Raw genomic sequence first — 57,671 nt, forward strand, 5'->3', positions numbered from 1 at the left:
AATCAACCTCCATTTCATTATATTTATACCCTAAATATCGTGAGTATAAATCTTAATATCAAATTATTTAATGTGTTATACTATATCTCAAATGATGTCTATTATTTAAAGTTTTAACTCATCAATTATACGAACGGAGTGACTAGAATGACAGAGAACATCAATCAACATGTAAAAGAAAAATATTTAGACTTATTAGCAGAAAAATTTGATGCTGAAGAGAAAGTAGCTACTGAAATCATAAATTTAGAATCTATAATGGAATTACCAAAAGGTACAGAACACTTTGTTAGTGATTTACATGGTGAATACCACGCTTTCCAACATGTGCTCCGAAATGGATCTGGTAACGTAAGAGCTAAAATTAATGATATTTTTAAAGACAGACTTTCTGAAGATGAAATCAGCAGTCTGGCTGCCTTAGTTTATTATCCTGAAGAAAAACTTAAATTAATTAAAAATCAATTTTCATCTAAAGAAGCATTAAACGAATGGTACATTGAAACAATCCAACAAATGATTGAATTGATTTCTTACGCTTCAAGTAAGTATACACGTTCAAAAGTTCGTAAAGCTTTACCGAAACAGTTTGTATACATAATTGAAGAACTACTGTATAAAAGTAACGTTTATAATAATAAAACTACTTACTATGAAACAATTATTCAAAAAATCATCTCACTTGGACAATCAGATAAATTAATTATCGGTCTAGCATATACCACACAACGTTTAGTCGTGGATCACTTACATGTGGTCGGTGACATTTACGACCGTGGTCCAGACCCAGATAAAATTATGGAAACATTAATTAATTATCATTCAGTTGATATTCAATGGGGTAACCATGATGTACTTTGGATAGGCGCTTATGCAGGTTCAAAAGTATGTTTAGCAAATATTTTAAGAATTTGTGCGCGTTACGATAACTTGGACATTATAGAAGACGCATACGGTATTAATTTACGTCCATTAGTCAATTTAGCTGAAAAATATTATAAAGATAATTCTGCCTTTCATCCAAAAGAACATGCAGACAAAGCAATATCCGCAGAAGAAAAATTACAAATAACGAAGATACATCAAGCTATCGCAATTATACAATTCAAATTAGAAAGCCCTATTATTAAACGTAGACCTTCATTCGATATGGAAGAACGCCTTATATTAGAAAAAGTAGATTACGATAACAATGAAGTTACGATTTACGGCAAAACTTATTCACTTGAAAATACATGCTTTGAAACTGTAGATCGTAATAATCCTGCACAATTAAACAGAGAAGAAGAAGAAGTGATTAATAAACTTCTATTATCAGTGCAAGAGTCTGAAAAATTAAAACGTCATATGAACTTCTTAATGAAAAAAGGAAACTTATACTTAAGATATAATGGTAATTTATTAATACATGGCTGCATACCAGTAGATGAAAATGGAAAAATGGAAGAAATGGAAATCGACGGTGAAATGTATAACGGTCGCGAATTACTCGATCAATTCGAACAACACATTAGAGTTTCATTCGCAAATAAAGAACAAACAGATGATTTATCAACAGACTTGATTTGGTACTTATGGACAGGTAAATATTCTTCATTATTTGGAAAGCGTGCCATGACTACTTTTGAAAGATATTTCATTAAAGATAAAGCTTCGCACAAGGAAGAAAAAAATCCTTACTATTACTTAAGAGAAGACAGTCAAATGTGTCGTAACATGTTGCAAGACTTTGGTTTAGACCCAGAACAAGGACGCATCATAAATGGTCATACACCAGTTAAAGAAATAGACGGTGAAAACCCAATCAAAGCAGATGGTAAGATGATTGTTATCGATGGTGGCTTTTCAAAAGCGTACCAATCAACGACAGGTATCGCTGGCTATACATTACTTTATAACTCATTCGGCATGCAACTAGTGGCGCATAAACACTTTGGCACAAAAGAAAACGTACTTCTGAACGGCGCAGATGAATTGTCTGTCAGACGTGTTGTAGACGAAGAACTCGAACGTAAAAAAGTACGCGACACTAACATCGGTGCCAAACTACAAGAAGAAATAAGAATGTTACAAGAACTTATGGCTTACCGATATATTAATTAATGGTTAGCTGTACTCGTACAAACTCTCACTTTCGAAACCACTTATGAAAAAATTCTCCTAATCCGTTAATTAAAAATCCAACGGGTTAGGAGAATTATTTTGTGTTTGTTTAAGTATAATTTCGTTTAATTTTATTTTCCCATGTCTTCGTAAAGCATTGTTCACCATCGTTATATGCAATTACTTCATTTCTCAAGTAATAGTATTCGGCGTCACATGACATGGTGCTGTATGTTTCAACTTCTGTATCTATGTCATCATCTTTCAATATTACTTTCCAGTCGCATTGTACTTTTGCTGAAAGTGGATCATCTTCTTTTATTGTATACACGTTCATATTTTCTGTACCGTAAGTGATATTACTATCTTTCAGTGTTCTCAAGCCTTCATCTGAGTAGTCTGATAGTATCCATTCATTCGTTGTTAACCTTTTCGTTATATCTCTAGTTCTTGAACCATCTCTATGAATAATCTTTTCTAATGGTTTGGCTGTTTCTGAAAATTCATGTTCTAGTTTAACTTCTGTGAACTCACGTACTAATGGTATATCTAGTTTAGAATGTTCTAAATCAACATCTAATTTAACAATTTCTTTGCTCGGCCAAATTTGTGGCCAATATGTTGGTGCGATAGAAACTTCAATCATGTGACCTTCTGGTATTTGATAACCAATAACATCTAAAGGTACTTCTACATCTATATACTCGTCTACTGGTAAATCTTCAGGGAATTCATTACTCTTATAATGGTTTAAATTGAATTGTCCCATAGTAACAAGTGTTTTTGATCCATCTGGATGCACATCTGTTAAGCGAATATGTATATTGGCTTCTTTACAATCTGATTTAACGCGTAATTTTGCTACTGGTTGACCCATAATATTTAGGGTGTCGCCATACATGTCCAACATTAATGAATTAGCTAAAGCATTATCAATTGTTTGGTCGTCTGGTAAGTCACCGTCTTGACCGAATGGGCAAAATACTCCTGAATATAATCCATGTTGTTGTTTATTCTTTAATTGAATTTCTCTCGTCGTACCAGCGAATAAATTTTTCGTTGTAATTTCTTCATTTAGTAAATTTAACCACTTACCTTCTCGATAATCATAAGTTGTTTTAGGTTCAACACTATCTTGTAAATATACTAAAAATTCATCACGATGATTTTCAGTTTGTTTATCACCCATCCACTTATCTAACCAAGAAACGACTTCTTGTAAATAGCCAAATTGAGGTCCTGGAATGGCTACGTCTGGGAACTCATGTGCCCAAGGTCCGATAACCGCCTTTTTAGGAACATCTAAATGTTTCATCAAACGGAATACAGCATTCGTATAACCATCAGCCCAACCACTCATTGTTAAGACTGGAATTTGAATTTGTGTATAATCTTCATTAATAGAACCATGTTTCCAATATTCATCTCTTGTTTGATGTTTGACCCACTCATCTACAAAAGGTGGTGTTTGTTCTAATCTTTCTATCCAATTGTCATACCAGTCCTCTCCAAAATATTTAGGGAAAGCTGGTCTTGCATTGTAAGCAAACATAGTTGATGCCCACCAAAGCATATCTGATGCCATCATTGTACCGCCTTTATAATGAACATCATCAGCATATCGGTCATCTGTTGAACATAAAGATATGATTGTCTTTAAAGCTTCCGGTTGTCTAGCGGCTACTTGTAAACCATTGAAGCCACCCCAAGACTTACCGATCATTGCGACTGAACCGTTAGACCAGTCTTGAGATTCAATCCATTTAATAATATCAATTGCATCATCTTGTTCTTGTTTAGGATATTCATCTTCAATAATACCTTCAGAGTCACCTGTTCCTCTTATATCCACTCTGATTGCCGTATATCCGAATCCAGCAAAATATTTATGTCTTATTTCATCTCGTAAAGCAGTGAACTCATCTTTTCTATAAGGTAAGTACTCTAGCACAGCACCTTTAGTTGTTCCTGACTTTTTTGGTTGCCATATTTTGGCTGACAATCGAACACCATCAGTCATTTCAATCCATGTATGATGTGTAACCTCTATTTCATAAGGAAACTCTGTTCGCTCAGTTATTTTATTATAGTCTACATCAAAAGCTCCCATGTTAAATCCTCCTTAAAAATATCTAATAGTTCTTATTATACATAAATTTATAAGAAAAGGTTGTCAGAGAGAAATATCATCTTCAAAACAACACCCCCAATCCGTTTAATTTTAAATTGCCGGGTTGGGGGTATGTTTTACTTTCAACCATTTTGAAGTAAATACATTTTATGATAAATACCGTCTTGTTTAATCAGTTCATCATGTGTGCCTCGTTCTACAATTTCACCTTTATTTAACACAAGAATTTGATCTGCGTCTTGAATTGTTGATAGCCTATGCGCGATTGCTAAAGTTGTTCTGCCTTTACGCATTTTTGCTAGTGATTTTTGAATTTGTGCTTCTGTTTCAGAATCAATATTAGCCGTTGCTTCGTCTAATATTAATATTTTAGGCTCACTCGCCATCGTTCTCGCAAATGCTAGTAGTTGTCTTTCACCACTTGAAAAGGCACTTCCTTTTTCAATCACTTCATGCTCATAATTATCAGGTAATAAATTAATAAATTGGTCTGCGTGTACAAAGTCTGCCGCTTCTTGTACTTTTTCAAAAGTCATTGTAGGATGATAAAGTTTAATATTTGATGCGACCGTTCCAAAGAATATAAATGCATCTTGTAACACAAGACCGATATTACCTTTCAATTCAGATTTCGGCATTTCTTTTATAGATTGGTTGTCGATTAAAATTTCACCTTGATTGAATTCATAAAATCTCATAAACAAGTTTATAATCGAACTTTTACCAGATCCAGTATGACCGACTAACGCGACTGTTTCTCCTGGATTAGCTGTAAATGTAATGTCTTTTAGAACATCTGTCTTACCATCATAACTAAAAGTAACATGCTTAAATTCAACTTTACCATCCGTTATATGATAATTAGGATTTTCATGTTGCTCTGGTTCCAACATATCGTTATCAATAAGCTTAAATACACGACTTGCTGACACTAACGCTTGCTGTAATACGTTTAAGTTTTGGCTGACTTGGTTAATAGGTTCAAAGAAGCGTTCCATATATTGTACAAAAGCAAATACAACACCAGCTGTAACACCTCCAGAGAAACTTAATACTCCGAAATATCCAAGTATCATTACAACGGCAAATATTGAAATCATGCTTATAGCTGGTCTCAATAATAAACCGTCAATTTTAACTGTTCGCATATTAAAATCATAATGCTTATCGTTAATCTCATTAAATTCATTTTGTAATCTTTTCTCTTGGTTAAATACTTGTATAATGCGCATACCTTCTATAGATTCTGCTAATTTAGCATTCAAATCTGACAAGAGCTGTCGTGCCTGTGAAAAATAAATAGCTGAATATTTTCTATATAATGCTAATACAAGTATGATGACTGGCAAGAATATTAAAGCCATTAACGCAAGTTTAAAATCAAGTATAAACATCATGACATAACTAGAAATGACCATAAATATTGCCATTAAGAATGATGAGAATACACCAATAAACATTTCTACTATAGCTTCAGTATCATTAGTAAGTCTTGATACAATACTTCCGCCTGGTTCCTTATCAAAGTAACGCATCCCTAATTTCCCAATTTTATTAAATGCGTCTATTCTTAATTGTTGTATTACTTTAAATGCAAGATATTGAAATAAATATACGTTCCAATAAGTTGTTATAGCGCCAACAATTTGAATGACGAAAAATATAACAATCAGTAATGTAATATCACTTTCGGGGAACACTTGTGGTGTTAAGTAATCATCAATAAATACTTTAACCATATACGGTGTTGCAATGCTCGCTATTGTTGAAATCGTCAACATGATAAATGCTAATAAAATAATACCTTTGAAAGGGAATGTATATTTGATCAAACGTTTTAAAACTTGAAATTGATCTTTAGCTGTCAAATTATGATTTTGAGCCATCTTCTTCATCCCCTTTCGCTATTTCATCTAAGCTACTCGCAAGCTCTTCATGTAATGCTTGTGCTTGATATGTTTCGTAATACCATCCTTTGTTTGCCATCAATTCTGAATGCTTACCTCTTTCGATAATCGTACCTTTATCCATAACGATAATCATGTCAGCATGGCTCACCGCACTCATTCTGTGTGCAGTAATAATATTCGTTTTACCTTGACGGACATTTTGCATATTTTCTAAAATATGTTCTTCCGTTTCAGCATCAACTGCCGACAATGAATCATCTAAAATAAGCACAGGTGGATTCATGATTAAAGCACGTGCTATCGAAATTCTTTGTTTCTGTCCTCCTGATAAAGAAACACCACGTTCTCCAACTACTGTGTCATACCCTTCCGGAAACGCTAAAATATCATTATGAATATAACTCAATCGACTCGCTTCATAGATGTATTTATTATCAATTTCAGGGTTACTGAAAGCAATATTGTTTCTAATTGAAGTAGAGAATAAGAAATGATCTTGAGGTACATATCCAAATTGAGCTCTTAAATGACTAATGTCATAATAACGAATTGGTTTACTACCGTATTTAATTTCGCTAGATTGTGCAGTATCAAACTCTCTTAATAACAAACGGATGATAGCACTTTTTCCTGAGCCAGTACGACCTACAATACCGATAGTAGAACCTTTTGAAATTGTGAATTTTATATCGCGTAGTGCTAAACTATCATCATCCGGAAAGTGAAATGTATCAATATCAAATTGAATATCCCCTTCAGGAATTGTTTCTGTTTCTACATTTGTATCAACATCATTTTTCACATTTGTTATTTCATTAATACGTTCATATGATGCGTGTCCTCTTTGTACAATATTAAAGAACAGGCCAAGAGCTAATAATGGCCATACCATCATGCCTAAGTAAGTTGTGAATGTAACAAGTTGTCCAATTGTAATATCTTCTTGAGTCACCATTCTAGCTCCGATGAAAATCGCTAAAAAGTAACTCACACCTATTACTGACATTATTGTCGGATCAAATAACGCATCAATTTTAGAAACTTTTAAGTTTTTATAAACAACATCGTCACTTAATTTTTTAAAATCTTCTTGGTCATCTTTTTCATAACCGAAAGTTTTTGTTACTTTAATCCCGGCTATACTTTCTTGTGTCTTATCATTCAGCTGACTGAAGGCTGCTTGGGCCTTCTTAAAACCTCTGTTCAGCAATTTACCATAATAACTAGTTAATACAATCATAATTGGCAAAGGTATCATAACGATAAGTGTTAATCGCCAATCAACTGTAATTGCCATTGTTATGAGCACAGACCCACCTGTTATAAGAGAATCAGCTATTGTCAACACACCAGAACCAGCTGTGTTTTGTACTGCTCTAATGTCATTTGTTGCATGCGCCATTAAATCCCCTGTACGTCTCTTTTGGAAAAATGACGGGCTCATCGAAGTATATTTATGATAAAGATTAGATCTTAATATTTTCCCCAACCTCATACTCGCCCCAAATATCATAATTCTCCAATAGTACCGGAAAATATATGTAAGGATCGCCGCAACTACTAATATGACGAGGTAAATTATAAGCGTTTTTCCCGTTAATGTTTGAAGTGTAATCCCATCAATTACTCGTCCAATTATTTGTGGTGGTAATAAATCAATTAAAGCAACTAATAAAAGAATAAATATACCTAAAATATAATTTTTTAGTTCAGCTTTAATAAACCAACCTAATTTAATAAATACTTTCAAAACTACCACCCTCCCCTTTTATATACACCTTAAAATTTTATCACAAAAAATTAATTTAAAAATAAAAATGTCTGAATTTTGTCACTTTTCCATTAAATTCATACTATCGGAGTATATATGCCTTCCGGTTAGCTACTGCCAATATAATAAAAAACAGACTAGGAAGTTATTTTTCCCAGCCTGTTATATTTCAATTTCTTCTAAATTTAATTGTACATTGAAGTTTTGTAGCATCTTTTTAAACTTTTGTAGTGTGTATTTTTCGTTTGTTGTGACAAGTGCTTTAATCGTTCCTGTACCTTTAGATGTATATATATTAGCTTTATTTATAATTTCATTTGCTGAATCAATAAATTGAATATGTGGATACAGTTCTTTTAAATAACTATATAACCATGACAGATGTGTTGACGACAACGTGAATACATCTATTGTTTCATCTTGTTCAATTATATTATCCATAAAGCGTTTAACTGTAATTAATGTTCGATATTTATCTGATAAAAATGCACCCGATTCTACAAGTTCAACTAGAGTTGATGCATTATATGTTTGAACTGTCGCATCGCTTGTCGCTTCTTGTTCAATATAATGAAGCATTTCATCACTTTCTAGTAGTGATTGAACACCTAAAACACCAATATTCTTTGATGCTGATTTTTTTATCGCTTCTTTTATAGGTGGATAAACACCTAAAATTTCAGTTTCGTATTCATCTTTAACATCATCTAGAACTGTAATAGAAGGTGCATTAGAAGCAACAACGATTAAACTGGGACTCCAATTTTCTAAGTACGTCACTGTACTTCTTATTGCCTTTTTTAAATCATCTTTTGATTTATATCCGTATGGAAATTGATTACGGTCTGCTAAATATATAATATCTTGTTCAGGAAATTCTTTTTTTAGTAATGTTACTATTGAGTAACTTCCAATACCAGCATCAAAAACAGCAATCGGTTTGTTTAAATCATTTATACTCGATTTCATCATTTAGACCTCACTTAGATATTTAAAAAGATTTCTGGCGATTTCACAACTTTCTCGGTAACAACATTATAGAAACCACCTTTTTGATAACCAGTACAATGCACTTGTTCAGAAGTAGCAATTTCAAATTCTAATTCCCATTTCATTTTGCTAACTTTTACTAACCAACAACGACCTACTGGTTTATCATGAATCGTTAACGGCGCTTTGTAATCCGCTTCTGTATGCATAAGTATAGGCGAGATATCAGATTTCATCATCTCTGAAATCGTCATATATTGATCAATAAATGCATTACGTAAATCTTCAAACCATTTTATATATACTATATTGCTCACAATACCCATAGCGTCGATATCATAGACGTTTACATCGATTGATTTTTCAGCGACTAATTTTCTTTCTGTCATATTAAGTACTCCTTTATTTAAAACATTATTCTAAAATAACATTTAACTTCTATAGCTTAATTATGAATTAATACTGTTTAATAATTCAACCTTTTGAGCATATTAAAATGAATGTCGTTTTGAAATTAACAAGAGTCCATCTATAATGAAATAAAATATCGATTTATAAAGAGGCGAATAATCATGAAAATTTTAATCACAGCATTTGATCCATTTGGTGGCGAAAATATTAATCCAGCATTAGAAGCCGTCAATTTATTACCTACAAAAATTAATGGCAATGAAATTATAAAACTAGAAATACCAACAGTATTCCATAAATCAAAATCAATAATATTAGAGCAATTAAAACAAGATCATTTTGATGCTGTATTAGCAGTTGGACAAGCAGGCGGAAGATTTGAATTAACACCAGAACGAGTTGGTATCAATTTAGACGATGCTAGAATTCCAGATAACGAAGGCAATCAACCTATCGATGAACCTATACAAACAGACGGACAAACTGCTTACTTTTCAACACTACCCGTAAAACGAATGACCATCGCTATTAGAAATAGTGGTATCCCTTCAAGGTTGTCTAATACAGCAGGTACATTTGTATGTAACCATATTTTGTACCAATTAGGCTATATAGCAGATAAATACTACAAAGATTTAAAATTCGGATTTATCCATGTACCATACACACCAGAGCAAGTCGTCAACAAACCAGAACAACTATCAATGTCCATCGAAAATATTGCGAAAGGGTTAGAAGCCGCTATCAGTGCTATTAATGAAAATGACGAAGATATCAAAATAGCATTAGGTGAAACACATTAATTGGATTTATGCCCTGCTTAATCCAACAAAAGGGACCTTATTGGATTTTCGTCCTAATTAATCCAACAAAACGGATTTTATTGGATTTCCGTCCTAATTAATCCAACAAAATGGACTCTATTTGGATTTTCGGATTAATTAATCCAACAAAACGAGGTCTACTTGGATTTTCGCCTTAATTAATCCAACAAAAGGGACTCTTACTGGATTTTCGACTTAATTAATCCAACAAAAGGGACTCTTATTGGATTTTTGGCTTAATTAATCCAACAAAATGAGGTCTATTTGGATTTTCGACTTAATTAATCCAATAACAGAATTAACACTTGCTTTTTAATGTTCCATACCAAAGAAGAGCTAGGAGATACCCCTAGCTCTTCTTTAACTTCATATTTAATTTACACGTTTTAATTATAGTTCTTCACCGTTTGTCTTAATCACATTGTTAAACCAGTAGAATGAATTTTTCTTAGTACGTTTTAATGTACCGTTACCTTCGTTATCACGATCAACATGAATTAGACCGTAACGTTTTTTCATTTCTCCAGTTGTGAATGATACGATATCGATAATACCCCAAGGTGTATAACCCATTAAGTCTACGCCATCTTCATCTACTGCTTGTATAGAAGCTTTGATATGCTCTCTTAAGTAGTCGATACGTTCTTGATCATCAATCGTTCCATCTTCTTTAAATTCATCAGTTGTTCCAAAGCCATTTTCAACAATAAATAATGGTAATTGATAGCGGTTATATAACACGTTTAATGTGTATCTTAAACCAACTGGGTCGATAGCCCAACCCCATTGACTTTCTTTAATATATGGGTTTTTCACTGAATTTGGTAGTCCGCCATTAACCACATTATCTTCAACACTTGTTACTTCATCGTGTTTTACAACTGTAGACATATAGTAACTAAATGCGATGTATTCTACAGTACCATTTTTCAAGATTTCGTCGTCGCCTTCTTGCCACTTAATGTCGTAACCATTTTTCTCGAACATTTTCAAAGCATAACCTGGGTAATAACCTCTTACTTGCACATCTGGGAAGAAGAATCTTAATCGATTTGCGATTTCAGCTTCCATAATATCGTTCGGGTTACATGAATATGGGTAAATTGGAACGTGTGAAATCATGTTACCAATTATAAAGTCTGGGTTGATTTCTTTACCTTTTGATACTGCTAAAGCACTTGCTATTAATTCATTATGTGCAACTTGGTATAATACTTCTTCTGGATCTTCATCTTCTGCTAATGTTACACCAGAGTTCGTCCATAAGAATATTGGATTACTAGTATCCATTTGGTTATTAATCTCGTTGAATGTCATCCAATATTTCACTTTATCTTTGTAACGGTTAAACACTGTTTCAGCAAAACGGACAAAGTAATCTACAACTTTACGGTTTCTGAAACCTCCGTATTCGCGCGCTAAATGTAAAGGCATTTCAAAGTGTGACAATGTTAATACTGGTTCAATATTGTATTTTAACAATTCATCGATGATATTATCATAGAACTGTAAGCCTTCTTCATTTGGTTCTGCTTCATCACCATTTGGAAAAATTCTCGTCCATGCTATTGATGTACGTAAACATTTTAATCCCATTTCACCGAATAAAGCGATATCTTCTTTATATCTATTGTAAAAATCTATACCATCATGGTTTGGATAAAATTTATCATCTTCAATTATTTCAGTAATTTCTCTTGCTTTACCGTGTTCACCCGCTGTCATGACATCATGTACACTCAAACCTTTACCGCCTTGATCATACCCACCTTCAAATTGGTTTGCAGCTAACGCGCCGCCCCATAAAAAGTTTTTATCTAATTTAGCCATAATGAATTTCTCCTTTATTTTTTAATAATATTTAAAATTGTTTGCCCTTCTTCTACATCTGTAGCATCGACAGGCATAATTTCACTAAATTCTGCACTATTCGTTACAATCACAGGTGTAATTGTGTTATAGCCTTTCTCTACTATTGCTTCTTTATCAAATTTTACTAGTGGTGTTCCTATTTTTATTGAATCTCCTTCTGAGACTTGTACTTCAAAGCCTTCACCTTTCAATTCAACTGTTTCTAAACCGATATGAATTAATATCTCTGCACCGTCTAAAGTATCAATACCAATCGCATGTTTTGTAGGTGCAATCATAGTGACTTTACCTTCTACAGGACTATTAATTGTAGAATGTGATGGTTCTATTGCGACACCATATCCCATCATACCACCTGAAAATACTGGATCTGGCACATCTACTAATTTAACAAGCTTTCCTGAAACTGGCGCAGACAGTGAAACCTCTAACTGTTCATTATTAGCTACTTTATTTGAATTATTAACATCAGCATCTTCAACTTGCTCAGTTGTATCTTCTCCATATCCAAATACTTGTATCAAGATAATTGGTAATATAACTGCTATAGCTGAACCAATTAAGATACCCCAAATGGAACCAGCATTATCCGCGTTGTAACCATTCACAATAGTTATCGGTCCTGGTAACCCTGCATAAGCATAATATTTAGGATTAAAGAAACTAGCTACAAATGCACCTACTGCACCACTAATACAAGCGATAATAAATGGTTTCTTAAATCTTAAGTTCACACCGTAAATAGATGGTTCTGTAATACCGAATATACCTGTAATACCAGCCGAAGAGGATATTCGTTTAATTTCTTGGCTCTTCGCTTTAATAAGGACGCCAACTACAGCACCTACTTGAGCAATTACAGCTATAGTTTGATACGCTTGGAATGAATCACTACCGTATTGTTCAAAGTTAGCAAGAACAACCGGTGTAATACCCCAATGCACACCGAAAATTACAAAGACTTGCCATACACCACCGATAATAGCTCCAGCTAACCAAGGAGCCACTTCAACAAGTGAGTTATAACCGTTTGCGATTCCATGTGCGACAACTGTTGAAATCGGTCCAATTACTAATAATGTTAAAGGTACCATGATGATAATAGCTAAAAATGGTACAAATAATGGTTTTATAACATCATTTATCACTTTATTTAAGTATTTTTCTAAATAAGATAAAATCCATACTAATAGTAACGGTGGTAATACTGATGACGTATATGATGTTTCAGTCAAAGGCATTCCGAAAAATCTAACTGTTTCTCCGTCACCAATTCTATCAATAATATCTGTTAATTCTGGTGTAACTAATGCTGCTGAACAAGCAACAGCAATATATGTATTTACGTTAAAATGTTTAGACGCCGTAATGGCAATAAATATAGGCAAGAACGTAAATGGTGCCCATGAGATAAAGTTAAATACTTCGTACGTTCCAGTCTTTTCAAATGCTGGAATAATTAAATTAATTAAAATAAGTAAACCTTGAAGAATACCTGCTGCTGCGAGTATATAAATAAACGGTGCAAACACGGCAGACATCGTTGCAATAACTCTGTTTAAAACACTACCCTTATTTTCTGTTTCTTTTTCTTCGTTACTTGATTTCCCTGTTAAAGCTTCAAAATATTTATAAACTTCTCCAACGTTATTCCCGATTACGATTTGAAACTGTCCATTATTTTCAACAACAGTAACAACACCGTCTATTTTTTTAACTTTTTCTTTAGCCGATGGATCAGAACGTTGCAATACTACTCTTAAGCGTGTGGCACAGTGCGTGCTCTTTACAATATTACCTTCGCCACCTATAGCATCTAAGATTTCTTGAGCGATTTTTTCATTTTTATTAGCCATGATTGACACCTCGATTATTTTTTAATCAACTCTGTATACACTTACATTATAATTATACCGGTACAATTTGTAAAGTACCATACAAATTTAGTTGGTGTATTTACTTATACAAATGCTATAATTATAGGTAATATAATAAAAGTGGGGATTAATATGCTTAAATACGAACAGATTGCTTCTCGCATCTCATCGCTTATTGAAGATGGACATTACGAAGCTGGGGATAAATTACCGAGCGTCGAAATATTAAAAACAGAATATGATGTAAGTAAAAGTACAATCATTAATGCACTGAAAAATCTAGAAAAAGAAGGCATGATTTATCAAGCTAGAGGAAGCGGCATTTATGTAAGAAATCCAAAGAGAGACGGGTATTTAAACCTGTTTACAGCTGACGGCTTTTCTGATGATTTAAAAGAACATGATGTTACAAGTAAAATCTTAAAAGTCACTGAAGTAAAGCCAGAATCTTATATACAAAATCAGCTAAAAATACCCGAAAATGAAACGGTATATTACGTAGAACGTATAAGATACGTGGATGGAAAAGTATTCTGTATAGAAACTTCATATTTCAATAAAAATGTAGTGCTATATATGAATGAGGAAATTGCAACTGGGTCTATTTTTCATTACATCGAAAATAATCTTAAAGTAAAAGTAGGATTTACAGATATTTATTTTAAAGTAGACAAACTCTCTAAAGACCAAGCAGAAAAATTAGAATTAAGCGAAGGAGAACCATCATTAGAATACACTCAAATATTCTACACAAGCACAGGTGTACCATTCGACTATTCTGACATCACATTCCACTACGAAAACTCAAGATTCTATATACCATCAATAAAATAAAAGTATATTTGCATGAAAAAAGGCTGGGACATAAATAAATGTCTCAGCCTTTTCTCTGATCTTGAATTATTTTTCTGTTGGATTAATGACATCTAGAAATTTGAATTGTCCGTCTTCATATTCAAACTCTAATATGCAACAATTACTAAATTTTATTCTTTGTACTGATTTTATTGGCAACCAGTCTTGTATGAACATAAACATCGCACCACCGTGACTTACTGCTAGGATTGTTTCTGCGTCATCAGTGTTCATAACGTTTAATAATGTTTTGCTCATTCTTTTTTGTACATCTACACTTGATTCTCCACCGTATGCTACGAAAAAGTCTCCATATGATGTTTCTCCTTCTTTATGTGGTGGGTTTAACATTTCATTTTCCGCTTCGAATAAGCCGAAGTTCCATTCTTTAAGACCTTTCAATCTCGTGTATGGTCTATTTGGACAAATAATTTCTAGTGTATCTGAAGCTCTTTCTTGAGTAGATGAATATAACGATTGAAATTGAATGTTCTCTTTATCAAAATACTCTTTCGCCATCGTTGCTTGTTCTATTCCTAATTCAGTTAATGGCGAATCACTAGCACCTTGAATTTTATGTTTTTCGTTAAAAAGCGTTTGTCCATGTCGCATTATGTATAATTTTTTTCTCATTTACTACCATCCCTTTGTTTTGTGTTATTTATACCATATGTTAATTAAATTATAACTAAAGTCAAAAGTTTTACATAATTTTATTAATATAATATCGGACGAATCATATTAACCTCCTATAAATAAGTAATTAAAATCAACTTTCATGAAATAATATTTAAATAAGTGTAATATCACTGTTTTTCATAAATTAATTCTATTGCTAAAAAAATCTTTTCGAGTATACTATTTATAGTTAGTTTAATTTTTATTACGGGAAGGAAAGATTTTATATGTCACAAGTATTATTTATAACAGCTCATCCACACGATGACACAGTGTCATTCTCAATGGCTACAGCTAAAGCTTTTATTGAAAGTTACAAAGTATCAAATCCAAATGATGAAGTTGCTCACATTGATTTATATAATGAATATATTCCTCAAATTGATGCGGATGTATTTGCTGGTTGGGGGAAACTACAATCGGGTCAAGAATTTGAAGCTTTATCAGAAGGCGAACAAGGGAAAGTTAAACGTCTAGAAGAATTAAGTAACCAGTTCGTAAATGCAGATAAATATGTATTCGTAACACCATTCTGGAACTTCTCATTCCCTCCAGTAATGAAAGCATATTTAGATTCTGTTTCAGTAGCAGGTAAAACATTTAAATATACTGCTGAAGGGCCAGTTGGTTTATTACCAGATAAAAAAGCATTACATATCCAAGCACGTGGAGGATATTATTCAGAAGGTCCTGCAGCAGAGTTAGAAATGGGTGATCGTTATATCAAACAAATGATGGGCTTCTATGGTATTACTGACGTTGATAGCCTAATCGTTGAAGGACATAATGCTGAACCTAACAAAGCTGAAGAAATTAAAGCTGATGGTATCAAACGTGCTAAAGCTTTAGGTGAAACATTCTAATATAAATAAAATCTCTCTATCCGTCAGTCTTCTAACTTTCAGATTGGGAGATTTTATTTATATTGTCATTATCTTTGTACGTTTTATAATGAAAGTATACAATTGATGTAAAGTATCATGAATCATATATAAGGGGATGAATGAAATGGATACATCATTTAATACAACTAAGGAATTTGCTAAAGCATTAGACACTGCAGATGTGTTGCATTACTTACGCGATCGTTTTTACATACAACCTAACGAAATTTATATGGATGGAAACTCATTAGGTTTAGCTTCTAAAGATGCGGAAGAAGCCTTGCTCAATGTTCTAGAAGTATGGAAAAAGGAAGGTATCAAAATTTGGAATACAGATGATAGCAAATACTATCATTATTCTAAACATATCGCTTCTTATATGGCACCTTTAATCGGTGTCGACGCTAATGAAGTTGTTATTGTTGGTAGTACAACTTCTAATATTCACCAAGCGATTAGCACTTTTTATAAACCAACTAAAGATAAATATAAAATATTAGTAGATGACTTAAATTTCCCTACTGACCGTTATGCAGTTGATAGCCAAGTGAAGTTAAAAGGACTTAATCCTGAAGACGCAGTTAAAGTTGTGGAAAGCAGTGATGGTTCTTATATCGACGAAAATGCTTTAATCGACGCTATGACTGACGATGTTGCTCTCATTTTATTACCTACTGTACTTTATCGTAGTGCTCAAGTTTTAGACATGGAAAAAATCACGATGGCAGCAAAAGAACGTAATATTATTATCGGATGGGATTTATGTCATGCAATTGGTGCACTTGATATGGATTTAACACGAGTAGATGCCGACTTTGCTGTTTGGTGTACATACAAATACTTATCAGCTGGTCCAGGCTCAACAGCAGCTTTATATATTAATAAAAAGCATTTCTCAAAAATACCTGGTCTTGCAGGTTGGTTTGGAAATAAAGATGAAACTCAATTCCAGCTTAAACATGAATTTGAACATCAACAAGATGCTTCAGGTTGGCAAATAGGTACACCAAACTTATTCTCCATGTCACCTATTGAGGGTGTTTTGAAAATATTCAATGAAGTTGGCATGCATGCTATTCGAACTAAATCGCTACATATCACTTCATATCTTATGTATTTAATAGATGAGAAGTTAACTAAATATGGATATGCAGTTGGAAATTTAAGAGAAGATTATTTACGTGGCGGTCATGTATGCCTTGTACATGATGAAGCTTATCGTATTAGTTTAGCTTTAAAAGACAAAGGCGTGATTCCTGATTTTAGAGAACCTAACGTCATTCGCCTAGCGCCTATTGCACTATATACAAGTTACGAAGAAGTATTAACAGTCGTTGATATTCTAGAAGAAATAGCACAGAAGCAATTATATGAACAATATAGTAATAAGCGCGGGTTAGTCGTATAACAATTTCTGTTAATATAAGGAGCAACTGTTTATGTACAAAAAATACGGCGAGATCGTCCGATTTATCATAGTTGGCGGCATTAATACAGTTAACTATTATTGGATTTATTTATTGTTATTAAAAATACTACAATTCAATTATTTATTGAGTCATATTACAGCATTTATATTAAGCTTTATAATTTCATTTTATTTAAATTGTTATTTCGTATATCATGTTGAGCCAACAGTTAAGAAATTTTTACAATTCCCTTTAACTCAAATAGTAAATATGGGATTACAAACTTTATTGTTATACATTTTTGTACAATGGCTACATGTAAGTGAAATATTCGCACCATTCATAGGTCTCGTCATAACTGTTCCTGTAACTTTTATCATTTCAAAATGGATACTAGTAGAAAGAACATAAAATAATTCTTGTATGAGCAAATAAACTAAGAATCGTACTACTTATTGGATTCACTAACAATTTTGTGAAGTGCTGACGCCCAAGGAAATAGTATGCGCGAGAGACTACAGGCTCGAGCCATACCCCAGGCAAGCATGCACGGATAAAATCTTTAACTTTCATAAAAAATAAGGCTGGGACATAAATACATGTCTCAGCCTCTTTTATTATAATGGCATTAGCTGACTGGATTGAAAATGCGCTTATATCAAGCTTTTCCCAACCCTAGTCATCCTTGCCGGGGTGGGACTACGAAATCTATTTATTAAAATGAGATTTCTGTCCCTCTCCCATTTATTTTGAGTTAGGATTTATAATCCAAACTTGTTAACTTATAGCAACAGCAGTACAAATATTGGTACAACTGCTACGACCACTACACCAACTAATACGAGAGAAATACTGGCCATTGATTCTTCTACTTCTCCTAGTTCTTTCGCAGCAGCAACACCTAATGTATGTCCACTTGTTCCTAATGCTAAACCACGTGCAATTGGATTTGTTATGTTGAATAGTTTCAGCAATTTATTACCTAATGCCATAATAATAACTGCATTTAAAATAACTGCAAGTGATGTTAATTCTTTAATGCCTGAAATACCTTCAGATACTGGTAAAGCAATCGCTGTTGTTGCAGCTTGTGGTAACATTGAAGCGATAATATCATCACCGAATTGGAAAGCTTTCGCAACAATATAGATGATAACTAACGCTGATACTGTACCTACTGCTATACCTCCCATAATATGATGCCAATGTTTCTTTAATACTTCACGCTTTTTATATAAAGGAATCGCAAAGCAAATTGTTGCAGGTTCAAGGAAGAAGTTAATAATATCTCCCCCGATTTTATAATTTTCGTATGGTATGCCTGTAACTTTTAAAAATAGAATACCTACTACCATACTGAAGAATAAAGGTGCGAATAGGAAAAATCCATTTGTTTTTTTAAATAATAGTGTTCCTAATAAAAATACGACAACTGATAAACCTATTCCGAAATATGGTGTATTTACGCCTAAATGTTCCATCATGCGTAATCACCTGCCACTCTTTTACGTTTAATATTTTTAGTTTGTTTAGCAGTTTTTTCACTTGGTTTCATAATAAGTTGTGAAAATATTCCTGTACAAACAAGTAATAAAATCGTGGAAATGATTATTAATAAAATAATTAAAATTGGACTTGAACTTAAAACACCCAGTGAATTAATAACGGAAATACCTGCTGGTACGAATAAAAACCCTATATTATTCGTTAACGCTGTACCAACCGCTTCTACTTGTTCTAATTTCACAATTCCCGTAGTAAGTGCAACAAACATCAATACTAACCCGATTACTGATGCTGGCATTGGTATAGGCATAAAGCTTTCTATAATATGTGATATCAATAATATGATTGATATCGTTAATACTTGTTGAAAGAAGTTATTAACTTGTTTCATAACGACAACCTCCTGTATTTATCTCTTAAGGTTATCTTAATATGAAAACTATTAAATAAAGCGTTTTCATCCCGAGATGCAATATTTAATGTGTGAGTTACAATAAGTTGATGTCCAAATTACACCAACCCTATTTCCGCTTTAAACAACTTCATATATGATCGGCTTACTTGTAATTTTATACCATGTGTTAACGTCACTTGGTATGTGGAATTAAACCAATGTTCTACTGACTGAATATGCTTTTTATTGATGATACTAGCACGGTGGATACGGATAAATTTGGCATGGCTCAGTTTCTTTTCATAATAACTGAGTGGTTCGTTTGTTTCATATTTTGTTTCTGTCGTGTTAATTGTTGTAACACCTTGATTGACGGATATCGCTATAATATCTTCTATATTTAAAATGTAAATACGATCATTAATTTCAATAGGTAACACTTCAGTTCCGTCATGATTGGATTGTTCAACTACTGATTGTTGTTCACTACTAGTTAATTTATTTACAGCTTGTTCAATACGTGCTTTTTCAAAAGGCTTTAATATATAATCAGTAGCTTCTAATTCAAATGCCTGTACAGCAAAAGTATCATGGGCTGTTGCAAATATAATATGTGGAACATGTTTCATTTTATTAATTTTTTTAGCTAAATCTAGTCCGCTTTCTTCCATTAAATTAATATCTAAAAATATCACATCAAAATCATTTGATAATAAATGCTCTAATGTTTCTTCAACATTTTCTGCTTCTTTAATATCACTAAATGACCCAATTTGATTAAGTAAATATTTTAATTCATTACGTGCTAATGGTTCATCATCTACAATTAATGCTTGCATTACATATCCTCCTCTATATGTTTATACGGTATTTCAGTTTGGACTTCGGTGCCTAAATGACTAGTATGAATGCAAAGTTCTGCTGTTGGACCAAATAAACCGATTAGCCTTCTATTTAAATTTTCAAGTGCACTACCTGTTCCCGACTGTGATTCTACAATTACTTTACCGATTGTCCCCAACTTTTCTTCAGGAATGCCTTGACCATTATCTTTCACTGATAATTTAATTTTATGTTGTTCACTCGTGACTTCTACCCATATTCGATTGTCATCTTTTCTATTTGTAAAAGCATGCTTAATTGCATTCTCTACAAGAATTTGAATTACAAATGGTGGTACAAGTGCTGATTCATATTGTTCAGGAATATCACATTCAATAATAAAATGGTCTGGATACCTTGCTTGTTCTAACGCAATATATGCTCTAACTTGTTCAAGTTCTTTAGAAATTGTAATTGTGTTATTTCTTGCACCTTGCAAATTAGAACGGAAAAACTGACTCATTTGTAATAATAATTGGCGCGCTTTTTCATGGTCAATTCTAACTAATGCAGAAATTGTATTCATAGCATTAAAGAAGAAATGTGGATTCACTTGTGCTTGTAAAGACTTGATTTCAGCGTCTTGGAGTAACTGTCTTTGTGTTTCAACAGCACCAAGTTCTAATTGGCTCGAGAATATTTTCGCTAATCCTTCAGCTAAACGTTTCTCAACGAATGTTAAATCATGATAATCAGTAAAATAAAGTTTAAGTGTTCCTACGATATCTCCTTGTATATATAGAGGTATTACGATTGCCGCTTCCAGTGGACAGTTAGGATGTTGGCACCCTATCTCTTTACTAGAATACACTTCTTTTTGTTGACCGGTATCAATTACGGCTTTAGACAAATCTGTAATGATTGTTTTATCTGGAGTGTGGTGATCACTAGCAACCCCTACATGCGCTAAAATATGTGTTTTATTTGTAATAGCTACAGCTGAAACTTTCATTAAATCTTTAATCACTTTAGCAGATTCGTTTGCTGAAGACTCTGTTAACCCCTCTTTAAAGTAAGGCAAGGTTTGATTGACGAGTTTCAATACATCTTGCGTTTGAATAGCTCTCATTTGCTCTTCTTGTTTAACAGTTGAAACAATAATGGACATAAATATTGCTGTTCCCAGTCCATTAATAATGATCATAGGTAATGCTATCAATTGAACAAGCTCTAGTGCATCTGCTTTTTGTGAGGAAAACACAAGAATACATATCATTTGAATAACTTCTGTAGATGCACCGATTAAAGCACTTTGTTTCACAGATAAATACCCTTTAGATTTCATCGCTCTTTGGCCGAAATAACCAGCCACTAAACCAATAACTATAGATGAAATTAAATAAGTATATGCATCTGCTCCGCCAATGTAAACTCTAAATATACCTGATAATACACCTACAAATAAACCGACGAATGGTCCGCCGATCATACCTGCCACACCTATCGTTAATACACGTGTATTCGCCAGTGAAACTTCTGGTCCTAGATGAAGGTAAATCATGCTTGAAACCACTTCACCATTATTAATAGCTACACCTGTAAAGTTAGATAACAAGGCAAATGAAGAAAATACTATGATAAGTCTCCATTTAACGTACCATTGTTCACGCTCTCCCATCATATTTTTAAAATATGATGTATTCATTAAGATGTAAGCGACAAGTATAATGAGCCCTACTCTTTCTAGTAATAATACAAATAAATTTAACATAATAGCACCCTATATTTTTATTTTTAATTTAGTTTCTCATCCTCAAACATTTTACCATATGTCATTCATCTCAATCATATAAAGAGAAAATGTTATAATATGATATACAAGACATTTAAGATTCAAGGGGGATTTAGTGATGGATTTACAAAATGCTTTACCGAATGAAATAAGAGGTTTAATAAGACGTGGTGAATTAGAAATGCCTACTAGTGGGATGGCTAAAGGTTATGTACAAGCAAATGTCGTCATTTTACCATCAAAGTACGCCTATGACTTTTTGAAGTTTTGTTTTAGAAATCCTAAGACATGTCCGTTATTAGATGTTTCAGAAGAAGGTTCAACTTCATTTAAAAAATACGGTAAAGATGCTGATATTAGAACTGATGTAGGGTTATATAGAATGTATAAAGATGGTGTGTTAGTTGATACATATCAAGATATTAGGAACTTATATACAGAAGATATGGTGAGTTTCTTAATAGGATGTAGCTTTACGTTCGAACACGCTTTAATAGAAGCAGGCATTCCAATGAGACACATCGAAGAAAAACATAATGTACCCATGTATATTACAAATATTCCGGCGTCAACAAGCGGTGTTTTCAAAGGTAATATAACTGTGAGTATGCGACCAATGACAATGGCAGATGCGATTAAATCAACAGAAATCACAACGCAATTTAAAGATGTTCACGGCACACCTATTCACATAGGAAACCCTAGTGAAATTGGGATACAAGATATCAACACCCCAGACTTTGGTGACCCTGTAACAATTAAAAATAATGAGGTCCCTGTATTTTGGGGATGTGGCGTTACACCTCAATCTGTCGCACTTCAAGCTAAACCAGAAATTATGATTACACATGCTCCAGGACATATGTTTATAACTGATATTAAAGACAGCGAAATGAGCAATTCATAAATTTTTTGAAATAAGAAGGGAGCGGAACTACCAGCCTGAGACATTTATTTATGCCCCACATTGGTAGTACCACTCCGGCAATTGTTATTGTTTTTACAATTCTGTTCTAAGTTCCCAAAGTTCTGGAAAGAAGCTATGATCTATAACACGTTTTAAATAATTTACACCAGAGCTGCCACCAGTTCCTACTTTAAATCCTATAATTCTCTGCACAGTTTTCATATGACGGAATCGCCATTGACTATATCTATCCTCAACATCCGTTAATTTCTCTAGTAATTCATATAACTCAAAATATGTTTCTGCATTTAAATATATTTCTTTAAACGCTTCTTTCACTGATTCATTAGAAACATGATTGTCTGTCACTTTCCTATTTAATACTGATTCATCAATCTTAAAACCAGCCCTGTTTATAGCTTTAATCGTTTCATCGTATATACTTGGTTTTTCAAGCTGTGTTTTTAACAAATTATATATGTTAGCATCTTTTTCATATATTTTAAGCGCATGTGTCGTTTTATACCCGAGGCTATATTCAAGCATTCTATTTTGGTAAGATTGGAATCCTGAAGAACTACCTAAATCATCTCTAAACGTTAAATAATCACTCGGTGTCATCGTAGATAATACTTCCCATACTTGAATGAGTTGTTTTTGTATATTTCCTACTCGTGCTAACTTTTTAAACGCTTGTTTAAATTGATCATTTTTAACGTCATCACATGCAGAATTAATTTCATGAATTATGAGATTCATCCATAATTCTGAAACTTGATGAACGATAATAAACAATTTTTCATCATGACTATCTGTCAATGTATGTTGTGCTGATAAAACTTTATCTAAACCTAAATATTCACTATAAGTCATATCTTCTGTAAAATCTGTCTTTACACTTTCCCCTTTGATTGAATCATCTTGAAAATTATTCATCCCGATTCCCCTTTCTTTTCAATAACTGCTCTAATCGGCGAACCATCTGCTCCCATTAAATTAAGTGGTAAACCTATAAAATGATAATAGCCAGCTGATACTTCTTCTAATAATAAATTTTCAATATTGATAATATCGTATTTATTAAAAGCGTGATGATTATCTAATGTTTTAGAATCTATATCATCTACTGAAGGGACGTCTATACCAAACACTTTAATACCAATACTTGATAAATAAGCAATTGCATCTTCCGTTAGTACAGGTACATTTTCAGGAAAAATATTTGATTTCGCTTCATGTTTTGTTTTAATCATGATAATAGTCCCTTTAATGTCAAACTGTTCAAGTATTTCCCGAGAAATTAAATTCTCTTCAAAAACTTCTATCAATGTTGCCTCGCCTATTAATCGATTTACATCAATTTGATCTATCGTTATACCTTCATCATCAAAATGAAATGGTGCATCCATATGTGTTCCAATATGAGTACTTGTAGAAATACTCCCTATATTTACCGAGCCCGTTTCTGATTTAGTAGCAGACAATTCAAAATTAAAAGGCTCATCCCCCGGCCAGTGTGCAATTTCGTTTGATAGTTTTTGCGTAATATCAATCCACATACATATACTCCTTTACTTTGTAATCGCTAACATTATTTTATGATATAACTTCATTGTACATCAATTTAAGCAGAAGTTTTTGTTTTAAACATAAAAGGGTACAATTATATTGAGGTGAAATTTATGTCTTATATTCGTGTGCATGGTGCAAATCAAAATAATTTAAAAAACATAAATGTCGATATTCCTAAACATAAATTAACAGTGTTTACTGGTCGTTCAGGTTCAGGTAAGTCTTCTCTAGTCTTTAGCACATTAGCTGCTGAGTCTGAAAGGCTATTAAATGAAACATATTCAAGTTATATACAAAATCAATTAACACAATATGAAAAACCTGATGTTGATCAAATAGAACACTTGCCAGTAGCAATGGTCATTAATCAAAAAAGATTAGGCGGTAATTCTCGTTCAACAGTCGGTACTATATCAGATATTTATGCTTCTGTTAGATTGTTATGGTCAAGAATTGGTGAGCCATTTGTTGGCTATTCAAGTGTATTTTCATTCAATAACCCGAGCGGTATGTGTCCAACTTGCCAAGGACTAGGATATGTTGAAGATATAGATTTAAATGAACTACTGGATTATGACAAGTCATTAAATGAAGACGCTATTAAGTTCCCATCATTTCGTCCGGATAGCTGGAGAGGTAAACGTTATTTATACAGTGGTCTATTCGATAACGATAAAAAGCTAAAAGATTATACAAAAGAAGAAATGGATACATTTTTATATACAAAACCTAAAAAATTAAAAAATCCACCTGATAATTGGCCAAAAACTGCCAAATTCGAAGGTTTAATACACCGTTTTAGACGTTCATTTTTATTAAATGATAATTTTGAGAAAAAACGCTTTTTAGAAGATGTGAACAGGGTTGTTACAACACATAAATGCCCTACTTGTGATGGTAAACGTCTTAATAAAAAAGTGTTAAGCTGTAAAATTAACAACTTAAGCATTACAGACTTCACAGCATTACCGATAGATGAAGCTATTACATTCCTTGAAAATATTCAAGATAAAAAAGCTAACTACATCATTAAACCATTGCGTGAACAGTTACAAGCTTTGTCATACGTTGGACTTAATTATTTAACACTAGACCGTCAAACACCTTCTCTTTCAGGAGGAGAGTCACAAAGAATTAAATTAATCCGTCATCTAAACAGTCCTTTAACTGATTTAGTATATATTATCGACGAACCAAGTGTAGGACTTCACCCTGAAGATATTGAAAAAATTAACGACATTATGAAATCAATTAGAGATAAAGGCAATACTGTATTAGTAGTCGAGCATGATCCAGATGTCATTCGTATCGCTGATCATGTAATTGATATCGGTCCAGAAGCTGGAAAGCACGGTGGCGAAATTACATTCACCGGTACATATCAAGAACTGCTTGATACACATACTGCAACAGGTAAAGCTCTGAACCGATCTCATCATATTAAAAAGAACATTCGACAACCAGAAAACTTTATCCATCTAAAAAACATTAATAACAATAACTTAAAAAATGTATCTATAGATATTCCTAAAAACATTTTATCTGTATTAACAGGTGTTGCAGGTTCAGGTAAAAGTTCTTTGCTAAAAGCTGGACTTTATAATCGTAGCGATACAACTTTTATAGATCAAAAACCTGTTCATGCATCAAACCGTTCTAATTTATTAACTTACATGGATTTATTTGATGGAGTCCGTGAGTTTTATAGTAATGAAACTGGATTGAAAAAGAGCATGTTTAGCTATAATTCAGAAGGTGCATGTCCCGAATGTAATGGTAAAGGCGTCATCAAGACAGAACTAGCTTTTATGCCTGACTTTTCACAAATTTGCGAAGTATGTAAAGGTACACGATATAGACCTGAAGTGTTAGCAGCAAAAGTAAATGGATATTCAATAGCCGATGTATTAGCTTTAACAGTTGAAGAAGGTATTGATATGTTCAGTCATAATCACAAGATTTATAGTCGCTTAAACCATTTACAGGCAACAGGACTACATTATATGACTTTAGGACAATCACTCGATACACTATCAGGTGGTGAAATACAAAGAGTTAAGTTAAGTAGATACCTTGATCAATCAGCAACTGATGAAATATTCGTATTCGATGAACCAACAACAGGATTGCATGAAGACGATATACCAACACTGTTGTCATGCTTCGAACAATTGATAGAACAAGGTAATACAGTTATCATCATAGAACATAACTTAACTATGATGACCCATGCGGACTGGATTATCGATGTAGGACCAGGAGCCGGCATGAACGGAGGACATATATTATATAGTGGACCACCACAAGGTATATTAGATGTAGACGATTCATTTACAGCAAAACATTTAAAACGATATATAGATTAAAGAAGGTTAAAAAGCTGAGACATTTATTGATGTCTCAGCTTTTGTTGTTTTGAGCGCGAAGAAAAAGGTACTCTATTTGGATTATTGTCTTAGTTAATCCAACTAAATTGGCTCTTATTGGATTTTCGACTTAGTTAATCCAACTAAATGGCTCTTATTGGATTTTCGACTTAGTTAATCCAACAAAAGGTGGTCTACTTGGATTTTTGTCTTAGTTAATCCAATAAAATGGCTCTTATTGGATTTTCGACTTAATTAATCCAACTAAATTGGCTCTTATTGGATTTTCGACTTAATTAATCCAACAAAAGGTGGACTACTTGGATTTTTGTCTTAGTTAATCCAACAAAAGGTGGTCTACTTGGATTTTTGTCTTAGTTAATCCAACTAAATTGGCTCTTATTGGATTTTTGTCTTAGTTAATCCAATAAAATGGCTCTTATTGGATTTTCGGCATAATTAATCCAATAAAAGTATAATCTCTAGCTTTTATATATTCTTGCCAAAAAGGAGTCGACAGAAATCTCATTTTCCTAAAAAAATTTCTGTCTCGCTTCCTTTTTTAATTTCCCATAGTCATTTTATTCACTTGAATATACCTAGTAAATATATAACGAACTAGTGGGCCCATAACAATAATTTGTAATGGTAATGCTACGATTAAATTTTTACTAAATATCGAAAGATAGTCTATAATCATTGAATTCGAAGTATATCCAATATGAATGTAAGTAGAAACTAAGCCGTAAATAGACATTAAAAATGCCATTCCTAAAACCATACATATGGATATTGCTAAGACTGTATAGATTTTCTTATTTGTATTTGCTGTTAATTTAAATGCTATTTTTTTAGCGTTAGGTCCTACAATGAACATATCTAATATAAAGGCAATAACAAATCCTATTGCAAAATCAGATATTCCTTCTATAAAAGTAATTTCCCCTATTGTTCCATTAATATAAAGATTATATATACTCATTACTAATACCATACCAAAACACATTATCAAGCCGAATTGTATATTTTCTTTTCTAGTTGTTGGCAATTTTATCATCCTTTTCTATTTATATCTTTATAGTATAGAGAGAATAAAATTTGCTCGTAAGTGAACTTTTTGTGAACATTTTTTAAAACTTAAACCCCGTCACTAGTTATATTAGTGAGGGGGTTAAGATTTCAATAGATTTAATTTTTATAAAGGTAACGATTGGTTATTTAATTCTAATACAACTTCATCTTTAATTGTGCATCCTTCTTCTAAAAGTTGTGTAATTTTATTGTCAAACTGTGGTAAGTACTCTTTATGTGCTATTAATAGTTCGTCTAGAACGCGCTTAGCTGTTTCTCCACTTGGTATAAGTGGATTCATAGTAAATGCTTGTAGCGCTAAGCCATAATCTCCTGTTACTGCCGCTTCTTCTACAGTTAACTCCATATTCTTCATTAACTGTAACCAACCTTTTTCTGCTGGTTTGAATGTTCCAAATGCTATAGGACGTGCACCTTCTGCTCCAATATAAGCTGAAACTTCTACCACGTCTTCTGGTGATAAATCTGGTACAGATCCTTGGTTTTTAGTAGAAACAACAATATGGGTATTTTTATTAGCATAGATAGATGCAATCGTTTCACACGCTGCTTCTGAATAATAAGCGCCACCACGTTGTTCTAACTGTTCTGGTTTGTGATCTAAGTTAACATCTTTATATAATTCGAATAATTCTTTTTCACTCTTTTTAACTTGCTGTGCTCGCGTTCCTACATTCTCATCATTGTATTCTTCTAGCATATTCTCAAGCATTTCTTCAGTTCTATAATAGTAGCGATGGTACCCACAAGGAATCATATTCATTTGTTTAAGTTGCTCTTTGAAGAATGGTATATCATGAATATTTGCTGGAATTCCTGAATCATTACTATACATTTTATCAATAATTTCAGAAGTTACATCAACACCTTTAGTATCTTTTACGCGGTGCCAATGAAAATGATTTAAACCGGCAAACGAATAAATTAGCTCATTTATATCTTTTCCTAATAATTCAGGTTCAGCCATCATAGCACCTACTGGAACGTTACATAAGCCAATAACTTTTTCCCAGCCACCGTAACGAATAATTGAGTCAGTTACCATACCGCTTGGGTTCGCAAAATTAATTAACCATGCATTAGGACAAAGTGTTTTCATGTCCTCTACAACATCTAAAATAATTGGAATTGTACGGAATGCTTTAAAAATACCACCAGCACCATTCGTTTCTTGACCGACCATGCCGTAAGATAATGGTATTCTTTCATCTTTAACACGAGCGTTTAATCCACCTACTCTAAATTGTGTCGTTACAAAATCAGCATCTTTCAACGCTTCTTTACGGTCGACTGTTAAATGAACTTTAACATCGTAAGGAGAAGCATCCCACATTCTTTGAGCCATTTTACCTACTATTTCTAATTTTTCTTTACCTGGTTCTATATCTACTAGCCAAATTTCTCTTATTGGAAGCTCTTCGTACCTTTTAATAAAACCTTCCATCAATTCTGGAGTATAACTACTTCCTCCACCTATTGTTACAATTTTTACACCTTTAACCATTGGAAAATCCCCCTTTACCTCAATAATAGATTCCTTTTAAAAATGTACAAGGCCTTAGCACAAATCAACTTTATGATTTACAATATTTTAAGAATTTTTAATTATTTTTGTAAATGTTGTTTACAAAAGCTATAATTGATTTGGTGATAAATATGCTATTAAGCGAGAAAATGAAAGAACAAGAACGTTTTTCTATTTCCGAAAGAACAGTTATTAGTTACATATTTAAAAATTGGGATGAAATACAAGATCAAACAGCAAAGCAAATTGCAGAAGAAGCCTATACTCACCCTTCCATATTAACGAGAATTGCTAAGAAACTAGGATATTCAGGTTGGGTTGATTTAAAAGAAGCTTTTGTTAAAGAAATGTATTACTTAAATAATAATTTTCACAATGTCGATGCTAACTTTCCATTTGATGAAACAGATAACTTCATGACAATTTCAAACAAGTTAGCCACTCTAAATGAAATGACAATAGAAGACACGTTATCATTAATCGACTATAATGCATTAAAAAAAGCAGTTGAATATTTAAATACAGTATCAGAAATTAAGATATTTTCATTAGAAAATAACCTTCAACTTTGTTATGCTTTCAAATCTCATATGATGAGAATCGGTAAAAAAGTTACGCTATGCACCTTTGACCAAGGTTACGAAGCATCAACCTGTTCGGAAGATACTTGCGTTATTATTATTTCTTACACAGGTGAAACTACAAATATTCTTAAACTGTTACCAATGATAAGAAAAAAGAAAGCAACTATCATATCGCTAACAAGTATAGGCGATAATACATTGGTCAAACAATCCGACTATCTATTCAGAATAACAACACGAGAAAAACTATATTCGAAAATTGGTAACTTCACATTAAATAACTCTATTACTTTCCTATTAGACATCTTTTACAGTTGTATCTTTTCAGAAGCATACAAAGATAATATTGAGTTCAAAGTAAATATATCTAAATATTATGATAGTAGAAAAAGTTCAAATAAAGTAATGAGAGAAGAAGAATGAATGTGAAAATACAAAGAAGTGGAACAGAAATCTTATTTTTTCTAATGAGATTTCTGTTCCACTTCTTTCTAGTTTATAAAAATTATTTTTCCACATCTAAAAAGAATTGTGCCATTTTTTCCGCACCATTTTCCGAGAAAAATATTTCTAAGTTATCTTGTGACTCTTTCGCATGAATTTTTGTAATTTCGAACATTTGTTGTTCATAAGCTTTTAATACTTCAGTAAGATTATTAAAGTTTTTAAATGATTCTGCTAAAAGGTAAGCATCATACAAAGCCATATTTACACCTTCACCAGCGAATGGACTCATAAGATGCGCAGCATCACCAATGATTGTAATATTTGGTTGTGTTGCCCAAGTTAAACCAATAGGAAGTTTATAAATTCTACGGAATTTAATATCATCATAACTATATGCAATATAATTTTTAAGCTCTGAATCCCAGTCACTATATTCAGCTAACAATCTTTCTTTTAATGTGTCCAATGAAAGATTACGATATTCATCAAGTTTTTCATATTTGGTTTTGAAGCTGATGTATGCCATTATACGTCCGTCTCCATTACGTTGACCTAATATAGCTTGATCGCCACCTAAGCCAATTAGCTTACCATTTTTATTGAACTTAAGAAGATCTGGGTGTTCATTCTCATCAGAATTCATCTCAATCATAGAAATACCAGTATACTCAGGTTTAGCATTTGTTAAATGAGAGCGTATCTGAGAAAATGCACCATCTGCACCAATTACTAAATCTGTCATAACAGTTGTACCATTTTCAAATACTATCTCAACTTCCCCATTATCTCGCTGTATCAGCTTTTCAAACTTAAAACCATATTTAATATTTTCCGGATGAATTTGTTCCATTATAATATCACATAATTTCCCACGATCGATTTCAGGCCTATTACCCTCACCTTCTGCATCTTCATCGTATAAAATTTCTCCGTCTTTATTTACAATACGTGTATCTTCACCTTCGTAACGCGCGTGCTTACGAAAATTCTCGAAAATACCAGCCTCTTTCAAAGGTAACTGTCCACTGTCATCATGAATATCTAGTGAACCACCTCTGTCACTATGCATATTTTGATAGCCACGTTCGTAAATAGTGAAAGAGAAACCTTGCCGCTGTAATAGTAGCCCTAGCATTAATCCACCTGGACCACCACCTACAATTGCTATATGTTTTAAATCTTGTTTCTTCATTATTAGTCATTCTTCTTTCAAGTTTTATTTTTCTTCCCTGAATTGTTGAAGTTTTTCTTTAGTTTCCTTAATTAATTGTTGAAACTGTTCATATTTTTTATCATCTTGCATTGAGATTTTACCTGCCAACATAAATGATTTGAAAAGTTCTTGTAATTCACTTCTAGATTCTTTCATTTTTTCCATATCCATGCTTTGGAATTGTTCCATACGTTTTGTAAATTCATCATTGTTTCCGTTCTCTTCTAAAAACTGCTTTCCTTCATCAGTAATCGTATAAACTTTTTTCTTGCCATCTTTAGAAATTGACACAAACTCACGATCTTCTAACATTTGTAAAATCGGATAAACACTGCCAGGACTCGCCGAATAGAAACCTTTAAATTTCGCTTCGAGGTCCTTAATAATTTGGTAGCCATGTTTCGGTTCTTCTAATAACAGATTTAATATAATGAACTGTAAATTGCCTTTTTTGAAAAATCTTTCATTACCTCTTGCAGCAGCGAACATTTTTTCAAAACCATCAAAGCCACGAGAGAAACCTCCGTCATCATGTTGCATCATTGCAAGTCTTCTACTGTGAAATTGTCTGTTGAACATTATTATCACCTTTCTCTTTTCGATATATCGTTATATTAACCGATATATCGAAAGTTGTAAAGCGATATATCGTAATTTGATTAAAATAATTGAATTTTTATAATTGCACCTCTTAAACCCAATAATTTTTCATACTAAAAAGACGTTAACAACCAGAACTGATTCAGTTAGGTCGTCAACGTCTTTTCTTTATATTTCATTTTGCTTTATTTTTTCTTTTACGTAATCATAGTTGCCTTCGTATTTTGTTAATATTTGTTCTTTCAATAAGTACGTTATATTAAACAATTTATTCAAAAAGTACCTATCGTGAGAAACTGCTATAATCGTTCCATTATATTTTTCTAACGCATCTTCTATTGTTTCTTTAGAGTCTATATCTAAATGGTTTGTCGGTTCATCTAATATGAGCACATTAAAGTTTTGATTAACGATTTGTGCCCATCTTAATCTCATTTTTTCTCCACCACTTAGATATTTGATAGGTTTAAACACATCTTCACCATAAAATAAAAACTGTGCTAATATATGCCTTGCTTGACCTTCTGTTACATTCACAACTTCCCTAAATACTTCGATAACTGTTTCAGAATTTAAGTTTTCAAAAGTATGTTGTGATAAGTAACCAATTCTTAAATTAGGTGCAAGCTTTATTTTACCTTCATCTTGTTCTTCGTTTCCTAATATTAATTTTAAGATTGTACTTTTACCTGTACCATTATCACCAATAATAGCTACGTGCTCTTTTCTTCTTATTAATAGGTTAATATTCTCAAATAAAATATCATCATACATTTTTGATATATTAACAAATTCAACAACATCGTTTGAAACACGTTGCCCTTCAGATAAATTCACATTCATTTTTTTATTTTCTAATATAGGCTTTTCAACTCTTTTTATTCTGTCCAATGCTTTTTCCATACTTTTCGCTCGTTTATACATCGCTGCATTTGGTGGCTTCGCTTGGCTCGCCCATAATCTCAATTGCTTAATAGATTCTTCCATCTTTTTAATCCGCTTTTGTTGAGTCTGATAAGCTTCAAATTCTCTAATTATACGAGCTTCTTTTTCTTTAACGAAATAACTATAATTTCCGTTGTAGATATGAAGCGTTCCTTGATCAATTTCTATAATTTCATTGACTGTTTCATCTAAAAAGTATCTATCATGAGAGACAATTACAATTGCTCCAGAGTATTGTTTAATAAAATCTGTTAACCAATCTATTGCTGAGATATCCAAATGATTTGTAGGTTCATCTAATAGAAGCAACTTAGGTTGTTTAAGTAGAATTTGTGCCAAGCCTACTTTCGTTCTCTCACCACCAGATAATTTACTCCATGTTGACTCCAATAAGTTACTTATCTTTAGTCCATGGCTAACTCTTCGGATTTGTGCATCTTTCTCGTAGCCACCATGTTCTTCATATAATTCTTGTAATTGACCATATTGTTTTAACAATTTATTTAAATCGTCTGGATTATTTGCCATTTTTAATTCTATATCACTCATTCGCCCAGCAATATTATTCAACTCTTCAAATACTTCTGACAAACATTCGTATATATTTTTATCGTCTTGATATTTCGGTAATTGATTTAAATAACCTATTGATAAATTCTTCTGCCAGCTGATTTGCCCCTCTGTCGGCGCTTCTACACCAGCCATCAATTTTAACAGCGTACTCTTACCTTCACCATTTCTTCCAACTAATCCTACGCAATCACCATCATTTAAATCATATTTTATATCGTCAAAAATAATATCTCCCATATAAGATTGCGTAACTTTCGATATATTTATAATATTCATATTTGCTTCCTCCAAATTGTACTATAAGGAAGCTAGTGCTAGATGTTCCTTATAGCGATTTTTTTCTTCAAAAAAGACACACTCCACCAATTTTGGAGAAAAATCCGCAAATTTGTTGCGAACGATTACTATAAATCTGCAACTATTAGCTAAAAGAAACATCTAAAACACCTCCGTTCAAAAATAAGTTACTTCTATTATATATTCTATAACGTGTTTCTTCTATATATAGAGATAAATTAAAAAGTTTATTTTTATAAATACTTGCAATGCTATTGATTTCTATTTCAAACTCAATTATTCCTTCATATTTATTACAATAAGATTACAAAGATTACTGACTGATGACTAATGCTATAAGTCGATAAACCACCAGTAATAAAACTGATAATTCTGTATTTTGTAGTCAACTTCGCTTAAAACATACTCGCAGTAGTTCTCAACTTGTATGTAAATATTTCAGATTATTTATTAAAATAAAAATATAACATCATTTTAAAATTAATATTTCAGAGTAATGCTTAATTTTTTGTTCTTACTTTTTACCTTTAATTAATAAATTCAAATATCTTAATTTTTTATAATAAACTGTCACAACAGTTCTCAGAGAGTTTTTAGTCATAAAAAAATACCATATATACAGTTAAATAAGAAAGAGTGAAATAAAGTGTATTATTACAAAGTGTGACATGAAGCAATTTTTATTACAGAATCAATTTGACATTGTAACCTTTTGTTATTTGACTGTAATTTACAAAGGGCTCATATATGTTATTGTTGTCTTGTCCCATTTTCACAGGGAAGAATTTTTTAACTAACAAAGAAATTATCAGCTAACATTAATAATAAAATTATAAAATATTACGGAGGGTTTTTAAATTATGAAAAAAGCAATTTTATCTTCATCATTAGCAGTAGCAATCGGTGCAACAGGAGTAGCTTCAACTAACGTAGCAGACGCTTCAGAACAAAATGTAAACAAGGAAGAACTAGCTCAGTTAGCTCAAGCTAATGCACCACAACTTAACCAAGAAGCTATCCAAGAAGGCGCTTATGACATCAACTTTACTTTAGATGGTTTCGAATATAACTTTGAATCAGATGGTCAAAACTTCACTTGGGGTTACCATGCAACTAATGCAGCAGACACTGAAACTCAAGCTCCAGAAGCTACACAAGAGCCAGTTGCTGAACAACCTGCAGCTGAACAAACTCAAGCTCCAGCTGAAGAAACACAAGCTCCAGCTGCAACAGAACAAGAATCAAACAATGTTGAGGCTCCTCAAGTAAAAGCACCTAAACAAGAAGCTCAACAAACTCAAGAAACTACGACTCAAGAAACAAAAACTACACAAACTTCTTCAGCATCTGAAGGTTCAGATGTAGAAGTTAATGATCACTTAAAAGCAATCGCTGAACGTGAATCAGGCGGAGACCTAAAAGCTGTTAACCCATCTTCAGGTGCAGCAGGTAAATACCAATTCTTACAAAGTACTTGGGATTCAGTAGCTCCTGCAGAGTATAAAGGTCAATCACCAACAGAAGCTCCTGAAAGCGTACAAGACGCAGCTGCTGTTAAATTATACAATGAAGTTGGCGCTTCACAATGGGTTACTGCATAATATATAAGCAGTTATAAACTTTATTCAACAAAATAATCCAACGCCCTCGGCAATAGCTGAGGGCGTTTTTTTATTCTTTATTAAATATTTCTTCTACATAATACTTAACTTCAGGAAATGAATCGTAACCATCTTCTTCACAAAAATGACCGTCATGATGCTTTTTAAATACTTTTGCATCTAATCTTTCTGCCAATGATTTACTTAATGGATAAGACACAGTAGGATCTTTCGTTGCACCTATAACGACTCTATACGGTACTACATCTTTAATTTTCTCATAATCTACATTTGTTGATTCTATAAACCCATCTAATTCAGGAAATTTTATTATCTTTTCATCAAACCCTGCAACGAGTACAAGACCTTTTATGTTAATATCACTTGTTACATTAGATATCATATCTAATACAGTGATTACTCCTAAACTATGAGCTACTATAATATTTTCACCACTAGATAAATCTATATTTTCTTTTAAAGTTTGTGACCATTCTTCTAGCTTAGGTTCTGTAGAATTAGGAAAATCAATTAAATGGCCATCTACCTCTGGAAATTGATTTTTTAACCAATCAAACCAATTTTTTTGGCTATTGGCGTTATACCCGTGTGCTATATATAAATGTTTACTCAATTAAATCACCTTCCAATGAATAATTCTTGCATATCAAACCTAGTATCGCCATTAGCATACCACCTACAGGAAATATGAGCCACCAAAAACTCGATAAAAACTCCCAACCATTCATTACTCTCTCATTTGTAGTATTAATAGTAGCTAATGTTAAAACAATCATATTTTGGTGAAATCGCTTTATACATATAAAATTATATGGTTTGTTATAATTATTAGTATAGATATTTTACAAAGGAGTGGGATTATGACAACACCAATTATAATTGATACTGATCCCGGTATTGATGATATTATCGCAATTTCAGCAGCTTTAAATTCACCAGAACTAGATGTTCGGTTAATCACATCTATTGGAGGAAACGTTGGAATTGAACATACGACTAGAAATGCAATTGACATTGTAGATTACTTTAAGAAGGAAGTACCTGTAGCTAAAGGTGTCAATAAACCTTTATTAAACGCTTTATCTACGGCTGAATATGTACATGGACACAATGGTATTGGTAATTATGAATTTAATACTTCACAACGTTCAAATATTTTAGAAGACAACGCTGTAATTGCTATGAGAAATGTGATTATGCAGTCTGATGAACCTATTACATTAGTTCCAATAGGACCATTAACAAATATTTCTCTTTTATTTTCACTTTTCCCAGAAACGATTGAAAATGTAGAAAAAATAGTGTTAATGGGTGGCGCAGCTGTCGGTGGAAATGCTACGCCCGTAGCGGAATTTAATATATTCGCTGATCCTCATGCTGCTCATATTGTATTTAATCAAGATTTACCTATTGTGATGTGTGGATTAGATGTCACAAGAGAAACGATGATTAACCAAGATGATGTTGAACGTCTTGCTCAATTAGGTGATTTTGGAAAAATGATTACGACGATGCTCGATGTATACAACGATTCAAACTCTGGGGGTGCAAACCAACACATTATTCATGATCTTAGCACAATATTCTACTTATTGTATCCAGAAATTTACGAAACTAAAAAAGCAAATATTTCTGTTATAACAGAAGGACAAGCAGAAGGTTGTACATATACTGAATTTAATGAAGATGGTTTAGTAGATGTATGTATACATGCAGATAACGAAAAATTCAGATCATATTTTGTTGATTTTGTAGAAGATATTTATAAAGAATTTGGATAAATAAAAATGGACACTACAAATCTCACATATTAAATAAATGCTCCTAATCCTCGAGTAAAATATACACTGGATTAGGAGCATTATGTTGAGTAAGGAATTTCTACCTTATTCTCTTTTTTATTTTAAATATATATGAATTTTAGTATTCTCCTCTATCGACTCTATGATGGCCTCTTAAGAAATAAATAACTGTCATCAGTGATAAGAAGACAATACCTATAATAACTGATACTCTTGTTTCTGCATTAAATAACATACCTATCAATACTAATACAAAGAAAGCTAATGTTATATAATTTGTGAAAGGAGCGCCAGGCATTTTGAATGGATGTCCATCTAATTCTTCTGGATGATTTTTTCTAAATCTAATATGACTAAGTAAAATCATAAACCATGGCACCATACCTGGTAGTATAGACGCACTATATACATAAACGAATATATTTTCTGAGCCATCAATAATTAATGGTAATACGATGTTTAAAATAACACCTACAAAAATACCAACTGAAATTGCTAATACTGCAAAGAATGGTACACCTGTTCTCATAACTTTTGTAAATATGCGAGGCATTTGTCCTTTTTGAGCAAGTGTATAAACCATACGACTTGAACTGAAAATACCTGAGTTACAACCTGACATCGCTGCAGTAATAACAACAAAGTTAATTAATCCTGCTGCTATTGTAATACCTACTTTAGCGAATGTTGCAACGAAAGGACTACCTACATTTCCTAATTGGTCCCAAGGATAAACAGTTACGATTACAAAAATTGCACCTATGTAAAAGATTAAAATACGCCAAATTACGCCGTTTACTGCACTTTTAATATTTTTCTTAGGATCTTTTGTTTCTCCTGCTGTAATCCCTATTAATTCCACACCTTGATAGGATCCGACAACCATGGATAATGCAAAGAAGAAGCCTACTATACCTTTAGGGAAAAATCCACCGTGTTCTGTTAAATTACTTAAACCAATTGCATTTCCGCCATTACCAAATCCAAAGAATATAAGCCCGAAACCTGCAACTATCATTAAGATAATTGTGACTACTTTAATCATCGCAAACCAGAATTCAAACTCTCCAAAAGCTTTAACTGACACTAAGTTTGCAGTTGCTAAAGTTAGTACAACGATAACACCTGGTATCCATGTTGGTAAGTCTGGCCACCAATACTGCATATATTGACCTACAGCTATTACTTCACTCATACCTACTACAATCCACTGGAATATATTACTCCATGCAGTTACATATCCTGCTACTGGATGTAAATAATCACTTGCATAGTTTGCAAATGAACCTGTTGTTGGGTATAAATAAACCATTTCTCCCATAGCTCTCATGACTAAATATAAGAATAGCCCTGCTACTAAATATGCAAGTATTGCTGATGGTCCAGTCCATAAAATAGTGCTTGAAGCACCCATAAACAGACCTACACCAATTGTTCCACCAAGCGCTATCATCTGCACTTGACGAGAACTAAGACCCCTTTTTAAATGATTGTCTTCCATCTTTTCGTGTCACTCCCATACCTATTTACCAATTTTAAGTTTATTTTTTAAACTGCATGGGACAATTATACTATAAAGAGTGAGAAATAAAAGTATAACCAGAAAGCGTTTTCCGATTTATGTAAAAAATGTGGTGCAATGTTCATTAAATTGTAATATTTACCATAATTATTTTATTTATGTAAACAAAAAGATTACTCATACTATCTGTTGAGCAATCTTTTAAATTCATATTTTATTTAGTTTGTAAAGTTTGTTCTATTGTTCTATTACGTCCTGCTTGTGAACCAAAGAACATAATTAACAATGCGGTAAATAGTAAAACGCCAAATGATGTATTCCAACTGCCTGTAGCGTCATGTAATATTCCGAAGAACAATGGACCTATAGCGGCGAATAAATAACCAACAGCTTGAGACATACCTGATAGCTTAGCAGCTGTGTATCCATGTTCTGTTCTTAAACCAAAGAACGTGTTTACTAGACCAAAAGCTAAACCGCTCGCTATACCAAGTAAGACGATGCCTATAATCGCCCACTCAGGTTTAATCATTAACGATAAAATTCCTAGTACAAACAATAACCCTGTAATAAATGTGATTAAAAATTGTGATTTCATTTTTTCAGCAAATATTGGTGTTATAAATGTTAATGGTATAATTGCAAGCTGTAAAATTGATAGATATATACCAGCCGCATTTATTGAGATACCATTACTTAATAAAAACTCTGGAAGCCAGTTTATCAATGAATAAAATATTAATGATTGTCCACCCATTAATAACGTTATTTGCCATGATAATGGAGATTTCCAAACATTTATATTAGCATTGTTTTGTTGAGTAGAAATTTTTTCATGTTTTTTTAGTTGAAATGACCAAATAATAATACCGAGTAGTGTAACGACTCCTATTAAACTAATCGCAAAATTATAATTAAAACTTTTCACTAATGGAGCAGTTACATATGAAGAAACACTACCAAATATATTCATCGTAACAGTATAATAACCAGTCATTATACCTATACGTAATGGGAAATTCATTTTAATAATACCTGGTGTGAGTACATTTCCAAAAGCAATACCTACACCTATAAGTAGTGTACCTATGTATAACCAAGATACGCCTGTAATTGCTCTTAATACAATACCTAGAAAAATTAATATTAAAGCGCCAAATACTGTACGCTCTAAACCAAATCTATGACTGATCTTAGCCGCAAATAGTGAAACTACTGCGAAAGATAATAACGGTAGTATCGTAATAACACTTACAGTAGTATTGGATAAATCTAAACTCTCTTTAATAGAAGGTAATGCAATACCTACAGAAGTAATAGGCGCTCTTAAACTTGCTCCTATAAGCAAGATTCCTATAAACAGCATCCAATTCGTTTTTTTATTATGTTGCCTTAAATCTTCTGACATAAAACATTCTCCTATTTTATATTTTCTGTTATAATGTACAAAACGTTCGTTATAAAGAACAAATCATATTGTACAGTACGTTCATTACATTGTAAACAGGAGTTGTTTAATTAATGCAAAATAACATCCATACGATTGTTGCACATAACCTTTCACAGTATCGAAACAATCAACAACTAAGTTTAAGTACCGTTTCAAAATTAACAGGCGTTAGTAAAACGATGCTTAACCAAATAGAAAATGGTCAATCCAATCCAACGATTACAACACTATGGAAAATAGCCAATGGTCTACACATACCTATATCAGATTTAATCTCTAATAAAAACGAAAATATTCATTGTATTTCAAAGTCAGACATCATACCTATTTATAATGAACATCAAACTGTTATTATTTATCCTTACTTTCCTTTTAATGTTGATAAACAATTTGAAATGTTCAACATGGAATTAGAAGAAAATGCTGAAATGCATTCAGAAGGCCATCATGTAGGTTCAGAAGAATATATCATCATACATAATGGTACGTTAGAACTTGATATTAATGGGATGACCAATACTATAACAAAAGATGATGCTATACATTTTTATTCTGATGTACCCCATACGTATCGTAATGTTGGTAGTGAACGCATTCACTTAACAGCTAGTATTCAATATAAAAAATAAACTTTATACATAAAACCCCTTCACTACTTTATTAGCGAAGGGGTTTTAATTTACTTAATCATTTAATATATCTTTCATTGTACGGTTCACACTACCAGCATATAGGCTACCAAATTTAACAAGGTGTACCATTAATAAATATAGCTCATAAAACTTTATACGTTCATTAGCGCCTTTACTTAGAGGTAATGCTTCATTATAAGCATCATAAAAGTCTTGTGTGAAACCTCCGAATACTCGTGTTGCGCCTAAATCAAATTCTCTGTCCCCATATAAAGGAGATGGGTCGAATAAAGCTGGTTTTCCGTCTGTTAAGAACATGTAATTGCCTGCCCATAAATCCCCATGTAATAACGAAGGTTTACTAGTGTGTTGTTCTAATTCTTCTAATATCGTTTCACGTACATTTTCGTAAGTGTCTAATTCGTCTTGTGACCAAAGTCCTCTATTCATAATTTCATCGCGAAGTTGATCAAGTCTTTGATGAACAAATAGTTCTGCCCATGTATCTTTCCAACCATTTTCGAATGTTATATCACTGCCTTCATAAGGCGTATCAAATCCAAATTTACCATTAGGTTCATAGTTACTATGCAATTTCGCTACTAATTGTCCTAATTCTTTCTGACTTCCAGACCGACCTTCTTCTAAGAAGTTCAGTAGTAAATACGCATCACCATTAATTTCACCATGCGCTTCTACTATAGGTGCTCTGACACCAGCCGCTTCAAAAGCTTCTAATCCCGCTATTTCGGCTGCATAAAAATCTTCTGAACGATTTTGTTGAACAAGTAAGAAATAGTCACCATCTTTACTTTCAATTTTATAAGCTTCGTTCACATCACCACCACTTACTGGTGTTATTTTTTGTATATTCTCTATCGGTAATTGAGATTGCCAATCTTTATTCATGAAAATGCCTCACTTTCTCAAATTTATCATCATATATTATTAACTACCCTTTTTGTTTAAGACAAATCTAGGTCGTCATGTGCAATGCTAATTAGTATCTAAAGAGACTAGATTATTAGGTCGTCCTAAAGTTGTATTGTGCTAAATGTCTATCTCATTTAAAATAGTATTAATGTACAAAATACACAGAAGGAGCTTTATGCATCTTGAAGAAGGATACAAAGTTAATCATATCTTACTCTATTATTTTCATTATATTACTTGCTAGTGTACTAACACGATACATATATCCTCTTGATTATGCTGTTCACGATTTTATTGAATCAACAGCAACGATATTTAGATTAAACACTTATCTAACTGTTATTTCTTTTTTATTTTCACCTTCTCATGTTGTTATTATGATAGCAATAATGTTGATTGGCATTTACTTTTATAAACGAACAGTATTTTCAACCTATACCATATTTGCTATAACATCACTTGTAGTTGGCACAGCCTTAAAATATATTATCCAAAGGCCAAGACCTTCAGAATTTATAGATGGCTTTAGCTTTCCTAGTTTACATACATTAACTTTATTCGTAGCTATCTTTATTGCTACATGCTTCTACGATAAAGCAATTGTAAAATGGATATTTGGTATATTAATTGTTTCTATGATGTGTTCAAGAATGTATTTAAACGCTCATTTCTTCTCAGACACATTCGCAAGTTTAATCATTGTCCATTCAATTTATATAATCATAGTTAACATGCAAAATAAAATTAAAGATAAACGTTTATTGGAAGAAAATAAGAGCAATAGTAAAATTCAAAACAACCAACAACAAAGCTAGTGTATAAACCCATAGCTCTAAAAAAGTCTACTAGTCCGTTAATTATAATTTAATGGATTAGTAGACTTTTTATGTATATACGATTTTGAAAGTGCATGTTAGCTTAAGGTGTTGCTCGACCCAGTAGTCTTTCACTCATACTATTCCTCCGGTCGTCAGCACTTTGAAAAATCGTTCAAGGTGAAATATATAGCGCTAACGTGCTTGTTTATAATCACTAGCTAGTTAGAATATGTAACAGGCTAGTCTTTTATTTCTTGCACGTTAGAGCACCCACTCTCTTCTAGTTTATTTCACTTTTATAATTTTTCAGGGTTTGAATACCATTCTTTTAAAAATTGATATAATACGTCGCTAAAGTTTTCTAAGTCTTTTATTTTTATCTTTTCGTTTACTGAGTGTGCTTCTTTTAGCTCTCCAGGTCCATATAATATTGTTGGAATGTCAAAATAATTCAACCATCCTCCGTCTGTAACGGTCGTACTGATTCCTTGTTGTAGCGGACTTTCCATAACTTTCTCATGTGCTTTTGCTAACATTTTGAGTCCTAGGTGTTCTGTCGGTAATGTGAAACTAGGAAAAATCTCACCTTTGTCTTCGATCATGGAAGATCCGCCCCATTCAAATTGTAACGGGTTATCTCTCAACCAAATGTCCGCTTCTGCTACTTTATTTAAATATGATTCGATTTCTTCAACAACTTCTTGGTAATTTTCATTCGGTAAATAATGCACCGTAATCCATAATCGACATTGGTCTGCTATAAATGCAGGGTGACGCCCTCCTTCAATAACGGCTGGGTTAATTGTTGTTGTTCCATTTGGCATATTTGGATATTGTTTCATAACAGACCAATGTTGTTCTAATTCTTGCAATGCTTGTATTATTTTGCTCATTTTTTCTATTGCACTTGCTCCAAATAATCCTCCACCAGCATGTATCATCTGTTGTCTAGCACCATCATGTATGGTTTCTTTACTTTGTACAGTTATCCATCCAGTTATTACGCCACCTTGACCTTGTGCTATTTGATTACTAGTATCTAATACTATAGCTAAATCGGCTGCTTCAATTTGTTCGCAAGCATTCTTTGTACCTGCTTCTCCTACTTCTTCACCTACTACAGATTGAATGATAATATCGCCTTTCGGTTGAATATCTTCTTTACAAAGTTTTTCAATCACATATAATAACGTTCCAAATCCACCTTTCATGTCGCTCACACCACGACCATATAAATATTCATCTGCTTTCGTTAACTGAAATGGAGGATGCAACCATTCTGAAGTATCTCCAACTTCTGCTACATCTACATGACCATTTAAAATCAATTTAGGTGCATCTTTGTCCGTTCCTCTCAACACCGCATTAATGACACTATCATTTTCATATAATGGTATGCGTTCTATTTCAAAATTAAGTTCTTTAAGTAAATCTTCAACGTCATCTTGTAATGGATCAGTGTTGCGAGCAGGAGGACTTTCAGTATTAAACTTGATGAGCATATCGATTAAATCAAAATGTCTTTGGTTCATTTCTACTACCTGCCTTTAGTTTATTTTACTGGCACTGACCACGTTTCTAAATTCTCAGCCATCTCCCAGAACATATATTCATAGTAGCTCGTCTTTACGACTATATTTTCTAATCGCGCTAATTCTTCTTCAGTCTTACCTTCAGCTACTTTATCCATTAATTCAATACAATCTTCTTTAAATAAAGTAAATTCGTCAGATGAATACATTTTCACCCATTCTCCGTAAAGTGGATGTTCTGTTGCTCCTTCAATATTTGCTAGTTTCAAACCAATATAATTATAGCTCCATGTACAAGTTAAAATAGCTGCAATCACATTTTCAATTCCACTTTGTTGAGCTAAATTCAGCATATAGCTTGTATATGCTACAGTAGTTTCTGCTGGTTCTGTTTCTTGTAGCTCCTCTTCAGAAATGTCGAATTGCTTAGCATATCCGCGGTGTAAATCCATTTCTGTATGCAACGTTCCATTTGCCAAATCTGCGTACGTTGTCATCATATTTAAGTCTGTAGATTTAGATGCTCCTATTAAAAATAATCTCGTATACTCAATTAAATAAATATAATCTTGCCTTAACCAATGTTTAAATTTTTCTTGTTCCAACGTACCTTTACCTAACTTTTCAATAAATGGATGTTCTAAATAAGATGCCCAAATTGGTTCGACACGCTCAAATAATCTTTCTGTAAATTTCATGATATTTTCCTCCTTAAGAATATAAAAAAACGCTATTTTCCATTAGAAAATAGCGTGTACTCACATGCAGATAAAGTTACGCCACTTTCCTACGCTAGTATCATCTAGATCAGGTTCAAGGAATTTTAAAGTTAATCTTTAATCTCAGCCTAAAAATAAGGCACTTCCAGTGGTTTCTTCGTATATTTAATTAGTTCGTAACACCAACATACATTCTTTTTATATTTTTTGCAAATTTCAATTTATTCACATGACTTTAAAAATGCTTTAGCACTTTTATTCACTTCTTTAAAATCAATACCTTGTTGCATAGCCGCAAATACACAACCACAATAGCATTGTCTAAAAATATCATATTCCTTACACATCGTAATTGATCTTTCATATCCTTTATTCTTCTTAAAATCACTCGGTAAATAATGAACATTATAAATACTTTGTACTTCCATACCTAATTCATTAATCAATTGAGCGTTCTTCTTAGGTGACAGTGTTAAAGCACTCGCAAAATAGTCATAGCCTAAGTTTACAGCCGCTTCAGCAACAAGTTCTAGACGCATTTCAAAACAAGCAGTACACCTTAGACCACCTTCATTCTCATCAGCAAGTTCTTTATCCTTTACCATTTTCATAAATTTATGTGGCTCATATGGCGCCTCTATATATTTGACATTCGTATTCATTTTCTCATTAAAAGCTGTAACAAAATCTTCTTGAACCTTAGCTCTTCTTTGATACTCAGCTTTAGGATGAATATTAGGATTCGCAAAATAAATCGCAACATCAGCATATTCCGTTAACAACTCTAACGTATAAGTACTACAAGGTGCACAACAACTATGAATTAAAATACTAGGTCTTTCCTCTTGACGCTCCCAATCACTTATCATTTTTCTCATTACTCTATCGTAATTAATCTTTTGATTTTTCATCTTATCAATAATGTTATTCGCAGCAATCAACCTCAACACTCCTTATGTTAAAAATTGTAAAATATATTTTATTTTATAACAATCAGTGATAAGAGGCAATTGTGTTAAGGTTGGATTAAGTATGAAGTTCGTTAATTATATAAAAACTAAATTCACTTTGTTTAAATTCTTATATTTCTTCTGTAACATCATAATTGGAGTTTAATTTTAGTATAACTTTTAAGTAAGGAGGTTAATTATGAGAAAGTACACTTTATTATTTACTTTAAGTTTAATTTGGGGCTCTCAATTTTTATTCATTGCTCTGATTACACATGATGCTTCTTCTATTACGATTTCTTTTTATAAAGCATTACTTGCTACTTTATTTTTATTTATAATGACATTATTTATGCGCAAAACGCCCTATAAAAAACAATGGGGTCTTTACATATTAATTGCTATTTTTGAAGTTGTTATTCCATTTATATTTATTGTGCAAGGTCAGCGTTATATTTCTAGTGGTATGGCTTCTATTATTATTGCATTAACACCTGTGTTCACATTGTTTATTTTAATTTTAATTAGACAACGTAAATTTAATTTAGTTGAGATTTTTGCTTTAATATTAGGTATTTTTGGTATTGTAATACTTTCTTGGAATCCTGAAAAGTTAGGTTTAGTAGAATATGTTTCGCTAGGTCTATTATTAATTGCTTCATTGAGTTTTGCTATATCTTTAGTTCTTATGCAAAATTTACAAGATGACGTTCCAATCCATCATATGAGAAACGTTTTATCGATTGCGACCATTATTTTAATACCAATTACTATATTTTCTTCTAATACATTTACTTTACACTTTGATCCTTTACAGTGGTCTTCCTTGATCATACTTGGTTTAGTCCATTCTGCTTTAGCTTATGTTATTTATAACATTCTCGTTAGACAATACGATGCTGTGTTTGCTTCGTTATCAAATTATATTGTACCTGTCGTTGGGGTATTATTAGGCGTTTTAATATTACATGAGCATTTAACGCTTAACATTATAATTGGTAGCGCAGTTGTTTTATTATCATTGATTATTTCTCAACAAGTTAAAAGCGGCTAAAATATTTAAATTTCATAATAAAAAGTCTTGTTCTTAAATCAGAACAAGACTTTTTATACGTTATAATATTATTGTTTTTCTTTTCTATATATATTCTCTTTCTTTTTTCCTTTTGCTAGTTCATCTATAAGCTTATCTAAGTATCTAATCTCTTGCATGATTGGTTCTTCTATATCTTCAACACGAACACCACAAATGACACCTTTAATTAATCTTCTATTTGGATTTAAATTTGGTGCTTCGTTAAAGAATGTTTCGAAGTCAGTTCCTGCTTCTAATATTTGTTCTAATTCCTTCTCATCATATCCTGTTAACCAAGTAATAGCTTCATCTACATCTTCTTTTGTTCTGCCTTTTTTCTCTACTTTTTTCACATAATGAGGATATACACTTGATACGCTCATTGAATATATTTTATGTTTTTCCATAATATCTCTCCTTTAAATTCTATATTCTTGTTTTCATTTTCACTTGGCTTAAACTACTTGCTATTAAACCTAATATAAGAAGTATAGATGCAAAAATTAAAGCATGGTTATAATTGTTCGTATCTCCAATTAATATGCCGGCAAAGTAAGGTGCGATAACTTGTCCTAAACTATATATAAATGTAAGTATAGCTACAAAATTCATACCTTGAACAGCGCTTATAACTTGCCCTTTTGACATAAATAAAGTCGTTAAACCTAAAAATGTAGAACCAAATAAACAAGAACTAATAATAAGACTTATTATACTATGAGAAAATACAGGTAAAATTACGCCAATGATTTGTAACATAAACGCTAAATTGACAGCCTTTGCGTTTCCAATCTTATTACCTAATATCGACCATAATACACATGACGGGATTGCAGCTAAACCAACAAACATCCAACTTAAAGCAGCATATTCATGTAAATTCGGGATAGATTCCACGATTGCTACTAAAAATGTACCGGTAACAATATATCCAGCGCCTTCAAGTAAATATGCAATTGAGAAGAATACGAAAAACCATTTCGTATATGTCTCTTTATGAGGTACTTTTAAATCTTTCTGTTGCGTCTTTATAGGATCTTCAATCTCTTTCATTGAAAATACTACAATTGAGCCAATTATAAGTGATGAAACACCTAGTATTATCCAGGTTCCCGACCAATTTTGTGCACTAGTATAAAAATGTACAAATATACTGCTCGTAAAAATACCAATACCCACTCCACTATATAAGAAACCTGATAAATGTGATTTATTCCCTTTATTTAACGATTCTAATACTACATTTGAAGCCAATACAAAAACTGTACCACTCGTAATACCTGCTATAAATCTCAGTATATTCCATGTAATAAACTCACTTGTAAAGCCCATAAATAGTACGGAAATAATATTGATTAATAAATATATTTTTAAATCGATTACTTTACTTTTAAATATGTAAAACGTAGGTATCATTGCTCCTAATAAATATCCCAAATAATTAATTGTAGCTAATAATCCCGCATCTTGATTACTTAAATTCGTCGCTTTTTGCATAAATGGCAAAATAGGTGTATATGAAAAGCGACCTATCGCCATCACGATAAAAAGAGACAACATTCCGAGTAATAGTTGTTTATATGTTTTATTTACCGACAAAGTTGTACACCTCTTTCTAACTACTTAATATTATTATCTACTTCTTATCTATCATAAACAATATCAAATCTCATAAAATTCAATACAAAAACAGAGACAACTCTTGTCATTTTAAGAATCGCCTCTGTTTTTCATTTTATATTTTAATTATTATTTTTCTTCTTTTCTTTTTCTTTTACCAAATAAGAAGAACGCTCCAAATGCTGCTAGTAAAGATCCAAATAATGTTGTATTTACAATTTCTGATTCCCCAGTTTTAGGTAAAGCTTTTTTATTTTCTTTTTGTTTAGATTTCTCTTCTGCTTTTCCTTTATTATCTTTTTTCATCATTTCTTTACTATTTGTTTGTTTCATTGCCGACATATTAGATTGTTTTTCTGACATACTTGATGTCATACCAGTTGTGTTTTTAGCGTCTTTCATCGGCACGTCTTTCATTTTGTTAGTACATTCTTTTTCATCAGACTTCTCTTCTGATTTTGTCGCCATTGATTTTTCTTCTGGCTTCATTGCTGGTTTTGTTGCCATCGGTTTCTCTTCTACCTTCATTGCTGGTTCTGATGGCATTGGTTTCTCTTCTGCCTTCATTGCTGGTTCTGATGGCATTGGTTTCTCTTCTGGCTTCATTACTGGTTTTGTTGCCATCGGTTTCTCTTCTGCTTTCATTACTGGTTCTGATGGCATTGGTTTCTCTTCTGCTTTCATTACTGGTTCTGATGGCATTGGTTTCTCTTCTGGCTTCGTTGCTGGTTCTGATGGCATCGGTTTCTCTTCTGGCTTCATCGCTGGTTTATCCATATTTGTTCCTGAATCAACAACATCACCTAAATCATTAATTCTAACGTGATAAGAACCTTCATATTCAACTTCAGGTGTAACTAAATGTATTTTGATAATTGTGTTATAAATATCTTTACCTTCTTCTAGAGGGAACATAATTGTTCTTTCATCTTTTTCTTTATCTCTATTTATAGTAAGTGGTCGTTTATATCCATCTTTACCTTCAACTTGGAAATCTTTCCACATAGAATCATGAGATAATGTCACAAGAAGCATCTTTTTACCATTTTGTTCGATCACTTGTACCGGTCGTTTCACTTCAAAATCCATATGTGATTGTTCTGGTTTCGAGCTGTGTAAGATTGTGATTTTTCTTTCATTTGGATTATTTATATCAACTTTTGTAATCGGTGCATTCTCAAACTCAGTTACAGCAGATTTTAATTCTTTATCTAATTTATTTTCTAGATCTTGTAATTCTTTTGTATAACTTTCTTTTTCTTTGTCTTGTACTTTATTGATTAATTTTTTAAGTTCGCGTATTTTATCTTCTAAAGTTTTAGCATTATCATATTTTTCTCTATCTTTTTTCTTTTTATAATCAGATTGGCTATCATAATTATTTTTCTCATTTACGATTGGTTTTTCGAATACAATTTTACCTAATGGATATTCATTAACCATACCCAATGCTTTACCAGTACCTTTAATTTTAATTTCTTTTGTATTTTCTTTTACTTTAACCCTTACTGTTGCAACTTCATTTTCAGTATCGTAAGAAACAACTTCATAATCTAATTTATCTGTTCCATCAAATAAATCAAACTCTAACCATGTAGAAGGTCCATCCACCTTAAATTCTACAATTGGTTGCTTACCATCAAAAATAATATGAGCTGGATTTTTAATCATTAAACTGTAATAAGTTAATTTTTCATTTGTTTCATTATTGAAAATCGCATAATTAATTGGTCTCATTTCATCATTTAATTTTTTATCATGAATAGAAGGATTTTTAACATCTTCTCTTAATTTCGAAGTCTGTTCTTCTTTATTTGCTGACATATTATCATTTTTAGGTTCTTCTGCTGGTTTAGCTGGCTCTTTAACTGGTGGTGCTGGTACTTCATTATCGAAAAATAAACGAGTTGTATATTTATTATCATAGTTTATAAATGGCACAACAATATGTACTTTTGATGTTAATTCTTTTACACCAGGGTTTACTTCAGCTTGAACAGTACGCTTGTCTTTGTCTTCTGATAAAGTTTCTATGTTTAATTTATTTGTTCCGTCATATAATTCGAACATTTTCCACCATGAAGGGTTTTTTAGAGTGAATTGTACATATGATTTATCATTCTCATGTTTAACTTTTGAAGGATGTTCTAAATAGTCATCCATAACTGATTTATCTTCCGTTTTTTCTTTTTTAACAACAAATCCTAAATCTTGTAATTGATTGTTTGCATTAGCTTTTTCATTAACGTTACTATTATCTGCCTGTGAAGGTTGAGTAGTTGGCTTATTTACTTCTGGTTGTACTTGTTCATTTGAGTTTTCAGCAGCTTTATCCGCTACTCGTGGTTGTTCTGCTGTATTCGTGTTGGGTTGAGCATTTCCATTCTGATTATTTTCTACTGTGCTATTTTCTTTATTTGGTTGAACTGTAGATGCTTCAGACCTTGTAGGTTCTTTATCTGCTTTCTTCTCAACTGTTGTGGCATCTGCAGGTTTACTGTTATCCGCAATATTTTGTGGCGCTTCTGTTCTTGCACTATTAAGGTCATTTACTGGAGTAGCTTGGTCATCCATTGCATGAGCTTCATGGTTAATACCTAAAAATAAAGTAGCTCCTATCGCTATGGATGCCGCGCCGCATGTGAATTTTCTAATTGAGTAGTGGTGTCTTGTCTTTGGTTCAGTTTGCTTCGTGATGTGATTTCGATGTTTTGACATGCTTAATCTCTCCTTAAATAAATTACAATGATAATGATAATCGTTATCATTAATTGCTTGAAAATATTATAGCATCTCAATTCCAGTTTTGAAATAATTTTTTTGGATAATTTTGTAAATTATTATTCAGTTAAAAAAAGACCGCTTCTTTTTACAAGAAACGATCTACTATAAATATATATTTAAACTAGTTTTTTCTTAGTGAATTTATTCATAATCCATCTAATAAATAGTGCGATTGATATGACTATACCTATATAACCAAATATCGGATAGAAGAAATTAACTAAGTCTACGAAACCTACGAAGCTTAATCCGTAGCCAAATAATAATCCGACAATGAGTAACATGAGATATTTTTTTGAATATGCTTTTGTAAAACGTGTTAAGAATGGATACATTAAACCAACAATTGTATTATATATTACAAGCATCATAATAATAGCCATACAAAATCCTAAAATAGGATGAATTTGTTCTGCCAGTAGTAATGTTGGCAAGCCATATTCGTTAGATTCTTTTAAGTTAACAAGCATGCCAACGTTTATTAGAAGCATCAATACAATAATAATGATACCTCCTATTAAAGGACCTCTTCTTGCTACTTTATGCGAACTAGCGCCCGATCCTACGATTGTTAAAAAACTAAACACTGTTGCCATATCTAACCCAGCATATGTAATTGCGTCCCACCACCATAATCCTGTTGGAGTACGATCTATTTGTCTATACTCATTCACTTCAGAAAAAGGAATCGTTGGATTGATAATATGGTACCCTGCAATAATTAAAACTAAAACAATTAAAAATGGTGTAATCGACCCTAATGCTTTCATAATGTTATCAAAGTTAAGCAATAAAGTTATAAATACTGCAATAGTCATAATCAAGGAACCTAGCCACGGCTCAATACCAAAACCATCTTGAAAGGCCGAACCCGCACCTGCAATCATAATGACAGAAAGACCGTACAAGAAGAAAATTAATATGTAATCAATTATGGTGCCTAGTTTGTTACCAAATATATTTACTAAGGAAACTTCATACGACTCTGTATCTAATCTGTATCCAACTTTTGAAACTTGTCGACCTACAAATATTACAATAATCGCAGTTAGTATAACGCCAGGGATGCTCCATAAGCCAAAATTCGTAAAGAATTGTAGAAGCTCTTGTCCTGTTGAAAAACCCGCACCTACAATTACGCCTGTATAAGCGAATGCTATTCCTACCGATTCTTTGTTGTGTGCTTTCACTTTAAAACTCTCCTTTAAATTTTCGCTATACAATTTTATCTTCCCTAATAAAATAAAATTATTCTAAAATTGTAAAATTATTTTGCACAACAGAAATAGTTGCTCATACTTCTTATAACCTCATCATATATAAAAAGCTGATAAAACACGTTTAGTTACGCATTCTATCAGCTTAATAAGTTTTATAAAAATTCTTGTATCGTTTCTATGATTAAATATATGTTTAAGATACTTAATACAACAGCTAAAATCCAAGATATGATGTTAATCCAAGTTTTATTAGTAAATTGTTCCCCCATTATTTTAGGATTATTCGTCGCCATAATTAACGGAATAATACTAAAAGGTAATGCTAAACTTAAAAATACTTGTGTAAATATTAACATATCTTCTATTTTTGATTCACTTGAACCATATAACCATAAACAAATGAACACTGGAATAACAGCTATCACACGAGTTACTAATCTACGTACCCATGGTTTTAATTTAATATTTAAGAATCCTTCCATAACAATTTGCCCAGATAATGTACCTGTGATGGTAGAATTCTGTCCAGATGCTAGTAATGCGATTGCGAATAATGTACTCATCACAGCGCCACCTACAGCACCGCCAACGTTTGAATGGCTTAGAGCATGGTATAAATCAAAGAATCTACCTAACGCTTCGTTACTGCCATAGAATAATGCGGCACCTAGTACTAATAATAAACAATTAATCACAAATGCAATTGTTAATTGAATATTAGAATCTATAATAGCGTATTTTATAGCACTTTTTTTACCTTGATTATTTCTTTTATAATTTCTAGATTGAACGATAGATGAATGTAAATATAAGTTGTGTGGCATAATCGTCGCGCCAATTATACCTAAAGCTATATATAACACACCCTTATTCGTTACAATTTCAGAACTAGGGATAAATCCAGCAAATAATGAACTCGCATCAGGGGATGATAAATATACTTCAAATACGAATATTACGAGAACTGTAAATATTAATACACCAACAATTGCTTCTATTTTTCTGAAACCTAATTTTATAATCATCAGTAATAAAAAGACATCTAACACTGTAATTGTGACGCCTAATGCTAAAGGAATATTAAATAATAAATTAAGAGCTATGGCACTACCGATTACTTCGGCGATATCTGTTGCCATAATAGCTAATTCTGCTAACACCCATGAAAAAATGCCAAGTGGTTTATTCGACATATACTTTGTAACTTGTGCTAAATCCATACCACTCGCAACACCTAAACGAGCACTCATACTTTGTAATAACATCGCTGCTAAACTTGATAATAAAATAATAAATAATAATATATATCCAAATTGTGCCCCGCCAGCCATAGATGTAATCCAGTTACCTGGATCCATGTATCCGACTGCTACTAGTAAGCCGGGTCCTAAATACATGAGAAATTTTCTAAAAGCATTTGCCTCAGAGTCAAAGGACACTGTACTATTAATTTCTTCTAAACTTCTGCCCATATCTAACACCTCTATATGAAGAGGATAAACCTATTAACTTGTTTTGTAAATATTTTTGTTAGGTATACCTAAACTTTTATACTAGTTTGAAATTGCATATATAATTAAAAACTCCTAATCCATTAGTTAAATATACTAGGATTAGGAGCTTTATTTTGATTTTGGGATTTACATCCCAAGATCATCTTTATAAATCATTAAACTAAACTTAAACGTTAGAATCTTTTACTAAAGGATTATCTGGTTTAATAAAGAACCACATAATGATTGCAAATACTACTGGTACCATCATTAATTGTAATGTCATTGTCCAACCAATTCTATCAGCTAGGAAACCTGCTAATAATGGACTGAGTAATGCACCGATGTTACCCCACAAGTTCATCCAACCTGAAACTGTACCTGCAAAGTTACGACCTAAATCAGTAGCTGTAGCCCAACTCATACCCATTGATAAACCTACACCACCTAAACAAAGTGATAACCAGAATATGTTCATAGCTAAACTATCTGTCGATAATGCAAAGTAAAGTGAGATACAGAATACAACAAATCCAGATATTGCGATTACGCCACGTGCCATAAATTTAGATTTACCGCTTGATAAAATTTTATCTGAAATAGTACCACCTAGCATAATCAATATAAACATTGCTAACCAAGGTGCACCTGCAATGAATCCCATTTTATTAAATTCTACATGATGTGTTTCGTGTATGTATGTAGGTAACCAAATTAAGAATAATGTGATAACAAACTGTACAACAAAGTATTGTGCTGCAATTGCGTAAAAACTGAATCTACTGAAAAATACTTTCCACGGAGCAGTAGTCTTATCAGTTTCTACTACATCACGCGTTTCCATAATATATCTTTGTTCAGCTTCGTTAACCATTTTATGTTGTTCAGGTAAGTCTTTCGCAATAATTGCCCAAAGTATAGCAATTACGATACCAACTAGACCGAATATATAAAACACTGCTTGCCAGCCAAAAGCGTTCATAATAGCAATTGTCACTATTGGTGCAATAACAGGTCCGAAATACGACCCTGCTAATAATGCAGAAGATGCTCTACCTTTTTCATTTTTATTAAACCAATAACTGTTAAATACTGCGTTAGAAGGGTACATTGGCGCTTCACCGACACCGAATAAGAAACGTACAAGATATAATAATCCGTGATTCTTAATAATACCTGTTAAAATTGTGAAAGCACTCCACCAAAGTAGTGCAATTGTTAACATTTTCTTGGGCCCAAATTTCTCCGCTAAAACCCCTGAAGGTACTTGCATTAAAGCGTAACCTAATGAGAAGAATGACGCTAATAAACCAAATTGCGTCTTGTTCATATTTAAATCTTCCATCATTGGTCCTGCAATTATAGAAATATTTGAACGGTCCATATATGCGATTATACCGATAATGAAAAATGCAATTGCAAAAAACCATCTAATATTAGTTCTTTTTTCCTTCATATTTATCCAACTTTCATAATTAATTTATCCATAAATTCATGTGGTCATATGATGACTTATTTAATAAATTGAATATAGCATAATAAGGAAACGCTTACAACATAAATTTTTATATTTTAAATTAAATATAGTTTGTGATTAATTGCACATAAATTAGATTAACTAAAAATTCCTTTTATTTTTAATACTAAAAAAGCCACCCCACTGAATTTATTATCAATGGCTCGGCTTTTTATAATCTATTATTTTATTTATATGTCTCAAGACAATAACTCTCTACACCACATTTTGGACACTTTAATTTTCTAGTTTGATACGTATGATTTGAAGTAAACCACTCTGAAAATTTTGGTTTGAAATCCCTTTGACAATTTGGGCACACATATTGAACGACCTCATAATAACGCTTTGAAGCTATTACTGCATATAATATGATAAATGGATAAACAAGAATAATTGGTTTCCATTTCTTTTTTAATATAGCCATCAATATACTACTGTATTGTATAACTCCTACGCCTATTGATATTCCCATAAACTTTTTTCGAAAGTTTTGCATCTTTTGATGTTCTTCAGATTTATTTCTTAAATTTAAAATATTAGATACAGGATAATTACTTTCTTTACTAATACTCTCTTTTACAAACTTAATTTGTTTATGCTTTTGCTTATTATGCTCTATATTATCGTCAAGTTGCAGTAACTTTTCATCTAACAACATATTGAGCGTTTTAATAGATTGCGTTGAATAAAGTAATTCTTTAATTTCTTTCAATGAAAAATTCATATCTTTCAATGTTGTAACAATTCGTAATTGATTGAGTTCTTCTTCAGTATAAAATCTTCTATTATTTAAAATCACACTCGGCTTAACTAAACCTTTCTTATCATAATACTGTACAGTTCTAACTGTGATATCACATAATTCTGCTACTTCACCTGTAGTCCACTTCATATTTTGCCTCCTCATTTTTATAACGATCACTATATTAGTGTTAGTTTAATTGTATCTTGTGACCTTACGTTATAAGCAAGAAGAAAATACTTTTTCCTTAATATTATGTACAGGTTAGACTGACGTATGTGTAAATTCAGCCCATGGATATTCTTTTGGTGGTTCTGATTCAACCGTAATCATTTCATCTTTAGTCGGGTGCTTAACACTTAAGCTAGATGCCCAAAGCGCAATTTGTTGCCCATGTTTATTTACGTGCTCCCCATATTTTTGATCACCATAAAGGGGTGTACCTTGATTAGCTAATTGAACTCTAATTTGATGAGATCTACCAGTTTTTAATTCTACTTCTAACATACTCAAATTATCTTTTTTACTTAACACTTTATATTCAAGTATCGCTTTTTTACCATCTTTATTCTTAGAACTAACGACACTTACAAGATTCTTCTTACGATCTTTGTATAAGTAATCCACTAACTCCCCTTGTTTATTAGGTAATGTTCCACGAATAATCGCTTTATATTTTCGATATATTTGTTGTTTCCTCAATTCATTAGACAAACGAGACGCTGCTTTAGATGTACGCGCAAATACCATCACGCCTCCTACTGGTCTATCAAGTCTATGTACAAGTCCTAGGTATACATCACCAGGCTTATTATATTTTTCTTTAATATAACTTTTTAGCATGTTCAATAAATCCATATCTTTTGATGCATCTTCTTGAACTGCAAT

At 32.3% G+C, this 57,671-nt stretch carries 48 protein-coding genes and 1 riboswitch (1 of these 49 only partly in view); of the genes, 14 read left to right on the forward strand and 34 right to left on the reverse strand.

Annotated elements, in window-relative coordinates; translation table 11 throughout:
• The first annotated feature begins 147 nt into the window (after positions 1-147).
• The gene (locus LQ688_RS05110; protein ID WP_239724089.1) at positions 148-2,103 is read left to right on the forward strand and encodes a fructose-1,6-bisphosphatase; all 1,956 of its coding nucleotides are present in this window, start codon (positions 148-150) and stop codon (positions 2,101-2,103) included.
• Positions 2,104-2,212: 109 nt separating this feature from the next.
• Here LQ688_RS05110 and LQ688_RS05115 read toward each other — a convergent pair whose 3' ends face one another.
• From LQ688_RS05115 to LQ688_RS05135, 5 genes are all read right to left on the reverse strand, one after another.
• Complete coding sequence (locus LQ688_RS05115; protein WP_239724086.1) at positions 2,213-4,213, reverse strand: CocE/NonD family hydrolase; 2,001 nt, start codon at positions 4,211-4,213, stop codon at positions 2,213-2,215.
• Positions 4,214-4,356: 143 nt separating this feature from the next.
• Positions 4,357-6,120: an ABC transporter ATP-binding protein gene (locus tag LQ688_RS05120; protein ID WP_016999536.1), complete on the reverse strand. Its 1,764-nt coding sequence runs from the start codon at positions 6,118-6,120 to the stop codon at positions 4,357-4,359.
• Complete coding sequence (locus LQ688_RS05125; protein WP_239724084.1) at positions 6,104-7,894, reverse strand: ABC transporter ATP-binding protein; 1,791 nt, start codon at positions 7,892-7,894, stop codon at positions 6,104-6,106. The genes LQ688_RS05120 and LQ688_RS05125 overlap by 17 nt, the downstream gene beginning before the upstream one ends.
• Before the next feature lie 183 nt (positions 7,895-8,077).
• Complete coding sequence (locus LQ688_RS05130; protein ID WP_239724082.1) at positions 8,078-8,884, reverse strand: glutamate racemase; 807 nt, start codon at positions 8,882-8,884, stop codon at positions 8,078-8,080.
• 14 nt (positions 8,885-8,898) lie between these two features.
• On the reverse strand, positions 8,899-9,294 hold the full coding sequence (locus LQ688_RS05135; RefSeq protein WP_016999539.1) for an acyl-CoA thioesterase: 396 nt from the start codon (positions 9,292-9,294) through the stop codon (positions 8,899-8,901).
• A 183-nt stretch (positions 9,295-9,477) separates the two neighbouring features.
• On the opposite strand from LQ688_RS05135, the gene pcp reads away from it, so the two are divergent.
• A complete protein-coding gene (pcp, locus tag LQ688_RS05140; protein ID WP_239724081.1) occupies positions 9,478-10,119 on the forward strand; it encodes a pyroglutamyl-peptidase I in 642 nt (213 codons plus the stop codon).
• Positions 10,120-10,530: 411 nt separating this feature from the next.
• On the opposite strand, the gene LQ688_RS05145 is transcribed toward pcp, so the two are convergent.
• Both LQ688_RS05145 and LQ688_RS05150 read right to left on the reverse strand, forming a co-directional pair.
• On the reverse strand, positions 10,531-11,970 hold the full coding sequence (locus LQ688_RS05145; RefSeq protein WP_239724078.1) for a 6-phospho-beta-glucosidase: 1,440 nt from the start codon (positions 11,968-11,970) through the stop codon (positions 10,531-10,533).
• A 14-nt stretch (positions 11,971-11,984) separates the two neighbouring features.
• The gene (locus LQ688_RS05150) at positions 11,985-13,868 is read right to left on the reverse strand and encodes a beta-glucoside-specific PTS transporter subunit IIABC (RefSeq protein ID WP_239752661.1); all 1,884 of its coding nucleotides are present in this window, start codon (positions 13,866-13,868) and stop codon (positions 11,985-11,987) included.
• Between the two features lie 153 nt (positions 13,869-14,021).
• On the opposite strand from LQ688_RS05150, the gene LQ688_RS05155 reads away from it, so the two are divergent.
• Positions 14,022-14,723 (forward strand): GntR family transcriptional regulator, encoded by a 702-nt coding sequence (locus LQ688_RS05155; protein ID WP_064204645.1) that lies wholly within the window; start codon positions 14,022-14,024, stop codon positions 14,721-14,723.
• Positions 14,724-14,789: 66 nt separating this feature from the next.
• On the opposite strand, the gene LQ688_RS05160 is transcribed toward LQ688_RS05155, so the two are convergent.
• Positions 14,790-15,377, reverse strand: a complete 588-nt coding sequence (locus LQ688_RS05160) for a histidine phosphatase family protein (protein ID WP_064211609.1) — start codon at positions 15,375-15,377, stop codon at positions 14,790-14,792.
• 272 nt (positions 15,378-15,649) lie between these two features.
• On the opposite strand from LQ688_RS05160, the gene LQ688_RS05165 reads away from it, so the two are divergent.
• From LQ688_RS05165 to LQ688_RS05175, 3 genes are all read left to right on the forward strand, one after another.
• A complete protein-coding gene (locus tag LQ688_RS05165; protein WP_239724074.1) occupies positions 15,650-16,285 on the forward strand; it encodes an FMN-dependent NADH-azoreductase in 636 nt (211 codons plus the stop codon).
• Between the two features lie 145 nt (positions 16,286-16,430).
• Positions 16,431-17,714, forward strand: a complete 1,284-nt coding sequence (gene kynU, locus LQ688_RS05170; RefSeq protein ID WP_239724073.1) for a kynureninase — start codon at positions 16,431-16,433, stop codon at positions 17,712-17,714.
• Positions 17,715-17,745: 31 nt separating this feature from the next.
• The gene (locus LQ688_RS05175) at positions 17,746-18,126 is read left to right on the forward strand and encodes a GtrA family protein (protein ID WP_016999547.1); all 381 of its coding nucleotides are present in this window, start codon (positions 17,746-17,748) and stop codon (positions 18,124-18,126) included.
• A 371-nt stretch (positions 18,127-18,497) separates the two neighbouring features.
• On the opposite strand, the gene lrgB is transcribed toward LQ688_RS05175, so the two are convergent.
• From lrgB to LQ688_RS05195, 4 genes are all read right to left on the reverse strand, one after another.
• Positions 18,498-19,199 (reverse strand): antiholin-like protein LrgB, encoded by a 702-nt coding sequence (gene lrgB, locus LQ688_RS05180; RefSeq protein ID WP_017001191.1) that lies wholly within the window; start codon positions 19,197-19,199, stop codon positions 18,498-18,500.
• The gene (gene lrgA / locus LQ688_RS05185) at positions 19,196-19,612 is read right to left on the reverse strand and encodes an antiholin-like murein hydrolase modulator LrgA (RefSeq protein ID WP_017001192.1); all 417 of its coding nucleotides are present in this window, start codon (positions 19,610-19,612) and stop codon (positions 19,196-19,198) included. Before lrgA ends, lrgB begins: the two co-directional genes overlap by 4 nt.
• Positions 19,613-19,731: 119 nt before the next feature.
• Positions 19,732-20,454: a response regulator transcription factor LytR gene (locus LQ688_RS05190; RefSeq protein WP_239724071.1), complete on the reverse strand. Its 723-nt coding sequence runs from the start codon at positions 20,452-20,454 to the stop codon at positions 19,732-19,734.
• Entirely contained in the window at positions 20,454-22,208 is a 1,755-nt protein-coding gene (locus tag LQ688_RS05195; RefSeq protein ID WP_239724069.1) for a sensor histidine kinase, read from the reverse strand. Before LQ688_RS05195 ends, LQ688_RS05190 begins: the two co-directional genes overlap by 1 nt.
• A gap of 139 nt (positions 22,209-22,347) precedes the next feature.
• Between LQ688_RS05195 and LQ688_RS05200 the strand changes: the two genes are divergently transcribed.
• Complete coding sequence (locus tag LQ688_RS05200) at positions 22,348-23,136, forward strand: putative hydro-lyase (protein ID WP_239724067.1); 789 nt, start codon at positions 22,348-22,350, stop codon at positions 23,134-23,136.
• Between the two features lie 93 nt (positions 23,137-23,229).
• Here LQ688_RS05200 and LQ688_RS05205 read toward each other — a convergent pair whose 3' ends face one another.
• Both LQ688_RS05205 and LQ688_RS05210 read right to left on the reverse strand, forming a co-directional pair.
• Positions 23,230-24,072, reverse strand: coding sequence for a tryptophan 2,3-dioxygenase (locus LQ688_RS05205; protein ID WP_064204640.1), 843 nt, complete (start codon positions 24,070-24,072; stop codon positions 23,230-23,232).
• Positions 24,069-24,695, reverse strand: a complete 627-nt coding sequence (locus LQ688_RS05210) for a cyclase family protein (RefSeq protein ID WP_239724065.1) — start codon at positions 24,693-24,695, stop codon at positions 24,069-24,071. Before LQ688_RS05210 ends, LQ688_RS05205 begins: the two co-directional genes overlap by 4 nt.
• Positions 24,696-24,818: 123 nt before the next feature.
• On the opposite strand from LQ688_RS05210, the gene LQ688_RS05215 reads away from it, so the two are divergent.
• Complete coding sequence (locus LQ688_RS05215) at positions 24,819-27,074, forward strand: ATP-binding cassette domain-containing protein (RefSeq protein ID WP_070045169.1); 2,256 nt, start codon at positions 24,819-24,821, stop codon at positions 27,072-27,074.
• A 562-nt stretch (positions 27,075-27,636) separates the two neighbouring features.
• Here the strand turns inward: LQ688_RS05215 and LQ688_RS05220 are convergent.
• On the reverse strand, positions 27,637-28,122 hold the full coding sequence (locus tag LQ688_RS05220) for a DUF2798 domain-containing protein (protein WP_239752662.1): 486 nt from the start codon (positions 28,120-28,122) through the stop codon (positions 27,637-27,639).
• Positions 28,123-28,269: 147 nt separating this feature from the next.
• Positions 28,270-29,670 carry a 6-phospho-beta-glucosidase gene (locus LQ688_RS05225; protein ID WP_064211783.1) on the reverse strand — a complete coding sequence of 467 codons (1,401 nt, stop codon included), beginning with the start codon at positions 29,668-29,670 and terminating at the stop codon, positions 28,270-28,272.
• A 152-nt stretch (positions 29,671-29,822) separates the two neighbouring features.
• On the opposite strand from LQ688_RS05225, the gene LQ688_RS05230 reads away from it, so the two are divergent.
• Entirely contained in the window at positions 29,823-30,698 is an 876-nt protein-coding gene (locus LQ688_RS05230; protein ID WP_239724062.1) for a MurR/RpiR family transcriptional regulator, read from the forward strand.
• Positions 30,699-30,780: 82 nt separating this feature from the next.
• Here the strand turns inward: LQ688_RS05230 and LQ688_RS05235 are convergent, their stop codons facing one another.
• From LQ688_RS05235 to abc-f, 3 genes are all read right to left on the reverse strand, one after another.
• Entirely contained in the window at positions 30,781-31,914 is a 1,134-nt protein-coding gene (locus tag LQ688_RS05235; RefSeq protein WP_239752663.1) for an FAD-dependent oxidoreductase, read from the reverse strand.
• 24 nt (positions 31,915-31,938) lie between these two features.
• Positions 31,939-32,514, reverse strand: coding sequence for a PadR family transcriptional regulator (locus tag LQ688_RS05240; RefSeq protein WP_218688732.1), 576 nt, complete (start codon positions 32,512-32,514; stop codon positions 31,939-31,941).
• Positions 32,515-32,703: 189 nt separating this feature from the next.
• A complete protein-coding gene (gene abc-f / locus LQ688_RS05245) occupies positions 32,704-34,329 on the reverse strand; it encodes a ribosomal protection-like ABC-F family protein (RefSeq protein WP_239724057.1) in 1,626 nt (541 codons plus the stop codon).
• 881 nt (positions 34,330-35,210) lie between these two features.
• On the opposite strand from abc-f, the gene LQ688_RS05250 reads away from it, so the two are divergent.
• Positions 35,211-35,951 (forward strand): transglycosylase family protein, encoded by a 741-nt coding sequence (locus tag LQ688_RS05250; protein ID WP_239724055.1) that lies wholly within the window; start codon positions 35,211-35,213, stop codon positions 35,949-35,951.
• Between the two features lie 70 nt (positions 35,952-36,021).
• On the opposite strand, the gene LQ688_RS05255 is transcribed toward LQ688_RS05250, so the two are convergent.
• On the reverse strand, positions 36,022-36,585 hold the full coding sequence (locus tag LQ688_RS05255; protein ID WP_239724053.1) for an RBBP9/YdeN family alpha/beta hydrolase: 564 nt from the start codon (positions 36,583-36,585) through the stop codon (positions 36,022-36,024).
• 247 nt (positions 36,586-36,832) lie between these two features.
• Here LQ688_RS05255 and LQ688_RS05260 point away from each other — a divergent pair, with 247 nt between their 5' ends.
• On the forward strand, positions 36,833-37,753 hold the full coding sequence (locus LQ688_RS05260) for a nucleoside hydrolase (protein ID WP_017000209.1): 921 nt from the start codon (positions 36,833-36,835) through the stop codon (positions 37,751-37,753).
• Positions 37,754-37,892: 139 nt separating this feature from the next.
• Here LQ688_RS05260 and LQ688_RS05265 read toward each other — a convergent pair whose 3' ends face one another.
• The gene (locus LQ688_RS05265) at positions 37,893-39,275 is read right to left on the reverse strand and encodes an amino acid permease (RefSeq protein ID WP_017000208.1); all 1,383 of its coding nucleotides are present in this window, start codon (positions 39,273-39,275) and stop codon (positions 37,893-37,895) included.
• Positions 39,276-39,510: 235 nt separating this feature from the next.
• Positions 39,511-40,704, reverse strand: coding sequence for a CynX/NimT family MFS transporter (locus LQ688_RS05270; protein WP_064211788.1), 1,194 nt, complete (start codon positions 40,702-40,704; stop codon positions 39,511-39,513).
• Between the two features lie 113 nt (positions 40,705-40,817).
• On the opposite strand from LQ688_RS05270, the gene LQ688_RS05275 reads away from it, so the two are divergent.
• Positions 40,818-41,375 carry a helix-turn-helix domain-containing protein gene (locus tag LQ688_RS05275; RefSeq protein WP_135021628.1) on the forward strand — a complete coding sequence of 186 codons (558 nt, stop codon included), beginning with the start codon at positions 40,818-40,820 and terminating at the stop codon, positions 41,373-41,375.
• A 54-nt stretch (positions 41,376-41,429) separates the two neighbouring features.
• Here the strand turns inward: LQ688_RS05275 and LQ688_RS05280 are convergent, their stop codons facing one another.
• Complete coding sequence (locus tag LQ688_RS05280) at positions 41,430-42,287, reverse strand: fructosamine kinase family protein (protein ID WP_239724052.1); 858 nt, start codon at positions 42,285-42,287, stop codon at positions 41,430-41,432.
• Positions 42,288-42,493: 206 nt separating this feature from the next.
• Here LQ688_RS05280 and LQ688_RS05285 point away from each other — a divergent pair, with 206 nt between their 5' ends.
• Positions 42,494-43,126: a phosphatase PAP2 family protein gene (locus LQ688_RS05285; protein ID WP_103269168.1), complete on the forward strand. Its 633-nt coding sequence runs from the start codon at positions 42,494-42,496 to the stop codon at positions 43,124-43,126.
• Positions 43,127-43,425: 299 nt separating this feature from the next.
• Here the strand turns inward: LQ688_RS05285 and LQ688_RS05290 are convergent, their stop codons facing one another.
• From LQ688_RS05290 to LQ688_RS05300, 3 genes are all read right to left on the reverse strand, one after another.
• Entirely contained in the window at positions 43,426-44,661 is a 1,236-nt protein-coding gene (locus LQ688_RS05290) for an acetylornithine deacetylase (RefSeq protein WP_239724050.1), read from the reverse strand.
• A 20-nt stretch (positions 44,662-44,681) separates the two neighbouring features.
• The gene (tenA, locus tag LQ688_RS05295; protein WP_239724048.1) at positions 44,682-45,359 is read right to left on the reverse strand and encodes a thiaminase II; all 678 of its coding nucleotides are present in this window, start codon (positions 45,357-45,359) and stop codon (positions 44,682-44,684) included.
• A 69-nt stretch (positions 45,360-45,428) separates the two neighbouring features.
• Positions 45,429-45,537, reverse strand: a riboswitch (TPP riboswitch).
• Positions 45,538-45,601: 64 nt separating this feature from the next.
• Positions 45,602-46,321 (reverse strand): epoxyqueuosine reductase QueH, encoded by a 720-nt coding sequence (locus tag LQ688_RS05300; RefSeq protein ID WP_070045182.1) that lies wholly within the window; start codon positions 46,319-46,321, stop codon positions 45,602-45,604.
• Between the two features lie 208 nt (positions 46,322-46,529).
• On the opposite strand from LQ688_RS05300, the gene LQ688_RS05305 reads away from it, so the two are divergent.
• On the forward strand, positions 46,530-47,384 hold the full coding sequence (locus LQ688_RS05305) for a DMT family transporter (protein WP_147640795.1): 855 nt from the start codon (positions 46,530-46,532) through the stop codon (positions 47,382-47,384).
• Positions 47,385-47,452: 68 nt separating this feature from the next.
• Here the strand turns inward: LQ688_RS05305 and LQ688_RS05310 are convergent, their stop codons facing one another.
• The 8 genes from LQ688_RS05310 to LQ688_RS05345 form a co-directional block, all read right to left on the reverse strand.
• On the reverse strand, positions 47,453-47,812 hold the full coding sequence (locus tag LQ688_RS05310; protein WP_239724046.1) for a DUF2200 domain-containing protein: 360 nt from the start codon (positions 47,810-47,812) through the stop codon (positions 47,453-47,455).
• A 19-nt stretch (positions 47,813-47,831) separates the two neighbouring features.
• The gene (locus LQ688_RS05315) at positions 47,832-49,004 is read right to left on the reverse strand and encodes a YbfB/YjiJ family MFS transporter (protein ID WP_239724044.1); all 1,173 of its coding nucleotides are present in this window, start codon (positions 49,002-49,004) and stop codon (positions 47,832-47,834) included.
• A 150-nt stretch (positions 49,005-49,154) separates the two neighbouring features.
• The gene (locus LQ688_RS05320; protein WP_239724042.1) at positions 49,155-51,743 is read right to left on the reverse strand and encodes an NEAT domain-containing protein; all 2,589 of its coding nucleotides are present in this window, start codon (positions 51,741-51,743) and stop codon (positions 49,155-49,157) included.
• Between the two features lie 182 nt (positions 51,744-51,925).
• Positions 51,926-52,999, reverse strand: coding sequence for a YkvI family membrane protein (locus LQ688_RS05325; protein WP_239752664.1), 1,074 nt, complete (start codon positions 52,997-52,999; stop codon positions 51,926-51,928).
• Between the two features lie 182 nt (positions 53,000-53,181).
• Positions 53,182-54,501, reverse strand: coding sequence for an Nramp family divalent metal transporter (locus LQ688_RS05330; RefSeq protein ID WP_070045187.1), 1,320 nt, complete (start codon positions 54,499-54,501; stop codon positions 53,182-53,184).
• Positions 54,502-54,709: 208 nt separating this feature from the next.
• Positions 54,710-55,978, reverse strand: a complete 1,269-nt coding sequence (locus LQ688_RS05335; protein ID WP_064211778.1) for a pyruvate MFS transporter — start codon at positions 55,976-55,978, stop codon at positions 54,710-54,712.
• A gap of 247 nt (positions 55,979-56,225) precedes the next feature.
• A complete protein-coding gene (locus tag LQ688_RS05340; RefSeq protein ID WP_064211777.1) occupies positions 56,226-56,933 on the reverse strand; it encodes a MerR family transcriptional regulator in 708 nt (235 codons plus the stop codon).
• Positions 56,934-57,047: 114 nt separating this feature from the next.
• On the reverse strand, positions 57,048-57,671 hold the 3' portion of the coding sequence (locus tag LQ688_RS05345) for an RluA family pseudouridine synthase (RefSeq protein WP_017000192.1). It continues 60 nt past the right edge of the window; 624 of the gene's 684 nt are visible here — the last part of the coding sequence; the start codon falls outside the window, past its right edge — the gene reads right to left on this strand; the stop codon is at positions 57,048-57,050.

Source organism: Mammaliicoccus sp. J-M40 (assembly GCF_022386395.1).
Taxonomy (GTDB): Bacteria; Bacillota; Bacilli; order Staphylococcales; family Staphylococcaceae; genus Mammaliicoccus; species Mammaliicoccus lentus.

Excerpts from the sequence above, each read along its gene's own strand:
- LQ688_RS05110 (WP_239724089.1), top strand. The coding sequence starts at position 148 with ATGACAGAGAACATCAATCAACATGTAAAAGAAAAATATTTAGACTTA.
- LQ688_RS05115 (WP_239724086.1), bottom strand. The coding sequence starts at position 4,213 with ATGGGAGCTTTTGATGTAGACTATAATAAAATAACTGAGCGAACAGAG.
- LQ688_RS05120 (WP_016999536.1), bottom strand. The coding sequence starts at position 6,120 with ATGGCTCAAAATCATAATTTGACAGCTAAAGATCAATTTCAAGTTTTA.
- LQ688_RS05130 (WP_239724082.1), bottom strand. The coding sequence starts at position 8,884 with ATGAAATCGAGTATAAATGATTTAAACAAACCGATTGCTGTTTTTGAT.
- LQ688_RS05135 (WP_016999539.1), bottom strand. The coding sequence starts at position 9,294 with ATGACAGAAAGAAAATTAGTCGCTGAAAAATCAATCGATGTAAACGTC.
- pcp (WP_239724081.1), top strand. The coding sequence starts at position 9,478 with ATGAAAATTTTAATCACAGCATTTGATCCATTTGGTGGCGAAAATATT.
- LQ688_RS05145 (WP_239724078.1), bottom strand. The coding sequence starts at position 11,970 with ATGGCTAAATTAGATAAAAACTTTTTATGGGGCGGCGCGTTAGCTGCA.
- LQ688_RS05150 (WP_239752661.1), bottom strand. The coding sequence starts at position 13,868 with ATGGCTAATAAAAATGAAAAAATCGCTCAAGAAATCTTAGATGCTATA.
- LQ688_RS05155 (WP_064204645.1), top strand. The coding sequence starts at position 14,022 with ATGCTTAAATACGAACAGATTGCTTCTCGCATCTCATCGCTTATTGAA.
- LQ688_RS05160 (WP_064211609.1), bottom strand. The coding sequence starts at position 15,377 with ATGAGAAAAAAATTATACATAATGCGACATGGACAAACGCTTTTTAAC.
- LQ688_RS05165 (WP_239724074.1), top strand. The coding sequence starts at position 15,650 with ATGTCACAAGTATTATTTATAACAGCTCATCCACACGATGACACAGTG.
- kynU (WP_239724073.1), top strand. The coding sequence starts at position 16,431 with ATGGATACATCATTTAATACAACTAAGGAATTTGCTAAAGCATTAGAC.
- LQ688_RS05175 (WP_016999547.1), top strand. The coding sequence starts at position 17,746 with ATGTACAAAAAATACGGCGAGATCGTCCGATTTATCATAGTTGGCGGC.
- lrgB (WP_017001191.1), bottom strand. The coding sequence starts at position 19,199 with ATGATGGAACATTTAGGCGTAAATACACCATATTTCGGAATAGGTTTA.
- lrgA (WP_017001192.1), bottom strand. The coding sequence starts at position 19,612 with ATGAAACAAGTTAATAACTTCTTTCAACAAGTATTAACGATATCAATC.
- LQ688_RS05190 (WP_239724071.1), bottom strand. The coding sequence starts at position 20,454 with ATGCAAGCATTAATTGTAGATGATGAACCATTAGCACGTAATGAATTA.
- LQ688_RS05195 (WP_239724069.1), bottom strand. The coding sequence starts at position 22,208 with ATGTTAAATTTATTTGTATTATTACTAGAAAGAGTAGGGCTCATTATA.
- LQ688_RS05200 (WP_239724067.1), top strand. The coding sequence starts at position 22,348 with ATGGATTTACAAAATGCTTTACCGAATGAAATAAGAGGTTTAATAAGA.
- LQ688_RS05205 (WP_064204640.1), bottom strand. The coding sequence starts at position 24,072 with ATGAATAATTTTCAAGATGATTCAATCAAAGGGGAAAGTGTAAAGACA.
- LQ688_RS05210 (WP_239724065.1), bottom strand. The coding sequence starts at position 24,695 with ATGTGGATTGATATTACGCAAAAACTATCAAACGAAATTGCACACTGG.
- LQ688_RS05215 (WP_070045169.1), top strand. The coding sequence starts at position 24,819 with ATGTCTTATATTCGTGTGCATGGTGCAAATCAAAATAATTTAAAAAAC.
- LQ688_RS05225 (WP_064211783.1), bottom strand. The coding sequence starts at position 29,670 with ATGGTTAAAGGTGTAAAAATTGTAACAATAGGTGGAGGAAGTAGTTAT.
- LQ688_RS05230 (WP_239724062.1), top strand. The coding sequence starts at position 29,823 with ATGCTATTAAGCGAGAAAATGAAAGAACAAGAACGTTTTTCTATTTCC.
- LQ688_RS05235 (WP_239752663.1), bottom strand. The coding sequence starts at position 31,914 with ATGAAGAAACAAGATTTAAAACATATAGCAATTGTAGGTGGTGGTCCA.
- LQ688_RS05240 (WP_218688732.1), bottom strand. The coding sequence starts at position 32,514 with ATGTTCAACAGACAATTTCACAGTAGAAGACTTGCAATGATGCAACAT.
- abc-f (WP_239724057.1), bottom strand. The coding sequence starts at position 34,329 with ATGAATATTATAAATATATCGAAAGTTACGCAATCTTATATGGGAGAT.
- LQ688_RS05250 (WP_239724055.1), top strand. The coding sequence starts at position 35,211 with ATGAAAAAAGCAATTTTATCTTCATCATTAGCAGTAGCAATCGGTGCA.
- LQ688_RS05260 (WP_017000209.1), top strand. The coding sequence starts at position 36,833 with ATGACAACACCAATTATAATTGATACTGATCCCGGTATTGATGATATT.
- LQ688_RS05265 (WP_017000208.1), bottom strand. The coding sequence starts at position 39,275 with ATGGAAGACAATCATTTAAAAAGGGGTCTTAGTTCTCGTCAAGTGCAG.
- LQ688_RS05270 (WP_064211788.1), bottom strand. The coding sequence starts at position 40,704 with ATGTCAGAAGATTTAAGGCAACATAATAAAAAAACGAATTGGATGCTG.
- LQ688_RS05275 (WP_135021628.1), top strand. The coding sequence starts at position 40,818 with ATGCAAAATAACATCCATACGATTGTTGCACATAACCTTTCACAGTAT.
- LQ688_RS05280 (WP_239724052.1), bottom strand. The coding sequence starts at position 42,287 with ATGAATAAAGATTGGCAATCTCAATTACCGATAGAGAATATACAAAAA.
- LQ688_RS05290 (WP_239724050.1), bottom strand. The coding sequence starts at position 44,661 with ATGAACCAAAGACATTTTGATTTAATCGATATGCTCATCAAGTTTAAT.
- tenA (WP_239724048.1), bottom strand. The coding sequence starts at position 45,359 with ATGAAATTTACAGAAAGATTATTTGAGCGTGTCGAACCAATTTGGGCA.
- LQ688_RS05305 (WP_147640795.1), top strand. The coding sequence starts at position 46,530 with ATGAGAAAGTACACTTTATTATTTACTTTAAGTTTAATTTGGGGCTCT.
- LQ688_RS05310 (WP_239724046.1), bottom strand. The coding sequence starts at position 47,812 with ATGGAAAAACATAAAATATATTCAATGAGCGTATCAAGTGTATATCCT.
- LQ688_RS05320 (WP_239724042.1), bottom strand. The coding sequence starts at position 51,743 with ATGTCAAAACATCGAAATCACATCACGAAGCAAACTGAACCAAAGACA.
- LQ688_RS05330 (WP_070045187.1), bottom strand. The coding sequence starts at position 54,501 with ATGGGCAGAAGTTTAGAAGAAATTAATAGTACAGTGTCCTTTGACTCT.
- LQ688_RS05335 (WP_064211778.1), bottom strand. The coding sequence starts at position 55,978 with ATGAAGGAAAAAAGAACTAATATTAGATGGTTTTTTGCAATTGCATTT.
- LQ688_RS05340 (WP_064211777.1), bottom strand. The coding sequence starts at position 56,933 with ATGAAGTGGACTACAGGTGAAGTAGCAGAATTATGTGATATCACAGTT.